The following is a 57,671-nucleotide window of genomic DNA, read 5'->3' as shown; positions in this document are numbered from 1 at the left end:
GTTGTAACCACTGCTTTTGTTTGGGGTCTAAAAAGGCTTTAATAATCATCGACACCTCCTGGCATCATAGTAGTGCACGTGATTGTGTCTTTGTATGAGTGAATTGGGATAACGCATTATGCGTTTATTTTAATAATGTGCTGAGATACCAGAGCAATAAAATTGCCATGGTAACTGCTAGGATGGTTCGGCCCTTATAGCGTTTAATGAGCCGCTCAGCTTTGTTGCCGGCTATATATACCACTAACGCCAGCCCGAAATAGCGTAATGAACGAGCTACCACGGTTGCCGCCACAAACAAGGGCAGGGAAAACTGAGTGGCGCCGGCCGCTAACATGGCAATCTGAAACGGAATGGGCGCCACCCCCAGGGTCAGGACAAACCAGAACCCCTGACTTTGCATTTGTTGTTTTACCTGCGCGAATTTTTCCTGGGTGGCGAAGGTATTGATGATCCAGTCGCCAACTAAATCAAACAAATACAAGCCAATACCGTAACCGATAATAGCGCCAATCAAGCAGCCCACCGTGGCCATCAGGGCGATTAGCCATAATTTTTCCCGGCGGGCTTGCATCAGCGGCACCATCACCGCTTCTAAAGGGATAGGAACAATAGTCGATTCAAGGAAGGAGGCTATGGTAATCCCGGGTAGCACATTTTTTGAGGTTACCAGCTTGTGGGTACTTGCCCTGAGCTGACTTCTTATTCCCATTACACCCTTCTACTGTTTTACAATCTCGCCATCCTTCATAACAAAGGTTACCTTGCTCATTACGTTAATATCCTCCAGAGGGTTTCCTTTCACGGCAATAATATCTGCCAGCTTACCTTGCTCCAGGCTACCCAGGCGATCATCGATGTTAAGCATCTTCGCCGCTTCTGAGGTGGCACTCTGTAATGCCTTCGCGGCAGGCATGCCGGCTTCAACCATATAACCGAACTCCTTAGCGTTATCGCCATGGGCAGATACTCCACTGTCGGTACCAAACGCAATATTGACCCCGGCGTCATAAGCCGTGGCAAAGGTGTCCTGAATCAGCGGGCCGATTTCGGCAGCTTTAGGTCGCACCAGCTCTGGAAAATAGCCGTCGATTTTGGCTTTTTCGGCCACAAATTTGCCGGCCATAATGGTAGGCACGTAGTAGGTATTATTTTGCTTCATTAAGTCGATGGCTTCTTCATCCATGTAGGTGCCATGTTCAATGGAGGTCACCCCGGCCTTAATGGCCCGCTTCATCCCTTCTTTACCATGAGCATGCACCGCCACCGTCATACCATAATCGTTAGCGGTGTCGACGATGGCGCTGACCTCGTCGGTCATAAACTGGGGATTCTGACCACTTTTGGCGACACTCAATACCCCCCGGTAGCGGTGATTTTAATCACATCGGCACCGTCTTTATAGCGTTGACGCACCGCTTGCCGGGCCTGGGCTACGCCATTGATGACACCCTGTTCTGGCCCCACATCCGGTTGAATAGATTTGGCCATACCATTGCTAGGATCAGCGTGACCGCCGGTGGTGGCAATGGATTTTGCCGCCGTAAAAATGCGCGGTCCGGGCAGCAAACCTTTATCGATGGCTTTGCGCAGGGCCACGGTTTCATTGTAGCCATCTCCGAGGTTTCGTACGGTGGTAAACCCGGCATGTAAGGTCGTTTTGGCATTGCTGGCGGCTTTATACGCATAATCTGCTTCATTAAGCGTATAGGGTTCCAGGTAGGTTTGCGGGCCCCCGTGCTCGGAAGACAAGTGCACATGCATATCCATCAGGCCCGGCAGTACGGTACTGTTTTTGAGATTGATAACGGTATCGCTGTCTCCGGGCTGTTGATAGCCTTTCACCAGCTCAGATATTTTGTTGCCGGACACAATCAATGTCATTTCGGATTGTAAGGTGTCAGAGTTGCCGGTGAAGACCTTACCCGCGTGAATATAGGTATCGGCAAAGGTCAGGCTGCTGGCACAGCAGCCTGCTACTAATAACGCCAGCTTTTTCTTCATTATCATGCTCTTTGTACGCTGAGTGGAAAAACTACTGTAGGGTACCCGGTACTCAGTTGTAAAGCAGATGTGAAGGTGCGAGGCGAATTTACTCGCTGGCTATCTCACCAATAATAAACGGTTCATACTCACTGGTAATGTAAAGCTGTTCGGTGCCATTGTGGGAACGCCGCTGTGCCTGTTCAATCAGCTGGTAGTAAACATTTTGGTGCAGCCGTGCCCACAGATTCGTGCGCACACAGACATACGGGATCGGCGTGGTATCGGGGGCCTTTAACGCGGCCGGTGGCATGCGTAACTCTAACGGATGATTAGATGAAAGAGCAAAGCGTTCACCTACATTGGTGGTAAACACAATGCCATCATCTTCGGCTTCCCACTGCGTGACAATAAACGGGACGTCCTCCACCTGAATGCCGACTTTTTCCACCGGCGTTACCAGATAATACTGGTCCTGTTCTTTTTTAAGTACCGATGAAAACAGTTTTACCAGCGACTGGCGTCCAACCGGACTATTTTGATAATGCCAGGAGCCATCCAGCCGGATGACCATGTCCATATCACCGCAAAATGGCGGATCCCACTTATCCACCGGCGGCAGGGCGCGCGCTTCGCCGTCTACCGCCTCGGTTACCTGCTGGCTAAACCGACTAAGATCCATTGTCTTCCAGCATCGCTTTGATTTCGCGAAGCTTGGCCTTTATCCGACGCATATTATCCGGGCCGGTGCGTAGCAATTGCTTTTGTGGCTCACTAAGATTTTCCAGTTGCGGGTCGGCATATTTGTACGCCACTGAGTCGCTGTATACTTCCACCGGCACCGGTACTTCCGGCGTGTCCAGTAACTGATTGATGGCTGAAATCGCCACTTCGTCGAAGGGCTTATCAGGACTACCAATTTCAGCAAACTTTTGTTGTATCTGAGGTTTGTATTGCTGGTACAAGTCCAGCAGCGCCTCATTTTCCATCGACTCAATCATTTGTACATAGGGTGTGTAGCGTTTGTAGCTGGCGGCATCAATCCATTGCTTACCGGCTTGCGAGTACACTCTGAAGTCCTGCTCAGGGGCTTTCAGTGGCTGTTGGGTAGCCATTTCATCGTTGGCCAGATTGTTTACCGACACCACAAAGCGTTGCAGTAACCCTTCATCAACCAGCAAGCTATTAACCTGCGGGTCCTCGGTAATCGTGCCTAATGAGGTGCGGATCCCGTCATCGCTGCTGTCCAGGGGGTCGGGCTCTGCTTGCTCTGGTTGTGGCTCCATCGGCTCCACTTCACGATCCGGGTCAATATCCACGGGGGCCGGCGCGGGCTCTGGTTCAAAGTTATCTTCTTCAGGTACGGGCGCAGGCGCCTGTTCCTCGGTGGTGGGCTGGGTTTCGGCCGGCGTCGGCTTATCATCGTCAGAAGGCCAGAACACCACTGCCAGAATCACAATAACAATGATGACAGCCAGCACAATATGCGGTGCCACTGTACGCTTTTCGGTATCTTCACTCATAACATTTCCACCATGTAATTAATTCCTTGAACCGACTTTGTAATAAAAATCATACCCTTTGTGCGCAGTCCAGAAAAGTTGTTATTCTTAATACAGGGCAAATTCTGTCTTTCTACATTTTCCTACTCAAAAAGTACCCAATCTGATCGCTTTTGAGCGTGTCTTACTTCATCTTTTTCCCCGGCTTCAGTTGTTCCACCTGTCCGAAAGCCCAAAAAGCTTGCGCGAATTTAATTCAGCAAATCAATCTGTCTAAGTGTAGTCGCGTATCCATAGACAATTCGTTTATTAACAGGAGCGTCCATGGATAAGTTTTTCTTTAACGAAGTGACCGATTCTTCTACCGATATTGATCGATTAGAAGTGCAGTCATTTGAAATGAATGTGTATATCCTCAAACTTACCATTGGTGAAAAGACCGGTATTGTGTTTGATAAGGATAAAGACCGCCCCAAGCGCTTCAATAACGCTGCAGAGATCCGTCAGGCCTTTTCCCATTGTCATGTTAAAGAAGCAGTGATGACCTACGATTCTCCCTATGAAGAGATGGTGGGGGAGCCTGAAAAAGTGGACTCTGAAATGAGCATGCCCTTTTCCATGACCACCGACGGAAAACAGTGAATGCCTTGGGTGTAAGTGTTTACTTACCTTTTATGGCAATAAAAAACCCTGACAGATAATGTTTTGCTAGTTGAGAACCGATTGCCTGCCAGGCTTTTTTCTTTATTTTTGCCGGTTAATGGTGAGCCGAGTTAAAGCCTACTTCCAGCAAGGTGGCATTGCCATCAAACGTCAGGGTTTTAACATCGCCTACCCCTTCCACATTAAGGGTATTCACTTGTGATGGCCATAAATCGCGTAAGGCATCATGCTGAATTTTCAAGCCGGTCAAGGCCGGTGGCTGTTCGGTCTCCTGATACACCCAGAAAAACTTACCCTGAGTTTCATACCCAATGATTTTCAGCCCCAGCGGTTGTTCCTGGCGGTTAAGCAGGGTAAAACGCTCACTCACATAATCTGCAAATTGCTGCTGGGTGGTCTTGTCATCAAGAATATCAGCCTGCTTGTCAAATAACGCTTTTACCGCGTGCTCGGCATCATGCAGATTAAAGCGATGCATCACCTCGATATTTTCCGTTCTTGGATTGAACAGTACCGTAGTGATAGCCGCTTTTATCTGGTGCGCCTGCAATGAGACACTGATGCTGTACAACAGGGCCACCAGGCCCCATTGTTTTAACATACGACCCATAGGCTTAATTGTCATCGTCCGAGTCATCACTTTCGCTCTTCAGCTCAGTTTTGCTTTCCTGCATCAGGTCTTTGGAAACCCGGCTAGTGCTTTTCTTACGCTTGTAAGCTTCAATACGCGAAGGAATAATCCGGCGCGGGTAGTAGTTGTTTTCTACATCCACATCGGCAGTTTCCCAGCGTGGGTCTACCGCCACACTCACCAGCTCTTTATTTTTGTCGGTCACCACCAGTTTTGAAACCTGTTTGGGTGTACGACGCCAGATTTCAGCAGGGATGCGCATATTTTGCTTGGTACCATCGGCAAATTCCAGTTCCAGCAGGATTGGCATAACCAGGCCACCCACATTGGAAAATTCCAGCACGTAGTAGTTCTTATCTTCACGTACCGCCCGCTCAAAGGCCTTGCGTTCCCAAGGCTCTAGTTTTTTCAAAAAGCTCTGGTAACTGTTACGGTCTTTGTTGGTTGGGGTGTACTGGTCGTTGTCATCGTAAAAATCACGAATGTCCTCAAACCGTTCAACCCAAAGTTGACGTCCTTCCTGCTCGTTGCGCTCAACGGTCAGGGACAGGGGTTTTTCCATCTCGGCATCGCGCTGACGCTTCAGGTCAATATCCGGATCTTCGGTATCCAGCCGCAGCTTATACACCCGGTCCAGGGCAATATCTACGTGATCGGTAGAGTAAAACCAGCCACGCCAGAACCAGTCCAGGTCAACCCCTGAGGCTTCTTCCATCGTCCGGAAAAAATCAGCTGGCGTAGGACGTTTAAACATCCAGCGACGCGTATACTCTCTAAACGCAAAATCAAACAGCTCACGGCCAAGAATGGTTTCCCGCAAAATGTTCAGTGCCGCCGCAGGCTTGGTATAAGCATTCGGGCCCAGGTGCAATACCGAGTCCGATTGCGTCATAATCGGCACCTGTGACGAGCCTTTCATGTAACCGGTGATATCCCGTGGCTCCACGCCCCATGGAATGTTCGGATCCCACTCGCGGCCGGCAATGCCGTCCAGAAAGCTGTTCAGGCCTTCATCCATCCAGGTCCACTGACGTTCATCAGAGTTCACTATCATCGGAAAGTAGTTGTGCCCTACTTCATGAATCACCACCCCAATCAGAAAGCGCTTTTCTGCTAACGAATATGTCCGTGAACCATCATCCTGCAATTCGGTACGCGGGCCGTTGAAGGAGATCATTGGATACTCCATGCCGCCCACCGGACCGTTTACCGACTGGGCCACCGGGTATGGGTAGTTAAAGGTGAAGCGGTTGTAGACCTCAATGGTATGAATGACACTTTCGGTGGAGTATTTTTTCCACAGGTCGCCGCCTTCTTTGGGGTAAAACGACATGGCCATCACATGCGGGGTGTCTTTGCTATCTTGCTTGACCCCTCTGGCATCCCACATGAATTTACGCGAGGAAGCCCAGGCAAAATCACGCACGTTATCGGCCTCGAAACGCCAGGTCTTGGTTTTGGAAGTCCCTTCTTTTTCGTTTTCGAGAGCTTCTTCAGCCGTTACCACAAACACGATGCGCTCTGCGTCTTTGGCTTTTTCAAGGCGATCGCGCTGCGTTTGCGTCAGCACTTCCCCGGCATTTTGTAAGGTCCCGGTGGATGACACAATATGGTCTGCCGGCACGGTGATATTGACATCATAATCACCAAACTCCAGGGTAAATTCACCGCGACCAATAAACTCTTTGTTGGTCCAGGCTTCATAATCGGTGTATGCCGCCAAACGGGGGAACCATTGGGCCAGCAAAAAGATATCATTGCCGCCTTCACGGGCGTCATCGGGGAAATGCTCGTACCCGGCACGGGCGCTTACGGCATCTTCTTCCACAATATTAAAGGCAAAATCGATGTCGAATTTGGTAGACGCACCAGGTTTTAGTGGCTGATCCAGATCAATACGCATCAGCGTGCCGACAATGACATAGTCCAGCTTGGTGCCACTGGCAGTAGCAACTTTATTGATTTGATAGCCCAGCTCGTTATCTTCAACAAACTGCTGACGACGCAGCGCGCCCATGCTGAGTTTGGCCGGCTTACTGCCGCTGGCTGCCTGGGTCGCTGGCCCGCGGTTACCAATACCACCAAAGCTGGTGGACAGTGCTGACATCGAGTCATCGCGAAACTTATTTTGATCCAGCTGCACCCATAAATACTTTAAGGTGTCAGGAGAATTATTCTTGTAGGTGATGCGCTCTGATGCTTCTATGCGACGCTTGTCTTCGTCCAGTTTCACATCAATGACGTAGTCTACTTGTTGCTGCCAGTACTGATGGCCCGGCTCCCCGGCCGCGTTACGATAGACATTTGGAGTGGGTAGCGCAGTATCCAGTTGTCGGAATTTATCTTCAAAATCACCTTTGGTTTGCTGTATCGCTGAACTGGCGGCGACAGGTAAATGCATCATCATTGAGAATGCAGAAACCAGCCAGAGCAGTCGGTTTTGTCGTTTGGACATGCAGTTTCCTTGCTAATGTAGCCTACGAAAATAATAAAGCCGCTATTCTAGCGAGGTTAAACCACAATTTGCAGGCTTTTAGCGTGTCTACCCAAAATTTCACCGCATTTTAACATTTCATCGCTGATATGGAGGCCAAATCTGGGGCTGTCAGCATTCTTATCTGACCTAAAATAGCGTATTGTAAAATCAGTCGTTTCCTCCTGCTGAGAATACACAACGGTGACACAACTATTTTCATGGCAACGGGCGGTACTAAAGGTTGGCAGCGCCCTGATTGCGCCCGATGGCTTACAATGCAGTGCCCGTTATCTGTTGACCATTGCCCATTTTATTACCGCCAGTCGTGCGGCCGGCAAAGAAATCATTATTGTTTCCTCCGGCAGTGTCGCCGCGGGGAAAAGCCAGGTGCCGGTAACCCATTGCCCTACCATCGCCGAAAAACAGGCGATGGCGGCCATCGGCCAGATGCAGATGATGGCCAACTGGCAGCGTTTTTTTGATATTCCCTGCGCCCAGGTGTTGGTAACCGCGGCTGATCTTCAGCATCGGCAGCGTTATGTAAATATTCAGGCCACCCTGCGTGAATTACTGGCGCACGGGGCGCTGCCGGTTGTAAATGAAAATGATACGGTGGCGGTGGATGAGCTGAAAGTGGGTGACAACGATAATCTGGCGGCCCATACCGCGATGGTCGCGCAGGCCGATACCCTGATTATCTGTTCGGACATTGACGGCTTGTTTACGGCCGATCCTCGCCGCCATGCTGATGCTACGCTTATCGAGACAGTGAGTCATATTGATGCCTCTGTGTATGCCTTAGCCGGCGGGCCGGGGTCTGCGGTGGGTACCGGTGGCATGCTGACCAAACTACAGGCAGCACACAAGTGCATGGACAGTGGCATTCAAGGCCTGATTGTAAACGGCAAAAATCCCGCCGTGTTCGAGCAGCTGCTAACCGGTCGGGTAAACGGCACCCATTTTATCCCCTCACACAGCCCGGCCCGGGCCCGCTGCGCCTGGTTAACCCACACGCTCAGAACCCGGGGCACCTTACACATAGATACCGGGGCATCGCAGGCACTGATGACCAGACAAACCTCATTATTGCCAGCCGGTGTGGTGGCGGTAACCGGTAGCTTTGGTGCCGGAGATGCGGTCGCGATTCAGTGCCACGGGGTGACTATTGCAAAAGGATTAGTACAATACGATAGTAAAGACTTACTAACAATAAAGGGTCTGCATAGCTGCCAGATTGCTTCGGCGTTGGGGTATTATCAGGGTGATGAGGTGGTGCATCGTGACAACCTGGTGCGGCTTAATGACGGTGGCCAGCCAACTTAACTTCTGCAACCATAAAAGGAATGTGATGACCGATTTTGCGCCTTCTTTAGCCGACTATCCTTATCGGGTAACCTTAGACACCCGGCCCCAGGATTGCGTTGCGCTGGGCAATATCAATAATGTGGTGTTTTACAGTTTTTTCGATTCTGCGGTAAATCAGTTTTTGGTGGAACAATGCCAGCTGGACTATACCCAGGCCAGGCTGGTGCCCTTTGTCTCAGTTCGCAATGTCAGTATATCGCCCACGCGGTATTTCCTGAAGCCATTGCCGTGGGCTTGCGAGTGATAAAAATGGGGCGTAGCTCGGTAACCTATGGCCTGTCGGTGTATGCGGGTGAGACTCAGCGGCGTGTGGCGCATGGTCAGTTTGTGCATGTATTTATTGAACGCAGCACCCAGCAGGTGGTGCCCGTGCCCTCGGCGTTTAAACAGGCATTACAACAACTAATGGATGATATGGGATGAAAGGCGTAATTCTTGACTTTGATACTCTTAAACCCGATGAGCTGAGCCTGGCGGCGCTCCAGCGCCTGCCGGTAGACTGGCAAATCTATCCGCATACCAGCAACCCACAAATTAAGTCACGGATCGCTAAAGCGAATATCGTGCTCACCAACAAAGTCATTTTGCAAAAAGAGGTACTTGAGCACAGTGCCTGCCGATATATTGGCGTGCTGGCCACCGGCACCAATAATATCGATACCCAATACTGTGCAGCGCACTCCATAACTGTGGCCAATGTCGAAGGATATGGCACTGGCTCGGTGGCCCAGCATGCACTGATGCTGCTGTTAAATCTTTGTACCGCGTTTGTGGCTTACCACCGCGATGTACAAGCCGGCGCATGGCAGCAGGCAAAACAGTTTTGTCTGAATGATCATCCGGTACAGCAGCTTAGTGGCAAACATCTGGTGGTCGTGGGCACCGGCCAAACCGGTCAGGCATTTAGCCATGCCTGCGAAGCGCTGGGCATGCAGGTCACTGCCTGTGCCCGCCCTGGCAGTCATAATGACCCCCGACCACAGCTAAACGAACTCTTACCCGGTGCCGATGTGGTAAGCCTGCATTGTCCGTTAACGGCGGCCACGGATAAGCTTATTAATCGTGAGCGCCTGGCGTTAATGAAATCTTCCGCGCTGCTCATCAATACAGCCCGGGGCGATTTAATTGATGAACAGGCGCTCCTTGAGGCTTTACAGCAACATCGTATTGGCGGAGCCGGACTTGATGTTTTATCGCAGGAGCCCCCTGGGGCCACTCATCCTTTGCTGCAAGCGCCCCTGGATAACCTGTTAATTACGCCTCATTCGGCATGGCTGGCAGTGGAAGCCAGACAATGCCTGCTGGATATCGCCTGCGGGCATATCGCCAGGTTTCTCGACACCACCACCTGAAGCCGGGCACCCTGCTCACAAATTGTTGATTTTCTGGTTCAGTTCGCAGGCCTGACTGGTTACCAGCGCTTCGAGTGTGGCGACGCGTGCTTCGAGTGCCTGCAGATGTGCCGCTTGTTGGTGATTGTTAGCCGGGACTGTGGCATGGCCGGACGCGGGTGCAAAGGTTGAGGGGGTTATGCTCTGCGCCCAGCCGGTCCCGCGTTCGGCGGTATCGGGGCTCATCAGGTGCCAGTGGTACCTGGTATCTAACCACGACATGCCCCACATCGCTGCAAAACTTAAGACGATAATCAAAACGGTCGTACTCTCTATAAAATATTCCCCCACAATATATTCCTCATAGTGGTTGGGTTGTTTTAAAGTAGTCTGTAACCAGACCAATTTATTACCTTAATTTTGTAATAAAATAGCGGCCACCCGTGACTACAAGGAAACCGGTTTCAGGGACGCAGAAGGACAGTACTTGAGCAACACATTTGAACAGATAGCCAAGGAGTATGGGCCGATACTGACCCGGGTAGCCAGTAGTTATGAGGCCGACCCGACGTTGTGCGAAGAGCTGACCCAGGAAATCGTATTGGCGGTCTGGCAAAGTCTGGCCCGGTTTGCCGGTAACAGCAGCCTGAAAACCTATATATTAAAGGTGGCGCATAATCGGGCGGTTACCCATGTCTCAAAGGCCGTTCGGTGCCCCCTGACGGAGCCGATTAGTGAGCAGTATTGCCCCGGCGCTGCTGCTAGTCAGCCAGAACAACAACTGGAACAAACGCAACAGCGCCAGCGTTTGCTGGTGGCCGTGCGGGCGCTGCCGATACAGTCCAGACAAGTGCTGACCTTGTCCCTGGAAGGTCTCGGCTATACGGATATTGCTCAGATATGTGGCCTGACCACCTCAAACGTCGGCGTCATTCTGAACCGAGCCAAAGCAGCATTGCAACAGGAGTTAACCTCGTGACCCCCTCACCCCCCGAGCCGCTGCAAACTTTGTGGCAAAGCCAGCCCGCGCCAGCTATTAACACCCAGGCCGTACGTAAACGATTACGCCGAATGCAATTCAGACACTGGTGCTATGTAATACTCGATATACTGGCGCTGGTGCCGGTAAGCTACTTTTTATTCTGGCAAAAAGCGCTGTTTTCACCCCTGGTCTGGCTCTGGCTAATGGTGATTGGCATTATGGCACTGGGTTACACCCTTTATATCCTGTGGCTACGGCGGCAAAGCCTGTTCTGGCAGGATCATCCCACGGCGCACTACGTATTGTTGCTGCACCAGCAATACCGACAGCAGGCTCGTATAGCGCGAGCGGCCAAACATTCTGCCTGGGTGTTTCAGCTACTGTTAACCGGCTTATTCGGGATGTGTGGCTGGGAGGGCAGCAGTACCGGCTTATCCTGGCAATGGCTGGCCGGCATCTGGGTAATCAACGCCCTGGCGATGAGCATTTTTTATCACTGGGCGGCGCAGCGGCAGCATCGGTTTACCGCCGAGGCCGCTGGGTTGAAACAAATGACCGGCTAGTCATCGTCGGGCTCTGATTCGGGCTCTGACTCGGGGGCTACTTTGTCGCTGGCAGGCCGGTTTTCGGGGGGGGCTTCACCCAGAAAAAACTGATAATAAAAATCTACCGCGAACTCGGTCTGCTCTTCGATGGTGGTTTGAATGGCTTCAATGTAAAACTGAGGCAACCACTGATAGCGTAGGGCCAAATCCGGCGGCGCGGAACGACGGCGAACGGTTTCGGAGGTGGTGTCACCACCGCCTAGTCCTACATCAAAATTATACTGTACCGTTAATCGTTCGTTCAGCCGACCACTGAGGGATAGCTTCGTGTCGCTGCCGGCCGCACCCGAAGTGGTGCCAATAGAAAAGTCATCGATACCGATAGCCTGCCCCAGTTCACCCTGGATTTTGTTGGTATTGGATAATCCCAGACCCAATAACAGCGAAGCATAATCGGGATTGCCGGTGCCCGACCCCGGCGCACTGCCGGTCAGCAGATAACCCAGCGCATTGCCCTGCTCCATCGGCGGATTGGTGAAGATACTGATGTTCGGATTGTCGGCAGCGCCATCAATGCGGATCCCTGCCACCACCCCATCGTCGGTTTTATCAGGATCACGGATGGCTTCCACCAGCAGCAGCGGTTGATCTATCGGGCCGTTAAACTGCACCTCACCGGTCTGGATGATCAGGTCCTGCCCATAGGCCTGAAACCGACCCTGCATAATCTGCAGCGAGCCGTAACCCACCGGTGCCGGCTGACTGGCCACCTGCAGCTCCCCGGCAAGGTTTGCTGTCAGACCAAAGGCTTCAAGTTTTACTTCACCTACCCGGTCCTGGTCTATCAGAACATCGATTTTAGCATTGACGATATCCAGCGGGTCTTCTGAGGGCGGCTCGCCGCGCAAATGCACATCTTTGGACGGTGCTACCGCACTGGCGGGCAGCTCTTCAATTTTAATTCGCGCCCAGGGCACGGCAATGTCGCCGGTAATTTTGATGTCACCGGGTTTAACCGAGGCCTGAATATCCGGAGACACCCGGACCACAATCTCACGTTGCTGGACTTCCAGTTGATCGCCCTGAAGATTCAGAGTGATTTCGGGGGCACTGGGATCTTCGAAATTAACTTCCCCATCCATACTGCCCTGGCCACCGCCGAGCTTAAAGTCTCCCTCAAAGCTGACATCACTGCCATCAAAGTCCAGCGTTTGGGACCAGTCACTGATTCGGGCGGGGTATCTTCAATATCAATATTGCCGTTGGTCAGTTTCATCTGGCCCTGAATACGGGGGGCGGCTAAGTCCCCGCTGATAGTCATGTGGCCGTTAATCAGCCCGGTGAGCTCCCGAATAGCCGGCGACACCGGCTTTAAAGGCGCAATACTGATGCCCTGTACCGACACCTGTCCTTGCAGCTCGGGGGTTTCGACAAAGGGAGCGGTGGTCACATTGGCCTGTAAATTCCCCAGTTGCTTGCTGGCAAACTCGGCTTCGGCCACCAGTTCTCCGTTGCTTAATGTGCCGTTGGCGGTAACCTCATCAATTTCGATTGGCACCTGACCATTTTTGCCCAGCGGCCAGGTGGCCGGAGAAATAGTAAAATCAAATCTGCCTTCAGGCTCGCCCCCTTTAGGCATCTTACCGGTGCTGGTTAAGGTTAAAGAAGCATCTACTTCTGAGGCGATAAAATCGCCGGCGGCTTCACGGGCCCAAAGACCCAAAGGAAGTGCGTCAGCCTTCAGGTCCCAGCGTGCCACATCATTTTTATACAACAAACTGTTGAGGCACAGCTGACCTTCTTTACGCGAACGCCAGCAGTGGCCGGTAACCTTGGTACTGAAAGGGGCCGGACGTACGGCCAGTGTGAAGGGTTGTTGCAATTGCCAGCGGGTGGTCGCCAGCGCCAGCTCGCTGTCGGTGATCTGGCCTTTCCAGCGCTCATCGGCCCAGCCGCCATTTAAATCCAGCTTAATACTGTGTTCGGCGGTGGTGATCCGGGTCTTAAAATAATGCTCAGACAGTGCCCCGGTTAGCGCGATGGTGCCGTTGATATCCCCCTGACCCGCCGCTGCTGCATTCAGCTGGGGGGAAATGCGCACATTGTGTAGTGAAATACTGCCATTTGCCGCCGGATCCTGCCAGTTACCCGCCACATCGATGTCCGCCTCAATGGCGCCATCAATGGCAGGATAAAGGCTGGACAGCGTGGGGAAATCCACCTGCACAGTGCCTTTCAGATAACGGTTTTTCAGCATCTGGCCCGCGATATTGGCGTAGTTTTCCCCCTGCTCAAGTCGTAGACTGCTGACCACCAGTTCGTTAGCCTGGGAATACACCGCCGAGCCTGCCAGTGAAAACGCCGCCTCATCCTGGGTGCCGGTGAGGGTTAATTCGGAAATACTGGCTTCAATGCCTTTGGGGGTGAGCTGCATCAGGCTGGTAAACTGCCCCTGAAGCTGGGTAGGCCCCCAGGGCGATAAACTGGTGGTAGAAATATTTTGAATGGTGGTGGTGCCCGACCAGCTTAGCGTCTCGTTAAGATACAAGGTGCCGGTATTGGCCACCGACCCTTCCAGTAACCTGGTGGTTAGCTGGTTTACGCTTATGGTATTTTTGTTGAGCTGAATGTCCGCAGTAACCGGGACCGGGCCAAGTTGGGGCACCGTGGCGCCTGCCGAGGCGCTGATTTGATAGGCGCCCATGGTGCCGCTGCCATTCAACTGCCCTGCCTGAAGGGTTAACGGCTGATCGCCCGGCAGAGTTTGCTGGGGCCAGGTGGCTTTGAGCTGAACCGGTAAGGAATCTTTGAGAATATTAACGGATAACCGCAGGTTTGCGTTATACGCACCGCTGGCGGTAAGTGCCAGGGTCAAATCATCCAGCGCGCCATCGGCCTGCAACTTGATCTCTTCGCTAATCCCGTCGCTGATGGCAAATGCGGCCCGTCCTGACAAGGACAGCGGAAAGTTAGCCTTCAGGGTGGCCTGGGAGTCCAGTCTGAGCTGGCCTGTCTCATGCTCAACCTTTAAGTTATCCAGAGTAACCTGGGACTCCTCGATGCCGGCTTGCGCAAAGGTGATATGTTTAACCTGCTGTCGACTTTGCCCCTGAATCAGCTCTATATTGCGAAAGCTGAAGTCTTTAATAAGCACTGCAATCGGGCTACTGATGTCATTTAATTCAGGGCGGTGTAGCTCAGGGTATAGTCGGCCGGGGTGGTGGCTTTTGGCTCGGCCTTGTTTGCTTCAGGCAGCGTGAGGGTCAGGCCACTAAGCTGAAGAGGGGCAATTTCAATACGTTTGTGGGCATAACCGGATAAGCGCAGGCTCTCTAAGGCGATACGCTGACCCGGCAGCGATACGGTGGTGTTATTAATGCGTATATCATTCAGCTTAACCGCCACGGGCAGTTCCAGGGGGCCTTCTGCGGGGGGCTCCTCGGGGCCCGGCTCTGACGGTTTCTTCTGAGTTACCTCAATGCCCTGGGTATGCAGTTTATCAATACAGACTTTCAGTGAGGGCAGACAGCCCAGTACAACATTTACCGTTACCTGCTGGGTGTTAACCTGCCAGGTTTCGTTTTCCCAGTGCAGTTGCTGCACTGAAAAATCGCTCAGCAAGGAGCCGCGAATATTTTCAATTTTCAGGCCGGGCACCAGGGTATTAGCGGCGAGCCGGATAACCGGGCTGCCCAGCGGGCTCAGCACAATCCCGATAATAACCAGTACCACCATGACGGGGGCCAGAATCCAGCCCGCGATACGACGTTTTCTCATAATTCAGGGCCTAGCATAAAGTGAAAGCGCCAGGTGGTTTCTTCAGGCGAAAACCCCCGGGCCAGATATAATCGGACCGGTCCGATGGGCGAAAGCCAGTGTACACCCGGGCCAATTCCGTAGGCGGGGTCCTCTTCAAATTCATTGGTGGCGGTACCCACATCAAAAAATGCGGCTGCGCGCCAGTTTGAAGAAACCTGATAAGCGTATTCCAACCCCACCGTCGCCAGGTATTTACCCCCGGCATCTTCTTCGGTGCCGGTGGAGGGGTCAAAAATAGTGGCTTCTTCGGGCCCCACCGCGCGATAACCAAAACCACGTATGCTTTGATCGCCACCGGCATAAAAGCGCAACGACGCGGGAACTTCCCCGAAGTTACTGGTGGCCAGCATGCCGGTTTCAGCACGAATCAGCAGCCGGTGTTTCTGGTAGGTGCGGATAATGCGGGCTTCGGCCACGGCTTTAAAAATATCAATATCAGAACCCAGGCCTTCCTGACCCACCTGCAAGCCGGTTCGAAACAGGCTGCCCCGGGTTATATTAAGCGGATCGTCTTTGACCAGATACTGAATGGCGTAACCGGGCATCACCAGTTGGGTGGTTTGTGATGGCGAGTCCTCCACGGTGTATTGTTCACGCAAATAGGTTAACGAATAATCGTCCTGCCAGGGCGAATCATCGGCTTGCACCATCCGGTGGACCGAGACTGACAAGGTTTCACTTTCAGTATTGGTGTCAGAATAATCCAGAAACTGATAACCCGCTTCGTACTTCAGGTAGTCGCGTTTAATGTTGCCCATGGGTACCAGATATTCCGCGGTTATCGATTGTTCTGGTGCCGAGACAAACAGCTCCGCTGAGGCGGAATGACCATTTTCATTGACCCAGGGGCGTTGCCATTTTAACCGGGCTCGCGGGCCGGTATCCGTTGCTGCACCCAGACCGACGTTGAAGTTATCCCGTGGTTTATGCGCCACGGTGATTTCAATGGGTACCTGTAAGTTGTCGGCCTCACTGACCACCGGCCGGGCGATCACCCGGGAAAAATATCCCGCCTGATTCAACTGACGATTAAATTCGGTGAGTACTTTAGATGAATATGGCTGGCCTTGTTCAAAGGGGCGTAAGCGCTGGATAATCGCGCTGGCGCGATCATCGCCCAACAGTTTTATCTTGCCAAACTGGTACTGCGGACCACTTTGGGCTATCAGCAAGATATTCGCTTCACGGTCTTCACGAACCAAATCGAGACGGGTGGCCTGCCAGTGAAAATCAAAATACCCATGAGACAGGGCATAATTGAACATATTGGATTTAAACCGTTCATAAACCGGCTGATTCAGCGTGTCGCCTTCAGCCAGCGAAAAACTGTTAAACACTTGTCGGAATTCAGGGTCGGCGCGGCCGGGACCAATAATTTCGCGGGTCACATTGGCAATGACCAGAGGGGTGTCCAGCGACACTCGCAGGATAACCTCGTTGTCGGGCGCCAGCTCCACCAGCGTGGCACTGTTGTAGTAGCCAAAGGGTTCTACCGCGGTGGCGACTGACTGGGCCAGCTGTTCGCGCCAAAACGGGTCGTTGAGCGCATCCTGGGAAATATCCAGGCTATTAAGGTGCAGCCGAATATTGTCTTCCAGCTCGTCTTGTTCCACGCCTTCAATTTCAAAGCTTAGTTCAGCCTGAGCAACGCCTGAAAATCCTGCCATCAAAGCACTCAGAATGACGAATATTGCTGTATGCACGTTAAGCCATCTCATGAAATTTTTAAAGAAGCCTCTGGTTACTGTATGGGATTACGCGGAGCCGGCGTAACGCTTAAAGCAGATTGCCTGACAACGGGGCGAGCCCGGCTGTCGGAATATGAATGCATGAAAAACTGCCCCGCCATGCGAAAACGGCGTTGATGTTACCGTATTTTTTCACCTGTGTTTATTACAGCACGATGGATTTATCGGTTTGCCCCGAGTATACAAAAATTTGTATTTTGTTTCTTATATTTTTGTTTTAACTCACAATTATAAAAGCCGCCTGGTCAGGCGCTGCGGTCCGACATGATCAAATATAGGCAGGTACAGTAGGCAGGGGGAAAAAGTGGCGCTATGATGTGATGAACGGATTTTTAGGATTATGGGCGCCAGGCACAGGTGTCTGATACTGAGTGTTTATCACAGGGAACGAAGTATGAAAGGATGTCTACACGGGATCACCGCGGCGCTGGTGTTGATATTGGTAAAGGTGGGCGGGCTGATGGCCGCCCCGGCTATGGATATGCCGGTAACCGCATTTAGTACCTTACCCCAATATCAGAATGTGCAACTCTCTCCTGACGGCGAACGGGTGGCGTTTATCCAGAACAGCACCGTTAACAACCAAGCCAAAGCTATTTTGCAGGTATATGATTTTGGTAAGCAAAAGCCATTTTATCTGCTGCAGTCTGACAACCAGAAAATTAAAATTAATTGGTACAAATGGGCCAACAAAGACACCCTGGCGGTCAGTGCCCGCTACGAAGTAAAAATTCGCAGCAAGCGCTATTACCGAACGCAAATGTTTTTGATTAATTATTTAAAGGCCGATGGGCGCCCGCGCCCGGTGGCCAATGTCAGTCGCCTGTTGTCCTCCGGCAAGATGGACCATGTACCTCAGTTTATGGATACCGTGGTGGACTGGCTGGATGATGACCCCAATCACATCCTGATGGCCATGGACATGGAAACCCCAAATCTGCCGTCGGTCTACAAGGTAGCACTGGATACGTATAAGCTAACCCGGATAGAACGCGCCAAACGTAAAATCCGCACCTGGATGACCGATCGGCAGGGGCGTCTGCGCCTCGGTGTGACCAATAATTACGATACGGGTGAACGCCGGGTGCTGGTGAAAAAAGACGATGATTGGGAGCCGCTTTTTACTTACAACGCCATGCACGAAAAAGGCTTCTACCCCCAGGGTTTTGGGCTGGATCCTGACATTTTATATTACAGTGCCTATCGTGGCGATCATCTGGCCTTGTACAAGATGCAGCTCAGTACGCAGCAATCCACGCTGGTGTTCAGCGATGACAACTATGATGTCAACGGCCGCCTGCTGTATTCCAATAAAACCAATGACGCCATTGGTATCACCCACGACCAGGCCCCCAATGGTAAACACTACTGGGACCAACGCTGGGAGCCTTTGCAGGCAATGGTTAACCAGGCGATGCCTGGCTATGAAAACTATCTGGTGAGTTTTAGCCAGGATGAGACCCGTTATGTTTTATATTCAGAAGCAGACGGCCGTTCGCCGTATTACAGTGTGGGCGACACCCGGAATAACAAACTTACGGTATTGTTTAACCAGTATCCGCAGCTGCAAAGCATCACCTTCCCCCAGCATCAAAAGCACAGCATCACTACCCGGGATAAGCTTGAAATAGAAGCCTATTTAACGCTGCCTGAACACGGCAGCGCCCCTTATCCCACTATTATCCATCCCCATGGCGGTCCCGACGCCCGGGATTATGCAGGTTTTGATTACTGGACCGCCTATTTTACCAGTCGCGGCTATGCAGTATTGCGGCCTAATTTCAGAGGCTCCTCCGGCTATGGGTTTTCCTTTTCACGGGCGCAGATGCAAGGTTGGGGACTGGCCATGCAGGACGACATCACCGATGCGACCCAATGGATGATAGACGAAGGCCTGGCTGATGCGGAAAAGCTGTGTATTGTGGGGGCCAGCTATGGGGGGTACGCGGCGATGATGGCGACCGTCAGAACCCCGAGTTATTTAGCTGCGCCATCAGTTTTGCCGGAGTGGCCAATCTCAAAACATTAGTCAGTTCTTCGCGTCGGACCGTGACCTACAATTACATCAAAAATCAGCTGGGGTCAGATAGCACAGATTTAAAAGCCCGCTCACCCTATTATGCGGCAGAGGCTATTACGACTCCGCTGTTACTGGTCCATGGTGACGAAGACCGCTCAGTACCGGTGTCGCAAAGCCGTGATATGGCCGAGGAGCTTGAAGATAACGGCCATGACGATTTTCGTTACATAGAGCTGGAAAATGGTGATCACTATTTATCTATTCAGGCAAACCGGCATAAGTTATTTATAGAAATGGAGAGGTTTCTGGCCACCTATCTGCGGTAAGTCTGCTACCGGCGAAGGCAGGGTGGTGGATAATGGCCGGGGTAACGGCTATACCCGCCATCCCCGGGCACCACCACGGGGTCGCTTTTGTTATTGATAATTGCGGGTACCTATAGGCAGCTCTAAGCTGCCCGGGGACCGGAGAAGAAGAAATAATGTCAATAAAATCCGCATATTATTGTATCTGATATGGTGTAACATAATGGGTTTGGTCGTGCTCGCACTGCGTGAGGCAACGGCCTTGTCATGATAAAGGCCCTTAATGGTTAACCCGGTTACCGATACCACAACAACCCCCACTCTGTCGCTATACGAATTTGTGGCTTTAATGGCCCTGATGACCTCGCTGGTGGCGCTGAGTATCGACGCCATGTTGCCGGCTCTTTCCCAAATCGGGCAGGCACTGAACGCAAAAGATGATCATGAGGCGCATTTAATTGTGTCGGTCTTTTTTGCAGGCATGGCGGTGGGGCAATTGTTTTTTGGACCCTTTGCCGATGCCCGGGGCCGGCGCCAGACGATTTTGTTGGGGTTATGTATTTTTGTGGCAGGTTCGCTGGTGTGTATGCAGGCCAGTGATATGCAAACCATGCTGGTGGGCCGACTGATTCAGGCCTTTGGGGTCTCGGGGCCGCGCATCGCCGCGCTGGCCATCATCCGCGATTTGTACGTGGGTGATGCGATGGCGCGGGTGATGTCATTCATCATGATGGTCTTTATTCTGGTACCGATGCTGGCGCCGGTTATCGGTCAGACGGTGTTGTATTTCTTTTCATGGCAACATATTTTCAGTTTATTTCTGGTGGTGGCGGTGATCGCCGGTAGCTGGTTTTTTGCGCGTCAACCTGAAACCTTGCCAGCCGCCCGGCGTAAGGCATTTTCCTGGTATCAGTTCTGGCGGTCATCACGTTTTATTGTGACCCATATGTCCGTCATGGGTTACACCATCGCCATGGGCTGTATCTTTGGTTCTTTTCTGGCTTACTTAAGTGCCTCTCAGACTATTTTTCAGGAGATTTATCATACCGGCGACTGGTTTCCGTATATTTTTGCGACCCTGGCATTTTCTATCGGGCTGGCGTCCTTTTTTAATGGCACCATGGTGATGCGTTTTGGAATGAGTAAGCTGGTGCATGTGGCGCTGTACGGGGTGATTACTTTTGCCCTCGTTTTCAGTGCGGTGATCTGGGCTTATTCTGGCTTGCCTCCGTTAATCACCACCTTAACAATTATGTTTTGCGGGTTTTTCTTCGTCGGGATTTTATTTGGTAACCTCAATGCCATGGCGATGCAGCCACTTGGCGCTATGGCCGGATTGGGCGCCGCTATTATCGGCTCGTTTTCGAGTATGATTGCGGTGCCGGTAGCATTGTTTATAGACAGTTTTCTGACGACCACCCTGACCCCCATCGGCCTGGGTTTTTTAGGCTTTTTTATGCTGGCCTGGGTGGCGGTAAAAACTGGTGATAAAGCCCGGGATAAAGCCGCCGGGTAGGCACGCCTGAAATGAAAAAGCCCGACCAAACTGGCCGGGCAAAAGTGCTTTATAAAGCACCTAACGACAGAAATGGTTAGCCCTGAATAATGGCCTGCATCGTGGTCATATAGCCTCGAAGCTGTTGACCGATTCGCTCCACTCCGTGTTCGCGAATGGCCTGATTAACCTCTACCAGGCGCCGATTGTCTACCTGGTTTGACGACAGCTGTAAGCCTTTGCCCAGCTCAGCGGTGGTGATGGCCGGCATAAAGTGTTCACGCAGTAATGGTGTGGCGGCATTGGCAAACAAATAATTGCCATATTCCGCGGTATCTGAAATCACCACATTCATTTCGTACAGCCGTTTACGGGCAATGGTATTAGAGATCAGTGGGGTTTCGTGCAGCGACTCGTAATAGGCTGATTCTGGCAGAATGCCGGCTTCCACCATCACATCAAAGGCCAGCTCAACCCCGGCTTTGATCATCGCTACCAGTACCAGGCCCTTATCAAAAAAGGCTTGCTCACTGATGGTGCCATCGTATTGCGGGGCCTGTTCAAAACCGCAGCGGCCGGTCTCTTCGCGCCAGCGATGCAAGTTCTCATCACCATTCGACCAGTCTTTCATCATCATCTGGGAAAACTCACCACTGATGATGTCGTCCTGGTGCTTTTCAAACAAAGGGCGCAGCAATACTTTAAGCTCATCAGCCATATCAAAGACTTTGATTTTTGCCGGGTTGGACAAGCGATCCATCATGTGGGTGATGCCACCGATTTTAAGCGCTTCGGTAATGGTCTCCAGACCATACTGAATCAGCGCTGCGGCATAACCTGGCTCAATCCCCTCAGCGGTCATTTTTTCAAACCCGAGTACCGCCGCCACTTGCTGCATGCCGCACAAAATGGTTTGCTCGCCCATCAAATCGGATTTTACTTCGGCCACAAACGATGAGGCCAGAACCCCTGCCCGGTCACCGCCGGTGGCGCTGGCCAGGGCCTTGGCAATCTCCCAGCCACACTGTTCAGGGTCGTTCTCCGGATGGACCGCAATCAGGGTGGGTACGCCAAATCCTCGCTTGTACTCTTCGCGGACTTCGGTCCCCGGACATTTAGGCGCGCACATCACCACGGTGATATCGCTGCGTATCTGCTGGCCTTCCTCCACAATATTAAAACCGTGAGAGTAGGCCAGTGTGGCACCGTGCTGCATCAACGGCATCACGGTTTCGACCACGTTGGCGTGTTGTTTGTCCGGGGTCAGGTTATAGACCACATCGGCGCCAGGAATCAGCGCATCGTAGGTGCCGACCGTAAAGCCATTGTCGGTCGCTCGCTGGTAAGATTCGCGCTGCTGGTCAATAGCAGACTGACGCAGGGCGTAACTGATATTCAGCCCCGAATCCCGCATGTTTAAACCCTGATTGAGACCCTGAGCGCCGCAACCGACGATAACGATGTTCTTGTCCTGCAGATACGCACATCCCTGCGCAAACTCACTGCGCTCCATAAAGCGACACTGTGCCAGTTGATTCAACTGCTGACGTAGCGATAAGGTATTGAAATAATTAGCCATAATGATTTCCGAATATCTTGTTTGTTACCATCTGTATCACGCTGTGCAGATGAATCTGTGTGTAACGCTAGAACCTGAGACTAGGTGAATTTTTTTGTTTTGAAAAATGATATATTCGCAAAACTGTATTTCACAATTTGCAATATTATGGATTTTAGAAGCTTACAGCTATTTACTCATCTGGCCTCCAGTCTGCATTTTGGCCACACAGCGCAGGCAATGTACGTCTCTGCGTCGACCCTGAGCCGTTCGATACAGCGGCTTGAAGAAGAGTGTGGTACCACCCTGTTTGTCCGTGATAATCGTAAAGTGGCACTGACCCATGCCGGACACAAACTACTGGCGTTCAGCCAACAGGTACTGGGAGAGTGGCAGTCCTTAAGAAGCGAATTGCAGCATGACAGCGTGACCTTACAGGGCGAGTTGAGTTTGTTTTGCTCAGTGACCGCCAGTCAGAGTCATCTGCCTGGTCTGCTGCAACGTTTCCGGTTGCAACATCCTGGAGTGGATATCCGCCTGCTCACGGGAGATCCCGCCCGGGCCATCGATTCGGTCAAACAACAGCAGTGTGATGTGAGTATTGCGATTCACACCCCTGATTTCCCCCCTGATTTATCATTTACCGCCCTGGATAATGTGCCATTGGTGCTGATTGCGCCCCGCGATTGGCGACTAACTCAGCTTGAACACATCGACTGGCGGCGTCACCAGCTGATTATGCCCGAACATGGACCGACCCGGCGCAGTGTCTATCACTGGTTTGCCGAACAGGGCATCCGGCCTGATGTATATGCCTCGGTGGGCGGCAATGAAGCGATTGTCAGTATGGTGGCATTCGGGTGTGGAGTGGGGTTTGTGCCCAAAGTGGTGGTGGAGCATTCCACGATGGCCGGCCAGGTGAGCCAGATTAATGTGGCCGATATTGCGCCTTACGCGCTGGGGTTATGCTGCCTGCATTCCCGGCGTCACGAACCTTTGATAAACGCCCTGCTTCAGCTGGAGCTTAACTGAGTGATAAGGCGATCAAGCGCGCGGTAGCCCAGCGCTTCTGCCAGGTGCGACCGCTCTACCCCGGCGCAGTTGTCAATATCGGCAATGGTCCGGGCGACCTTCAAAATACGATGAAACACCCGCATGGATAACTTCAGACTGGTGCAGGCTTGTTGTAAAAATTCCAGATCATTAGTATGCAACTGGCAAACCCGGGCCAGTTCATCAGCCTGTAACTGACTGTTCAGCTTGCCCTGCCGCTGTTGTTGCAACCGGCGGGCCTGAGCAACCTGTTTACAGGCTTCCAGCGCGCTGTCAGACTTGCCGGTGGGGGGCGGCGACAAAATATAATCAGGCAGGCGCGGCACCTCCACCTGTAAGTCAATCCGATCCAAGAGCGGCCCTGACAGCCGGTTGATATAGCGTAAGGTGGCATCGACTGAGCTTCGGTTGTCATGGATATCCCCGGTAGGGCTGGGGTTCATGGCGGCAATCAGCTGAAAACGCGCTGGATACGTGGCCTGACTATGGGCCCGGCTGATGCAGATATCGCCGGTTTCCAGTGGTTCGCGCAACACATCCAGTGAGCGGCGTCCGAACTCCGGAAACTCGTCTAAGAACAATACGCCATTATGCGCCAGGGAAATTTCGCCGGGCAAGGGCTGACTGCCGCCGCCGGTTAATGCTACCGCCGAGCAGGTATGATGGGGGCCCTAAACGGACGTTCAAACAAGGTATTCCGATGTAATGGCTGCCCTTTTACCGAATGAATGGCCGCGACCTCTAATGCTTCTGCCACCGATAGCGGCGGTAATAAGCTCAATAAACGACTGGCCAGCAAACTCTTGCCGGTACCTGGCGGTCCCACAAACAAAATGTTGTGCCCGGCAGCGGCGGCCAGCAGCAGGGTACGCTTGGCCTGGTGTTGGCCGATGATATCATCCCAGCGGGCGAGCGCTTGAGGGCCGCGGGGAGTAGCCGGGCAGGCGGCAGCCAGTTTGGTAAGCAACACGGTGCCGGCCAGGTGATGATACACCGCCAGTAAGTCGGCGGCGGCGTAGCCCTGTAAGGCGTCAATAAGTTCGGCTTCACTTAAATTCGCCTCAGGAAATACTACCTTAGCCTCAATCTGGCGAGCGCCTAGCAGGGCCGGAACCACCCCTTGTACGGCTTTTAAGGCGCCATTAAGGCCAAGCTCGCCAATAAATTCGGTATCTTGCAGGGCGGTTTCGGGCAACAGTTCGCAGGCCACCAAAATGCCCAGAGCGATGGCCAGATCGTAGCGACCGCCCTGTTTGGGAATGGTGGCCGGCGCCAGATTCACGGTGATGCGTTTGGCAGGGAATTCAAAACCGCTGTTAATCAGCGCACTGCGAACCCGGTCCCGGGCTTCTTTTACACAGGTCTCTGCCATCCCCACTAAATGAAAAGCCGGTAAGCCATTGGCCAGATGTACCTCTACCTGCACTTTGGGCGCATTAACGCCTTCGCCGGCGCGGGTATGAATGACGGCGTAGCCCATAAGGTGGTTCCAACACGTAGAAAAACCTAAGGGTATCGCGCCTCTGGCCGGGGCGGTACTGGCCTTAAGAGGGGTTATACCTCGTCTTTATCAATATCCCCGATCTGGCGTCTGAAGATAGGAAACTCCCAGTTCCAGTGCAAGGCGCTCATCCGCAACGCCACGGTGGTTATTAACGATCCCAGAATACACAGCGAATAGGGTACCGCCAGATAAAACAGACCTGCATACACCAGCCCCCGGTTAAACAGGCGGTAGCATACAACTGGCCGCGCATAACCATTGGAATCTCCCGGCAAATCACATCACGTATCAGGCCGCCAAAAATACCGGTGGTGGTCCCCATGGTAATGGCGATGACCATCCCGGTCTCGCCGATAAGCGCTTTTTCTATGCCGATAATATTAAATAACCCTAACCCGAAGGCATCGACGATCATCAGATAATTGCCATGTAAGTTGGACTTCAGGCGTAACAAAAGAATGGTGATGAACGCCGCTCCATAGGTGGAATACAGATAATCTGCCTGTTTGACCCAAAAGATAGGCTCATCAAGCAAAACATCCCTCAGGGTACCGCCACCCAGGGCGGTGATGGAGGCCAGCACCACCACCCCGAAACCATCTACATCTTTTTTGTATGCCATCAGTGTGCCGGAGACCGCAAAAAATGCGACGCCAATCACGTTTAAAAAATGAAACCAGTCGTCAGACACCAGCGACGCCCCTTTTAGCCGAGAAGTGGATTTTTCAGGCCTCGCCCACCCAGGTAAAAGGCTTGAACATGATCTTTGTTTTATGCTATTTATTGGGTTCGCGCCGCCGGGAGGATCAGCCATTTCTTCCAAAACAAGTAAATTGTTGGCGTGATAACCATCCGAATATCCTCTGTAGTCCTGATCAAAACGGTATCAGGTCCGTCTGTACTGTGCTGTTTACCGCACAGCGCTCACGTTGTGCCTTATCTGAGTGACCAAGTCAGTACATTGATGTGCTGTTAAATTAAGCGATTGTAAAAATTGTTGTCCATTTGGTGAATTGTTTGATCACGCCGTTTGGGCGTTTTTACGACCTGCTGTATGATTTGCCTGATAACTCATTTGCTGTCATCCGGCAGCGTCATGGGCGTTATAGCCCGACTGATAAGGAATAAACATGGCAAAGCAACCTGCTGAACACATCTGGTTTAACGGTGAAATTAAACCCTGGCAAGAAGCCACCGTGCACGTAATGTCGCACGCAATTCACTATGGGTCGTCGGTTTTTGAAGGGGTGCGTGCTTACAAGACCCCAGATAAAGGGACCTGTGTGTTCCGTTTACAGGAACATACCCGGCGCTTGTTCGATTCCGCCAAAGTGTATCGAATGACGATCCCCTTTAGTGTCGAAGAGATTAACAACGCCACGCTTGAGATCATCCGCAAAAACAAGCTGCAAAGCGCTTATATCCGTCCCATTGCGTTTTATGGCGACATTGGTATGGGCTTGCAGGTGCCTTTTGGTCAGGAAGCCGAAGTGACCATTGCTGCTTTCGAATGGGGTGCCTATCTGGGTGAAGAAGCCATTAAAAATGGGGTCGACGCCGGTATCTCGTCATGGAACCGTCTGGCGGCCAACACCATGCCCACCGGTGCCAAAGCCGGCGGTAATTATCTGTCTTCGCAGCTGATTTCCATGGAAGCCAGACGCCATGGTTATGGCGAAGGTATCGCACTGGATGTGAATGGCTACATCAGTGAAGGTGCCGGCGAGAATATCTTCATTGTCCGTAACGGCGTGGTGACCACTACCCCTAAAACCGCTGCCATTCTGCCTGGCATAACCCGCGACACCGTCATGACCCTGTTACGTGATATGGGTTATGAAGTCCGCGAAGAAAATATTGCCCGGGAAGCAATGTACCTGGCTGACGAAGTCTTTATGTGTGGCACTGCTGCTGAAGTCACGCCGGTACGGAGTGTCGACGGCATTGCGGTGGGCCACGGCGGCCGCGGCCCAATCACTGAAAAAGTACAGGATAAGTTCTTCGGCTTGTTTAATGGTACCACCGAAGACAAATGGAACTGGTTAACCCCAGTCTACGACTAACCTAAAAATTGGAATGTATTATGCCCAAGTTACGATCAGCAACTACCACTCAAGGTAGAAATATGGCCGGAGCCCGCGCATTATGGCGGGCGACAGGAATGAAAGACAACGACTTTGGCAAGCCTATTATTGCAGTGGCCAATTCGTTTACGCAGTTTGTGCCTGGGCATGTACATTTAAAAGATATGGGTCAGCTGGTGGCGCGCAGTATTGAGCAAGCCGGCGGTGTGGCCAAAGAATTTAATACCATTGCGGTGGACGATGGCATCGCGATGGGTCATAGCGGCATGCTTTACAGCCTGCCGTCCAGAGAAATTATCGCCGACTCGGTAGAGTATATGGCGAATGCCCACTGCGCGGATGCGTTGGTGTGTATTTCTAATTGCGACAAAATCACCCCCGGCATGTTAATGGCCGCCATGCGGCTGAATATCCCGGTGGTGTTTGTCTCGGGCGGCCCCATGGAGGCGGGCAAAACCACCTTATCTGACCAGATTATTAAACTGGATTTGGTGGATGCCATGGTGGCGGCGGCGGATGATAAGGTCAGTGACCAGGATTCCACCGAGATAGAGCGCTCGGCCTGCCCTACGTGTGGCTCCTGCTCTGGCATGTTTACTGCCAATTCAATGAACTGTCTTACGGAAGCCCTGGGCTTGTCCCTGCCAGGTAATGGCTCCATGCTGGCCACCCATGCTGATCGTGAGGCACTGTTTATTCGGGCCGGCGAAGTCGCCGTGCAGTTGTGCAAGCGCTGGTATGGGGATGACGACGCCAGTGCCCTGCCACGCTCGATTGCCAACTTCCAGGCCTTTGAAAATGCCATGAGTCTGGATATTGCCATGGGCGGCTCCACCAATACCATTTTACATCTGCTGGCCGCCGCGATGGAAGGTGAGGTGCCCTTTAGCATGGACGATATTGATCGGCTGTCCCGCCACGTGCCACATTTGTGTAAAGTGGCGCCGGCCACCCCCCAATATCACATGGAAGATGTACACCGTGCCGGTGGGGTGCTGGGCATCCTCAATGAGCTGAACCGAGCCGGGCTGTTGCACGGAGATGCGCATCATGTACTGGGGGGTACGATAAGTGAGGTCATCAGCGCGTGGGATATCACCAATCCTGAAAATAAACAAGCCGATGAGTTTTACCGCGCCGGACCAGCCGGGATCCGGACCACCAAAGCATTTAGCCAGAGTTGTCGGTGGCCACAAGCCGATACCGATCGTGAACATGGTTGTATCCGCGCTCGGGAACATGCCTTTAGTCAGGAAGGCGGGCTGGCGGTATTGTATGGAAATCTGGCCCCGGATGGCTGCATTGTGAAAACCGCCGGCGTCGATGAGTCGATTCACACCTTTACCGGCCGCGCCCGTATTTTTGAATCTCAGGATGAAGCGGTAGCAGCGATTCTGGACAACCAAATCGTCGCCGGGGACGCACTGGTGATCCGCTACGAAGGGCCAAAAGGCGGGCCGGGAATGCAGGAAATGCTGTACCCCACCTCTTATCTTAAATCAAAAGGGCTGGGTAAAGCCTGTGCACTGATCACCGATGGCCGGTTCTCTGGTGGCACCAGCGGCTTGTCCATCGGGCATTGTTCGCCGGAGGCCGCCAGCGGTGGCGGTATTGCGCTGGTAGAAGAAGGCGACACCATCCAAATCGATATCCCCAATCGCGGGATCAATGTGGCGCTGAGTGACGAGCAGATGCAGCAGCGACGTGATGCCATGCTGGCCAGCGCCCGCCCGTGGAAGCCAGCCACCCGTGAGCGTCAGGTCTCCCTGTCATTGAAAAACTTTGCGCTACTGGCCACCAGCGCCGACAAAGGCGCGGTGCGGGATCGGGCCAAGCTGGAGGATGTATGAGCATCAGTGACCACGATTATCTGAAAAAAATCCTGTTAGCCCCGGTTTACGAGGTGGCCGTGGCCAGTGAACTGGTGCCAATGTCTCGATTGTCCGGAGAGCTGGGCAACTCGGTTTTTCTGAAGCGGGAAGACCAGCAGCCGGTTAAGTCCTTTAAATTGCGCGGCGCCTACAACCGGCTGTGCACCTTGAGTGAGGCGCAGCAACAGGCGGGGGTCATCGCTGCTTCGGCCGGTAATCATGCCCAGGGCCTGGCCTATGGCGCTCATGTAAAAGGCATCAAGGCCACCATTGTGATGCCTGAAACGACACCTGAAATCAAGGTGGACGCGGTTCGCCGGTTTGGTGGCCAGAGCACCGACGTGGTGCTGTTTGGTACCAACTTTGATGAAGCTAGTAACAAGGCAAAAGCGTTGGCGCAGGCCCATGGGTATACATTTATTCCGCCCTTTGATGATGCCGATGTGATTGCCGGTCAGGGCACGGTGGCCAAAGAATTACTGGAGCAAAATCCACAGCTGGACATGGTGTTTGTGGCGGTAGGCGGTGGCGGGTTAGCCGCCGGCATTGCGGTGTATCTGAAACAATTGAAGCCCTCCATCAAAATCATTGCCGTAGAGGCCGAGGAGTCGGCCTGTTTTGCCGCGGCCCTGAAAGCCGGCGAACCTGTGGCGCTGCCATCGGTGGGGATTTTTGCTGATGGCGTGGCGGTGAAAACCATGGGCCAGGAAACCTTCCGGCTGTGCCAGCGGCTTATTGATGAAACCATGACGGTCTCAAATGATGAGATTTGTGGTGCCATTAAAGACATCTTTGATGACACCCGGGTCATTGCCGAGCCCGCCGGTGCATTGTCGGTGGCGGCGATTCGAAAGTACATCAAGCAGCATAAGGTAAAAAATCTGCAGCTGGGCGGCATTCTGTGTGGCGCCAATACCAATTTTCATACTCTGCGCTATGTTTCTGAGCGGTGTGAGCTGGCAGAACAAAAAGAAGCGGTATTTGCGGCGACCTTGCCGGAACGGCCCGGCGCTTTTAAGCAATTTTGCGAAACCCTGGGTGGAAAAAATATCACCGAGTTTAATTATCGGTTTGGTAATCGCACCGAGGCCCATGTGTTTGTGGGGGTTAAACTAAAAGGGGGCAGTCAGAATGCAGTGAGTTGCAACAGCACCTCACCCGTAAAGGCTTCGGTTGCTTTGATTTGTCAGACAACGAGCTGGCGAAGCTGCATGTCAGGCATATGGTGGGTGGGCGCTCGGCCCAGGTACAAAATGAAACCCTGTTTGCCTTTGAGTTTCCGGAATACCCGGGCGCGCTGCTGCGTTTTTTAAACACCCTTGGCGAGCGCTGGAATATCACCCTGTTCCACTATCGCAACCATGGCGCGGCCAAAGGGCTGGTGCTGGCGGGCTTTGATATTCCGCCGGCCAGCAGAATGGTGTTTGATGAACATCTGGCGGCGTTGGATTATACCTATACCGACGTCACCAGCGACCCAGCATACCAGTTCTTTCTGGCCAGCGAATAACCGTCCCTACTCCGCCGCCTGCGACAGGGTGGCGGCATCAAACACCTGAATCATATCCAGTCCGGCATTATCCGGGGTGGAGCCACCAATAACATACACTTTGTCATCTAATGTTGTAGCCTGATGATGCCGCCCCTCTTTTAACGGTAAGCTGGCCGGCGTCCATTTTTGGGTGTTGAAGTCCAGTACAAAAGAGGCGCTCAGGTCGGTGTAATGGCCAAAGGTAAAGAGCTGGTCCTGCCAAACCGTGGTGGAATGGGCGCTTAATGGCCGGGGTAAAGGTGTCAGGGTCTCCCATTGATTGGCGGCAGGGTCGAACCGTTCTACCACGGTGCTGGCACCCTTGCCATCGTAGCCGCCCACCGCATAGATCTGGCCCTGATAGGTCACTGCGGTGGTTTCCCGGGCAGTGGGCATAGGCGGCGCCAGCGACCAGCTATTGGTATTGGTGTCGTACACCGCCACCAAGGATGACTGGGTCATATTGCCGGTCTCCCAGTCACGATGCCCGCCACCCAGCACATAGATTTTCTCATTCAGATACACCGCGGCATTCATCCGGGTCGGATACGGCAGTGGGGCAACTTCGGTGATGGTGCGGCTTTGGGTATCAAACACTTCGACCCGACTTTCATAGGTGTAGGTGTCATTTTGATGGGATATGCCCCCAATCAGATAAATTTTCCCCGCGCCATCGTAGACCGCCGAAAAATACCGGCGAGGAATAATATGATCATGCAGCACCTGAATATTTTGAGTGTCGGGGTCAATAATCTCCACATCATTAAGCCATTTACCTCCATGCGAGCCCCCGAATACATAGATGGTGTCGCCATCATTAGCCACGGCTTCACCAAAGCGAGCGGTCTCCAGTTTGAACGGTAACTGCGTTGTAAACTCTGTTGGCGTGGTGCGCGAACAGGCCGTGACCAGCAGCATACATAACGCTGTGGCTGCCCCATGAGTGAGCTTACGATACAACATGATTTTCCTTAATGGGTTGAGGTGTGTTGGAACCGGGATGCCGGCGCCGCCACCCGGGCGGCGCCGTACAACGAAGATATAAGATCAGTGCAGCTCAACATTTTCCAGGTGCTGTACGATTTCTGGCCAAACCAGCGCCATGATGTCCTGCCGCAGCGCTGCGCTTTCTTCACAGTATTTCAGCGCACCGTCGGCGGCTGAGTCCAGCCAGTGATTTTCGCGCAAAGCATTGATAAAACTGGATAACACATTTTTATCGTAAAACTCCGGCGAGCTCATCCCGTACAAGGTGGAAAGCCGTTCAGCAACTTTGCGGCTGGTACGCTCCAGTTGCCCGCGGCTGACGACCCGCTCTTTTTCAATGATGGTTAATACCACGGCATAACGCTGGAAGGTTTCCTGCATACACCGGCTCAAAAGCCAGGCACTGTGAAAGGCTTTATTGTTGGCTTCAGGCGGTAATAAACAGTCGCCCTGCTCGCGCAACAGACCCTGCTCAATCATCTGAGAAATAAGCTTATCGGTATACGCCAGCGCTTCATCCTGGGTCATATGGATAAACAATTCACGCTGTAACAAGGGGTACAATGCGGCCACCAGCCGCAGCACATAGTCGCGCCGACAGGCTTTATGACCAAACACCGCCGCCATCGCGATGCCGGGCAAGGCAAACAGATGCAAAATATTATTACGATAATACGTTAAAAAGACGGCGGCATCTTTTTGTGGCTGTATCAGCTTGCCATAGCCATCATTGGTGACCGAAAAACGCTCGAGTTTAAGGACATGCGAGAGCATCTCCTCAGCGGTATTATCCGGTATCGTGGCATCTTCGGAAAACGGGGCCTGGCGCAGTAAGGTTAAATAGTTATCCAGGGCATGGGACAATTCGCTTTCGCTCATGGTCTTGTTTTTGGAAGACAACAAACACAAGGCGGATAACGCCATGCCATTGATTGCCGCCGCACGGTTAATGCGCAGCATCACTTCATTGGCCAGTTCGTTCACCATCGGCGTTAACCAGGCTGGCTTTTTATCAGGCTCTGCCGGTAAGGTTTCCCGCCAGTGCGGGATCTGCTTTTCCAGGTACTGGTTCAGATGGATTGGCTCGCCAAAGTTAACATAGCCATAGCCATAGTTTTTAAGTTTGCGGATGGCCGAAAATACCTGCCAGGTTGATTCTTTTTTCTTGGAGCTGCCTTTTAACTCGTTCAGGTAGCTTTTAACTTCCATCACATTTTCATAGCCAATGTACACCGGCACAATACTCACCGGCCGGTTGACGCCTTTTACCAGCGCCTGCATGGTCATGGCCAGCATCCCGGTTTTAGGCGGGATGAGACGCCCGGTGCGGCTGCGCCCCCCTTCCGGGTAATATTTGACTGAATACCCTTTGTTAAACAGCAGCTCCAGGTATTCACGAAAAACCGCGGTATAGAGTTTATTACCGGCGAAACTGCGCCGTAAGAAGAAGGCCCCGCCCCTTCTGAAAATCTTGCCCACCGGCCAGAAATTCAGATTGATGCCCGCGGCAATATGCGGTGTGACCAGCCCCTCATGATAAATAACATAGGTTAAAAGCAGGTAATCCATGTGGCTACGGTGGCAGGGCACATAGATAATTTCATGGCCGTTACGGGCCAGTTCCCGTACCCGGTCGCTGTGAGACACGCCAATACCATTGTAAATTTTGTTCCAGATACGGGTGAGCAGCCGATCGCCAAACCGCACCAGTCCTTCCCGGTAATCGGCCGCAATTTCATTGATATACTTACGGGCATCCTGACGGGCCTGGTCGCTGGAGCTGTTTTTTTGCTTGCTTTGTTCATTAATAGCACGCTTGACGGCGGCGGAGCCCAGTACGGCATTGTGCAGCTCCTGACGTTCCAGCAGCGTGGGGCCGGTCAGGCTCTGGCGCTTGCGCTGAAAATGCGTGCTGGCGACCCGTACCAGCTTGTGAGCAATAGATTCGTCTGAGCCATGCTGTGTGGCCATCGCCCTGGAAGAAACCGATTTACTAAAGCTGACAAAGTTGTCCCGGCCCAGAAACAACACAATAAACAATTTTCGTAGCCATGAGGGCGCAGCCACATCGGCAATTAAGTCACTCAAATCCGGCGTGCCTTTGCCAGGCGCCCTGCCCCAGGAAATAAAGACCGGTACCACCTGCACATCAAGCTCCGGATTTTCGCGGTGAATATGAAACAAATCGGTGAAGACTTTCTCAATATCGGTTTTTACCTTGCCTCGGGCGAGCACCCGCTGGGTTTTGCGTAAAAACAAACAGGTGGGATACTCATGGTCACTGAGGGCCAGATGGCCGGTTGGATCAGGCAGCCCCAGGCGCTTGGTGGCCATTTTAAGGGCCAGCTGGTCGGTCACAGAGTTACTGGGAAGCAGATAAATAATGGGCTTTTGACGATCGATGCCCAGCTCTGATTCTACATTCGAAGGAATGGTATGCGGCTTGACCAGCCATTTAACCGGGTAATGAAACACTGACAAAAGTGTTCGACGCATCCACGACATGTAAAAAAATCCTGTGTGATAAAAACCGGCGCAGTGTACCACAACTCGTGGCTAAAACTTAAAGCGGGGCGGGCGCGGCAGAACGTGCCTATGCTGGAGGTTGCTTACGCTTTGCCGTCCAGGCACCGACCGCGGCCAGAATGGTGGTGACAAACGCTCCCCAGACCCAGTCCACAATACTCATACCCAACGGCCAGCCGGCAATAATCGAATACGCCGTCAGGTTATAGGTACCGTAAGCTGTGGCACCCAGAATAAAGCCATTGGCGGCAGCAGCCCCGACCGGACGATACCGGGCCGGACGCACCGCCAGCATAACGACTGCCAGACCATACAATAGATAAAAGGTGAGCCACGGCCAGGTAATAAACGGGTCGCGTAAGAGCCCGGCAAACGCTTCCATATAGCGGGGGCGAGCAACCACGCCCAGCCACAAACCGTCAAGAATGCCAAAGGCAATCAATACGCTTAGATAGGTGGCGCCAAAAGTCGAAGTTTTTGTGGTCATGATGGTGCTAACGCAGCGCGGCACTATTTGGTTCAAAAGTAACCGCTAAATTTGTCGCGGCTACAGGTCTGCCGTCAGGGTAAAGGTGGTCAGGTCATCATCGGAGCTGACCGCCAGGGTGCCCTGATGGGCAATAGCAATCTGCGAAGCAATAAATAGCCCCAGCCCGAGCCCTTTATGACTGCTTTGCGAGGGACTACGCCAGAATGGCTGAAACAGGCGGGCCTGCACCTCATCGGGGATGGGCTCGCCGCCATTGGCAACCCGGATTATCAGCTGTCCGTTTTGCTGAAGCGCTTCTACCTGCACCGGCTGGTTAGGATCGCCATGCACGACCGCATTAATCAGTAAATTAGATAATAGCTGAGCAAGACGCCCGGCATCGCACACTACCGGTTCTGGTAACGAGATATGGGCAGTAAATTCACGTTTGGGGTGCTGAGATTCCAGTTCCGAAATTGTATGCTTTAACACTTCGGTTAAATTAGTGCAGGTGGTTTTTTTAATTGGAATGCCCTTACCCATTTGGCCGTGAGTAAAGTCCATAATATTGTCGGTCAACAGGGAAATACGCTTGGAACTGTTCTCCATTCGCTTTAACACCGAGGCTGCTTCTTTGGCGATGGGCATCAGCTTTAATACATCCAGGCCCATCATAATGGACGACAGTGGTGTGCGTAGATCATGCCCTAAAATCGCAATGTATTGCTCGCGCAGATGCGCCATCTGCTGCTCTTCCTGCAGTGCCTGATTGGCCGCACTTAAGCGATATTCGGTGGTAAGCTGCCGGGAAATAAGCTGTGCGAACGACTCAATCATACTCTTGGTTTTTTCAGTTTTGAGTCTGACGGGTAATGGGTCAAGGCCACAAAGCGTACCAAAAAAGTTTCCCTGGGCATCATAAATAGGCCAGGAAAAATAGCTTTCAAAGCCAAAGTTTTTCGGGATTGGATGATTGCGGTATTGTTCATCCTGTTGCACGTTGTCGATAATAATCGGCTGGTTGGAAATTCTCACTACGTCACAAAAGGTATCACAAATTTCCAGATTATCGCCGGGCAGCAGGTTAAAATTCACATCGTCAAGCACTTCACAGGCGGTCCACTTTTCAGGAGTCACCCGGGAGATACACACAAAGCGTAAGCCGGTGGTGTCGGCAATCATACTTAAGATGGTCGGCACCGACTCAAGTGTCTGTATAGCTTTAATATCCTGTTCGATGGATGTGTCCATGCCCAAAAAACTACCTGCCCTTGTAAAATGTCATGATAGCAGAAACTACTGGACTCATGACGGGATATTCATCAAAGAGGCTATGCATATCATGCTGGTAAAGAATTCGCAATGAAACTCGTTGATTCCAAGGGGCACTGCTTCGGTTAACCCATAAGGTGGGCACCGGCGGTGCCGGGTTATGTGTAAGCAGACCCGGCAAAAAGTATGGTAAGGCAATGCGTCCAACCCAAAAATAGCTTAACATTCGCTTCTTTTTGGATTGTCGGTGTGCCCGCATTGAAGTGACTGCCTGGCGCCGGCATATTGTAATATTACCAGGGAAAGCCCCTATGTTTGTACAATTGGAGTGTCGGCCGGTGTTGGCGGGTCGCTGGTTTGGGATGCCCGGCTTACGCCTGGATGAACGCCAGCTTGTGGTACAAAGCATGGCCGGCCCCCGATGTATTGACCTAAGCGCTCTTATCGCCTACCCCCGCTATTTTGAAGGGGTCTTCAGCGCCCGCTGGCAACTGAAAACCCGGGACGGCACCATCATGCTGCGCTGGCTGCCCAAACAACAACTGACCCGGCTTCACCAGCAGGTTACCCGGCTGCTTACCCATCAGGCGCAAGAGCGGGTGGCGGCCGTCCACCGCCGGTTTGTGCTGCAGGCTGGCAACCGGTATCTGCGTGACAGCCAGCAGCCCGGCCTGGCCGGGGAAGTCGCTGTAATGCTTGCGCTTTACCGGCAATCTCTGCCCGAATCGCAGACCTTACCTGACCATACCCAACGCACCTTAGATAAACTACAACAGGTACATCCCCTAGGCGATTATACCGCTACCTTGCGTCAGCGTTTTGAGCAACAGCAAAAACAGCAATACACCGATTTCTTTGCCCAGGCTGAAGCGCATCCGCTAAACCGCGAGCAACAACAGGCAGTGATTCGAAACAATGATCGTAATCTGGTGCTGGCCGCCGCCGGCACCGGTAAAACCTCAGTAATGGTGGCCAAGGCGCTGTATCTGCTGCAAAGCAAGCAGGCTAACGCCGATGAAATTCTGATCCTGGCGTACAACAGTGCCGCGGCTACTGAGTTACGCGAACGCCTGGCGGCGCGCGCCGCCAGCCTTGGTTTATCCCCGGTACCGGCAAACGCCCACCACTCAGACGTTGCTTCAGGCGGTGCCGGGACCTTACCGACGGTGCTGACCTTTCATGCGCTGGGACGTCAGATTTTGAAGCACAGTGGTCACAGCCTGCAGCTTTCGCCATTGTCCCAGGACGAGGAAGCCCTGCAGCGCTGGGTCGCCGACTGGCTCAGACAACAGTTTGAACACAGTGAGTGTGTGACCAGCCAGCTGATACCGCTGGTGTGCGCGCCTGAGCCTGAGGAGCAACAGTATAAGACGGACTGGGTCACCCTTAATGGGGAAAAAGTTGCTCACTACCGGCACTGGCTCATCGCCAACTGGCTAGGTATGCATGGTATCGAGTATCAATACCAACCCCGTAATGCGCAAGCCTGGCCTACCGACAAGCCCCCGGGAGTTATCGGCCGACCTTTTTGCTGGTTCATGAAAATGTCTATTTGCTCTATGTGGATCCGGATGCCCCTGAGCTGGCGCTCCACTGGCAACAACAGATGGATCAGCAACATACTGTGGCGCTGGACGTCAGTGATCAGCAATGGCTGGAGGGCACGTTTTTACAGGTACTCCGCCGCCAGATAGGGGCGCTAAGGCCGTTAGAACAAGTGCTATCGGCTGGGGATATCTTCACCCGGTTCCATGAACAGGGCCTGCTGGCTAAGGCGTTGCGGCGGTTAACCCGGGCATTAACGGTCGTCCGGGCGCAAAATCTTGACGATCAGACGCTTGCAGCGCGCTTACAACACTACCCTCCAGCCAGCGCAAGGGTGTGGGCCAGCGCCTTGCAGCGCTTGCATGAGGCTTATCAGCAACAGCTGCACAGCACCGACAGTATCGATTTTGACGCCATGATTGTGCAGGCCGGTAACCTGATTGGCTCACAGCATTACCAACCCGGATACCGCCACATTCTGGTGGATGAATTTCAGGATATATCGGCGCCGCGCATGCAGCTGCTGCAACAGTTATTGGATAAGGGCCCCGCTCCTACCCTGACCGCCGTGGGAGATGACTGGCAGTCCATCTATCGTTTTTCAGGAAGTCAGCTGGCGTTGACGACACGCTTTGAGGCGTATTTTGGCAGTCATTGTCTGACCCTGCTTCAACAGACCTTTCGTTATAACAGCAGCATTGCGCATACCGCCGGCTTGTTTGTGATGCAAAATCCGGAGCAGTATCGAAAGCAGGTGGTCAGTGCCCATCAAAGCGACACCCCACAGGTGTTTCTGCTCGATGATCAGATTTATTCCCAACAAGACCCGGCCCAGCGGGCCAAACAGGTGGTCATGGCGCTGCGTAAACAAAATCCTGAGGCGAAAATCGCCATTATGGCGCGTTATCAGTTCTGGTTGTCCCAGGCCAAAGAGGCGTTGCGGCCACTATCGCAGACGCATCTTTGCTACTGGACCTTTCATGGGGCCAAGGGCCTGGAGGCTGATCATTGTATTTTACTGGGGTTTAACCAGGGCAGCCGGGGCTTTCCCGGCGCCAGTCAGGATGATGCATTGGTAGAAGCGCTGCTGCCCAGCGTCGATGCATTTCCTTATGGCGAAGAACGCCGGCTGTGTTATGTGGCGCTGACCCGGGCTCGTCATAGTTGTTATATTATTGCTGATCCCCGTAAGCCATCACCCTTTGCACAAGAGTTACGCCAGCCTGAGTATCAGGTGAAAACCTTAAGTGAACGGTTTGGCCAGAGTCTGCCCGAGGCCCGGTCGCAAGCCACCGCCTGCCCGGAGTGTGAGCAGGGAGTGCTAACCCCGGTCCAGGGTCATGACGGGCTGGTTTATCAATGCACCACCGGCGAACCCTGCCCGGCGCAAATCCGGGTTTGTCCTGAGTGTCAGGCACCTGCGATTGCTCAAAAGACCCAGTCGGTATGTGTCAAATCCGATTGTCAGTTTACCCAACCATTGTGTCCGAACTGTGCGCGACCACTGGCGCTGCGTTCAGGGCCCAATGGTCAGTTTTATGGCTGCACAGGGTATGGGGCAGCCAGTGAACCGTGTCGTTTCACCACCGCGGTGCGCTGACCGGGCGGTTATCGTTTTTTATGCGAAGCCTGTTATTCTCCGCCGTAGTGCCTATAATGCGCACCATTTTTTGCAGATAGGGTAACAGGCCATATGAGACTGACAGTGATAGGAGTAGGATTAGGGTATTGGTTGAGTGCCGGCGCGGTGGCGGCCAACTGGAGCGAAACTGAATTGCACCTGCAGCAGGGGCAGCTGAATCAGCCCTTCGCCTCGCAACCAGGCACCGATATCGATACCACCGTGGTGACGTTCCAGCATGCCAGTGGCTGGGACTATGGCAGCAACTTTTTCTTCTTTGATTACGCACGTACCGACAATGGCGATACCCTGTATGGCGAGTGGTACCCGGTTTTTAGTAGTCAGCAGTTGCTGGATGTGTCTTATTCCGGCCTGATTAGTGATATTGGTCTGGTGGCCGGCATTAATGCCGGACCTGATGCTGAAGTGCTTAAATACCTGCCCGGTATTCAGATCAACTGGAACCTTCCCGGTTTCAGCTTTTTCAATACCCTCATCACCGCCTATATTGATGACAGCAATGGCATCGACGCAGGCGGCGCGCCTAAAGAAGACGACAGCATGATGGTGGATATTGCCTGGCGTTATCCTGTGACGATTGGCACTCAGAATTTTTCTGTAGAAGGGCATGCTGAGTATATCGACTCACGTGGCACCGAGGTGCCCACCGTGCAGGTAAAAGACTGGCTGCTGACCCAGGTTCAGGTGCGTTGGGACGCAGGTCAGGCGTTAACCGGTACTCAGGACAAATTGTTTGTAGGTATTGAATATCAGTACTGGAACAACAAGCTTGGCACCCACGAGGATGAAAGTGCGGTGCAGCTGTTGGGTGTCTGGCGCTTTTAACGGTTAAGTGGTCAGCCTGGCGAAGCACCTGAAAGGGCCCCGCCATGCCTTTTCAGGTCAGCGGTGGTCGCCGAGGCTACCACGAGCACAGAGGCCACCAAGCGCAGCCGGTTAAAAGGTCAGCACCACTTTACCCACATGTTTGCCGGCGGCCATATACGCAAACGCCTGTTGGTATTGTTGCCAGTGAAATTCACGGTCAATAACCGGCGCCAGGTGGTTGGCGTGAATGGCATTACACAATGCCTGCAAAGAGCTTACCGGGCCAACAGCAATGCCGCGTAAGGTGGCATGGGCCTGTAAAATCTGTAACGGGTTGACGCTGCCGTCTTTACCGCCCAGGTAGCCAACAATATTGATTTGCCCGCCCGGCGCGATGCAGGCCAGAGACTGGCTCAGGGTATTGGGCCCACCGACCTCCACAATATGGTCGACTTTACGGCCCCCGGTTAGCTCAATCACCTGTTCGGCCCATTGCGGATGGGTTTGATAATTGACCGTGTGCCGGGCGCCCTGCTCTTTAGCGAGCTTTAGTTTGGCGTCGCTGGAGGACAAGGTAATGACCTGCGCACCATGCATCAGCGCCAGTTGCTGGGCAAACATCGAAACCCCGCCGGTACCCTGCACCAGCACCCAGTCACCGCTTTGAATATTGCCCTTGGTAACCAGCGCCTGCCATGCCGTGACGCCGGCACAGGGTAGCGTCGCTGCCTGCGAAAAGGATAAACCTTGCGGCATGCTGACCACCCCATTGGCCGGCATGACCTGATATTCGCTTAAACACCCTGGCAACGGGCCGCCCAATGATTGCGCGCCCGGTGAGTCGGCCAGCTCGCCGCTTTGCCAGCCTTGCCAGAAGCTGCCGACTATCTGGTCGCCGTTGCCGACACGGGTTACCCCGGGGCCCACTTCAACCACTTCACCGGCGCCATCTGACAAAGGGACCAGGCCGGCAGGAAAGTCTTCGTGGTACTGCCCATTCACAACTTCCCAGTCACGATAATTAAGCGCCGCGGCTTTCATTTTTACCAGCACCTGACCGGGGCCCGGCGAGGGAATATCCACCGCCTGGGTTATCAGATTCTGCGTGCCGTAGGCAGTACCAATAGCGACTTGTTGCATGTTCACTCCGCAAATTTAAACTGAGTTATTACAACGCAACAAGCAGCCGTGGGGATCGAAGCCCCGTCAGTTAAGACGGTTTTTTCGGACGCGCGTCGGGCCGGTGTTCAATCACCATACCCTGCAAAAAGTTGCGTAATAGCTGGTCTTTACAGACACGGTAGCTACGATGATCGGGCTTGCGAAACAGGGCGGTTAGTTCGCTTTTGCCTACCGGAAAGTCTGCCGCCCGCAATATCCGGATCATGTCATCCTGCTGATAATTCATCGCAATTTTTATTTTGCGTAAAATATCGTTGTTAGACAGTCGCTGGTTAGCAGCCAAAACCGGCGGCGCTGCGCCTTCTTTGCGGCCGCGTTGTTTAATGATGAGTCCATCTAAAAACAGACCAAGGGTTTTGTCCCGGCATGGCAAAAAACCAGGCTCCTCTTCACGCAGCATCATGGCCGCCAGGTACTCTTCTTCTAATGTGTAATCCATAAGTTTGAACACACTGAGGGTGGCGCGGTTGTCCAGACTTAACGCAAAGCGCAAGCGACGTAACACATCATTTAAAAGCATAAAGTACCAACTGGCAGACAAAGAAGCCTAGTATACCTGCTTGCCACCCTCACCGATATGCCGGGGAGGGCCACTATTGGCATAAAATGCGACGGCGACAGTGTTAAAAAGTTAAACAAATTATGCATAAAATGGGGCTCTGGCCCTTGCGATTTGCAAGTTCCTGTATATACTCATAAATAACTGTATGTAAAACCAGGCTGTTTATGCGTCCACTAACCCCCCGACAAACCGAAGTACTCGAACTTATTAAAGCCAATATGCGAGATACGGGTATGCCCCCTACCCGGGCGGAAATCGCGCAGCGGCTGGGCTTTAAGTCGGCTAATGCGGCCGAAGAACATCTTAAAGCATTGGCGCGCAAAGGGGTGATTCAGATCCTGCCGGGCACCTCCCGGGGGATTCGTCTGACTGCGCCCCTTGAAGATGAAGCTGCCAACGAAGACCACGGTTTACCGTTAATTGGTCGGGTGGCCGCCGGCGAGCCTATTCTGGCGCAAGAGCATATTGAGAGCCATTATCAGGTGGACCCTGATTTGTTCCGGCCCCACGCTGATTTTTTACTGCGTGTAGATGGCATGAGTATGAAAGATATTGGTATTTTAGATGGCGACTTGCTTGCCGTACATCGCACCACCGATGTCCATAATGGTCAGGTTGTGGTCGCGCGGGTGGAAGATGATGTCACCGTAAAGCGGTTTGAAAAACGTGGCCACGAAGTTTTATTGCACGCCGAAAATGATGAATTCTCCCCGATCAAGGTCGACTTGTCGGCTCAGCCTTTTACTATTGAAGGGTTGGCCGTCGGCGTCATTCGCAACGCTGACTGGATGTAAGTACCCCTAACGGCGACCTATGGTTGCCGTTTTTTCCCCCTATCTGTATCCCCTCTTCTTGCTGAACGGCTACCCCTCTTCTTGCTGAACGGCTACCCCTTAATTGCGGACTGCTTTTCCGTGTTTCTGTGGTTCTGCGCGTCCCAAAATTGGTTGGCGTTGCTGTCAACCTGACCACCATTGCCTGAATGGCCCTAAAGCCTGCTGAGAAACAGTGGCTTGAGGTTTTTTTGTATAAAATTTTACCAAAACACTAGACTCTGCGTGAAATTTGTTTAATTCTTATACCGTTATTAACATAAGAATAACAAATAGATAAAACCACCAATAACGAAATTGGTCGTAACAACACGAGTCCACAGCCACACAGATGCGCCTGGGATTCGTCCATCAGGGAGGTGCTGAGTGATCAGGCTCACGAATATCGTATTGATGGCTTTGGGGACGCTAGCAACAACCACTGCATTTACCGGTGCATTCGCCGCCGATGGCGCAACAGGGGAAGCTACCACACTCAATTTGCGCAAAGGCGTAACGGATATCAGCGGGCAGGTTTATGACCTGCACATGTTGATGTTTACCATTTGTGTCGTCATCGCTGTGGTGGTGTTCGGCGCTATGTTTATCTCTATCTATCTGCATCGCCGCTCTCGGGGCGCGCAACCCGCCAAGTTTCATGAAAATGTCAAAGTGGAAATTGCCTGGACGGTGGTGCCCTTTCTCATTCTGGTATTTATGGCATTTCCTGCAGCCAAAACACTGATTGCAATGGAAGACACCAGCGAGCCGGATATGACTGTGCTGGTCACTGGATCCCAGTGGAAATGGCATTATCAATACATGGATGAGGACATTGGCTTTTATTCGTTGATGGCCACCCAGCGTGAACAAATCGACAACCGTTATGAAAAAGGCCAAAACTATTTATTAGAAGTTGACCGGCCGCTGGTCATTCCTACCGGTCAGAAAGTCCGTTTTCTGATTACCTCCGACGATGTCATCCATTCCTGGTGGGTGCCGGATTTTGCCGTTAAAAAAGATGCCAATCCTGGTTTTATTAACGAGGCCTGGACCAAGGTGAATGAGCCCGGATTATACCGCGGACAATGTGCGGAGCTGTGTGGCAAGGATCATGGCTTTATGCCCATTGTGGTCATTGCTAAAGAACCGGCTGAGTTCAATGCCTGGATGAGCGATCAGCAGCAGAAAAAACAGGAAGCAGAAGCGGAAGAGCAACGTTTACTGGCCATGAGCATGAGTATGGAAGAGCTCATGACCGAAGGCAAAAAGGTTTACAACGCCGCCTGTGCTGCCTGTCATATGCCTAATGGTGAAGGTCTAAAAGGCGCATTTCCGGCGCTCAAAGGCAGTCAGATTGCTCTGGAAGATATGCAGGGGCATCTTGATATTGTGGTCAACGGCAAAGCCGGCACCGCGATGCAGGCTTTCGGCAAAATGTTGAGCCTCAAAGAACTGGCCGCAGTCATCACCTACGAGCGCAACGCCTGGGGCAATAATACCGAAGAACTGGTTCAGCCCAAAGATGTTAACGCATTCATCAATGGCCAATAGGAGGGCATCATGACGAAACCAACCAACATGACATCGCATGAGGCCACGATCGATAACGATCATCAGCCGTCGGCAGATGCACACGATCCGCACGATCACCATGATCATCATATTCCTAAAGGGTTAATGAGATGGGTACTTACCACTAACCACAAAGATATCGGAACGTTGTATTTATGGTTCGCTTTCATCATGTTTTTGGTGGGCGGAGCAATGGCAATGGTAATCCGTGCTGAATTATTTCAGCCCGGGTTACAGATTGTGCAGCCGAATTTTTTCAATCAGATGACCACAGTACACGGGCTTATCATGGTGTTCGGGGCGGTGATGCCAGCCTTTACCGGTCTGGCTAACTGGTTGATTCCCATGATGATTGGCGCGCCGGATATGGCTTTGCCCAGAATGAATAACTGGAGCTTCTGGATCTTACCTTTTGCCTTTGCCATTTTACTGGGCTCGCTTTTTATGGAAGGCGGCGGTCCGGCGTTCGGCTGGACATTTTATGCGCCCCTGTCCACCACTTACAGCAATGACAGTACCGGCCTGTTTGTATTTTCCGTTCACATAATGGGGATCTCTTCCATTATGGGGGCGATTAACGTGATCGTAACGATATTTAACATGCGGGCACCCGGCATGACCTGGATGAAAATGCCGCTGTTTGTATGGACCTGGCTGATCACAGCTTTTCTGCTGATCGCGGTCATGCCGGTGCTGGCGGGGGCGGTTACCATGGTGCTCACCGACAAATTCTTCGGAACCAGTTTCTTTGATGCTGCCGGCGGTGGTGATCCGGTTATGTTTCAGCATATTTTCTGGTTTTTTGGTCACCCGGAGGTCTACATCATGATCTTACCGGCGTTTGGGATTATTTCGCATATTGTCCCGACCTTTGCCCGAAAACCCCTGTTTGGCTATGCCTCGATGGTGTATGCCACCGCGTCAATTGCGCTGCTTTCGTTTGTGGTGTGGGCGCACCATATGTTTACCACGGGCATGCCGGTCTATATGGAAATGTTTTTCATGTTTGCCACTATGCTTATCTCGGTACCGACCGGCGTCAAAGTATTCAACTGGGTAGCGACCATGTGGCGCGGCTCGATGACCTTTGAAGTGCCGATGATGTTTGCCTTGGCCTTCATTGTTTTATTCACCATTGGCGGATTATCAGGCTTGATGCTGGCTATTACGCCGGTGGATTTCCAATATCACGATACCTACTTTGTAGTAGCGCACTTTCACTATGTACTGGTGACCGGGGCTATCTTTTCCATCATGGCGGCCGTGTATTACTGGCTGCCTAAATGGACCGGGCGGATGTTTAATATCACGCTGGCCAAATGGCATTTCTGGTGCTCACTGATTTCGGTAAATGTCCTGTTTTTCCCTATGCATTTTGTAGGTCTAGCAGGGATGCCACGGCGGATCCCGGACTATTCGTTGCAGTTTGCCGACTTTAATCAATGGATCAGTATCGGCGGATTTGCTTTCGGATTATCGCAGCTGATCTTTTTGGCGCTGGTGATCCAGGCGTGTCGTAAGCAGGGCGATCCCGTCTCTGATCAGGTGTGGGATGGGGCGCATGGACTGGAGTGGGAGATCCCATCACCGGCGCCTTATCATACGTTCGAAACCCCGCCGGTGGTGAAATAGATGTCCGGCGGCACCAGCAATAACAACATGGTGATCAGGCTGGTGATCATCGTGGTGGGCATGTTTGGCTTCGGCTTTGCGCTGGTACCGCTGTACGACGTATTTTGTGATGTCGCCGGCATTAACGGCAAAACTTCGACCACGGCAGCGGTATATCAGCCGGCGCAAATCGATAAATCGCGCCTGATCACGGTGGAATTTCTGACCCGCACTAATACGGGCATGCCGTGGGAGTTTCAGGCACGCACCAAACGAATGAAGGTCCATCCCGGCGAGTTGGCGACGGTGGAGTTCTATGTTCGCAACCCAATGCGTAGCGATTATATTGCCCAGGCCATTCCTTCGGTGTCGCCAGGGCAGGCCGCCATTTTTTTGAATAAAACCGAATGTTTTTGCTTCAACCAGCAACCGCTGGCGGCAGGGGAAGAAGCACTGATGCCGATGTCGTTTTATGTCGACCCGCAAATTCCCACCGACATTACTTATTTTACCGTGCAGTACACATTATATGACGTGACGGCCCGGGCCGACACACTGGGTGCTAGTGAAAACCCGTATCTGAAACGTACCGATGGCGCTCCATAGTGTAACGCGCCTAAAGGCTACAGGAGAAAGTCATGCAACAGCCTTATGAAAAATATTATGTTCCGGCACAAAGTCCCTGGCCCATCGTGGGGGCCGTAGCCTTGTTCCTGATCGCGGTAGGTGCGGGCAATGTGGTCATTGAGTTCAGTAAGGGCACCGATGGCTATGGCAGCTTGCTTCTGGGCAGTGGGCTGGTTGCATTGTTGGTGATGCTGGTGGGCTGGTTCAAAAACCAAATCGACGAGTCTATGTCTGGCCTCTACAGCGCTCAGCTGGGGCGTTCATACCGCCAGGGCATGAGTTGGTTTATTTTTTCCGAAGTGATGTTTTTTGCCGCTTTTTTCGGTGCGTTGTTTTATGCCCGCATGATTTCTATTCCCTGGTTGGGCGGCGCTTCCAACAATGAAATGACCAACACAGTGCTGTGGCCACAATTTGAAGCCATGTGGCCGCTGTTGACCACCCCCAATGGCACCACCACCCAACAGATGGAAGCTACCGGCTTACCTGCCATCAATACCCTGATTTTGCTGGTGTCATCGGTGACGCTGCATTTTGCTCATACCGGGCTTGAACAGAACAAACGTAAACAACTGACCTGGATGTTAGGTCTGACCATTTTACTAGGGTGTGTGTTCTTAACGCTGCAGGTAGAAGAATACATTCATGCTTATCAGGAACTTGGGTTGACCCTGCAATCCGGTATTTATGGCAATACCTTCTTCTTACTCACCGGTTTTCACGGCATGCATGTAACGCTGGGGACCATTATTTTGATGGTGCTGTTTGGCCGGGTAGTGAAAGGCCATTTCAGTCCCGATAACCATTTTGCCTTTCAGGCGGGCAGCTGGTACTGGCATTTTGTCGATGTGGTGTGGGTAATACTGTTTGTTTTTGTATATATCCTTTAACGCCCTATGGCGTTAATAGGGACGGGGGTTGGGATGAATCAGACCGGTAGCTATCGCCAACAGGATGAGCAACACAATGCACACGGATGTCAGTACCCGGCGGCCGATATACTTGCTCATGGGTTTGCCCGCCGTATCGTTTTTCATCATCACCCGCATCGCCAGAAACAGGTTCACAATCATATAAATCAACAGCACCACCACAATAATTTTAATCAGCATAGCGTCTCCCGAAAGGTGTCTGGTTTTTCTTCACGTTGGCGTCAGCCGCGCTGGGTGGTCGGGCTAAGCCTGACCCTGCTGGCCATTGCCATAATGGTACGGCTGGGTATGTGGCAGCTCGAGCGTATGGAAGAAAAGTCTTTGCGTTTGGCTAGCATAGCGCAAAAAAAACACGATGGCCCTCTTTCTTTGGCGGCTCTGAATACGCTCAATCCGGATCTCCAGGACTACCCGGTAACGGTCAATGGACGGGTTCGGCCAGATTATATTGTTTACCTGGATAACCGGATTGAAAATGGCCGGGTAGGGTATCAGGTGCTGGCTGCGGTCATCACCGACGCCGGGCAGGTTCTGGTCAACTTTGGCTGGGTGCCGGCAACTTCGTCACGTCAGCACCTGCCGGCCGTCACCTTGCCTGCTCAACTAACCAACGCCGAAGGAATCATCCGGATCCCCGCCGATAACCCGGTCATTCGCGAAACGGCTACCCGGCTGAAAGATGGCCAGCTGCTGCTACAACAAATAGATATAGCGCATTTAAAGCAAGTGACAAAACAAGCTTTCTTACCCTTCGTGGTACAGCTTCAGACCCCGGAAGATGCACAGTTTGTGCGTAACTGGCAACCGGTGGTGATGTCTCCAGAGAAACATCTTGGTTATGCAATTCAGTGGTTTGGTCTGGCAATAGCCGCTGCTGTAATTGCCTGTGTAGTATTTTTTTCGCGAGGTAACGCCCATGTTCAAACAAAACAAAAATAAACATCTGACCATGCTGGCCGTGGCGGCGGTGTTTGTCTTACCGGTACTGCTGGCCAAACTGGCGCTGGATAATCAGTGGTTTAATCAGGGGGCGACCAATAAGGGGCAGCTGATCCAGCCGGTGGTGGACTATTCCTCGTATTTGCAGGACCAACCAAGTAAATGGCGGTTGGTCTACCATTTGCCAGCTCATTGTGACAGCACCTGCGAAAACGCCATTTACAGTATCCAACAGGTATGGCTGGCATTGGGGCGGGCAACGGACCGGGCCCAGCCCACTATTTTATATTCCGCCGCCAGCGATGCCAGCAAAATTGAGCAGTTGCAGCAACAACCTAACCTGGAAGTAGTGGCTTCAGCCAGCCTGCCCGAAAACGAAAGCAATACCGTACTGGTGGTGGATACCATGAACAATGCCATGTTGCGCTACGCGATTCCGGCCAGCCGGGAGCAGGCAATCCTGGGCAGCCGCGACATTCTGGCGGATGTTCGTAAACTGCTCAAACTATCGCGTATTGGCTAACCCGGAAAAGGAGTCCAGGTATGAGAAAACTTGTCTTGTGTAGCTTGTTGCTGGCGGTGGTCGTTATTGTGCTGGGGGCGTACACCCGTTTGACCGACGCCGGGCTTGGCTGTCCTGACTGGCCCGGCTGTTACGGAGAGCTATTTGTACCGGCTTCCAGCGATAAAGTCGCCGCAGCAAACCAGGCGTTTCCCGACCGCCCGCTGGAGGCAAGTAAAGCCTGGAGCGAAATGATTCACCGTTATTTTGCCGGCACCCTGGGCCTGCTCATTTTCGCTATTGCGATTCGGGCGGCAGTCAGACGGGATCCGCGGATGCCCATGGGATTACCATTATTTTTGTGTGCCCTGGTGGTCTTTCAGGCGGCTCTGGGGATGTGGACCGTCACGCTGAACCTGTTGCCGGTGGTGGTGATGGGGCACTTATTAGGTGGTTTTGGCGTATTGTGCTGTTTGTTTTTAATGTATCTGCGACTGCAGCCGGTGATGGGTCAGGACAAGCTAAAATCAGCGCGTCGAATGCTGGGATTTGCGTTCTTTGGCATACTGATTTTAGGATGTCAGATAGCTCTGGGCGGCTGGACCTCAGCCAACTATGCGGCGCTGGCCTGTACTAACTTTCCGGTGTGTGAAGGGCAGTGGTGGACACAAATCGACATGCCCGGCGCTTACAGCGTGCCGGTGGCAGACAACTACGAATTCGGAGTGCATGGATACTCTGAGCGCATGACCATGCATATTGTGCATCGGGCAGGGGCCCTGGTCACATTTGTGTATTTACTGGCGCTGGGTATCGGGCTGTTACGGCTACAATCAAAATTGATGAACACTGCCGGCGCGGCGCTTATTCTGGTGTTGATTGCCCAGGTCATGCTGGGTATCAGTAATGTGGTTATGAGCCTGCCATTAACCATTGCTGTTGCGCACAACTTTGTCGCAGCATGTTTATTGCTGATTATGGTGTGGATAACCTATCAGCTGTCGCACCTGAAGGAAAAAGCGCATGGCTAAATCTGCAGAGTTGACTGAACACGACCAGGAGGCCGCTCACGCCCCGTTGAATTGGCGCCATTTTTATGAAATGACCAAACCCAAGGTAGTAATGCTATTGTTGCTCACCGCCTTAGTGGGAATGTGTCTGGCCACCCCGGGCCTGGTACCGGCAGACATTCTGGTCGCGGGTTTGATGGGTATCGGCTTGCTGGCTAGCAGCGCTGCGGTAATTAACCATGTGGTTGATCACAAAATTGATAGCATCATGGCCCGCACCTATAACCGGCCGGTGGCCAAAGGTAAGGTCGGGGTAGGGCAGGCGCTGTGGTTTGCGCTGGCGTTAGGGGTCACCGGCTTTGCCTGTCTGATGCTGCTGGTTAATACCTTAACCGCCTGGGTGACGCTGGCGTCACTGGTGGGCTATGCCGGCGTTTACACCATGTTTTTAAAACGTGCTACGCCCCAGAACATTGTGATCGGCGGGCTTGCCGGTGCTGCCCCGCCGTTACTGGGCTGGACCGCGGTGACCGGCGACATTCATCCCCATGCATTATTGCTGGTGTTGATTGTCTTTACCTGGACCCCGCCGCATTTCTGGGCTCTGGCCATTCATCGTAAAAAAGAATACGCCCGGGCCGACATTCCTATGTTGCCGGTTACTCACGGAGAGGCCTTTACCAAAACCTGGGTACTTGGTTATACCGCCTTGTTGATGCTGGTGGGTTTTTTGCCGTATCTGACCGGTATGTCGTACCTGATCTATCTGGTGGGCAGTACACTGCTTAATGCTGGTTTTGTCTGGTATGCCTGGCAATTGAAGTTTTCTGACAAGCCCGGCTGGGCCATGAAAACATTCCGGTTTTCTATTGTGCATCTCATGGTATTGTTTGTGGTTCTGTTGATTGACCATTACATACCCATAACACTATGAAGCAAAACACAATAATCGGCCTGGTTCTGGTCATCGCGTTTGTTGCCGGAATCTGGGCTGCGATAACCATAGCCCCGCCGGAGCATGCCATTTCTGCCCCTGAGCCAGAGCATTTCCAGGCCTATCCGGCGACCCGCTCGCTACCCGACTTTAGTCTCACCCGTGCCAATGGCGAAACTCTCAATGCTCAAAGTCTGCAAAATCAGTGGACCCTGGTCTTTTTAGGTTATACCTATTGTCCGGATATCTGCCCGGCAACCATGGCGGGATTCAATCGTATTTATTCTCAGTTGCAGGCTATCGAGAGTGAGTATCCTATCAGGGTGTTATTTGTCTCCGTAGATCCGGGGCGCGACACGCCAGCGCGTTTAGCCAGTTACAAAAGTTATTTTAATGAGGATTTTATTGCTGCTACCGGCGACCATGGTCAGGTATTTCCGTTGGTACGTAGCTTTGGTTTGGTGTATGCACTTAGCGAAAGCACCGAACAAGGTGATTACCTGGTGGATCATAGCGCGTCGGTGGTACTGGTGTCGCCCAAGGCGCAGGTGGTGGGACGATTTAAACCTGATAGCACAGTAGGCCAGCTATCGGTGGTAAAGCCTGAACATATTGTAACGGATATGCCGGTAATCATCGCTAACTACCCATGAACCCGCTGCTACGCATCCGCCCCGCCTGCGCGAATGACGCCACGGAAGCAGTACCCCTACTGTTAAGTGCAGGAGAGGCCTTGCTGGTGCCCATATTTGGTCATGGCAACAGCGCCCAGGCGGCCGCCTACCTGCATTTTGCCTGGCACCAGGCGACAGGTCAGTATGGCTATCAGCAACACTGGGTGGCTGAGCACCATCAGACCGTCGTCGGACTGGTTACCTGCTGGCATGACCATTTGGGCGAAGACTTTGGCCGCGAGACGCTGCGTTCCATTTCGCGCTTTTATGACGTGGAAGCAGCATTAGATGTGCTACTGCGCAGTCAGCAACTGACCGGCGAGCTGGCCGGGCCCGGCCCCCACGAATTAGGCATCGGGCACCTGGCGATACACCCGCTGTGGCGTCGGCAGGGGATCGGGGCGGCATTACTGACGTTTATGCAGCAGCAAGCCCGGCAACTGTCAAAGCAAGAACTGACGCTGGCCGTCCATCATCACAATACCCCGGCGCGGTTATTTTATCTGGCCCAGGGATTTACTGAGCACTACCACCACGGGCGTTTTATTCAGTTAACCAGGCAAGTGGCAGCGCAAGTTAAAGAAAAGGAAGGCCCGGCCAGGGATTGTTAGGATGAACCACCGGGGCTGCGGATCAGAAAGTGAAGACCCCCCGGCGCCTGGTGTGGGTCATGTTAAATCGCGATAGTAGAATAGAGAACAGCGGTATTGCTAGCCCCAGATAACAATAGCCTTGCAGGCAGGCGCCAGGCTTAATACATCGTCTTTATCATGGTTTAAGGCCGGCAGGGCTACCGCCTGCCGGCCTTTTTCAACATTGCCTTAGTCAGGATATTGTCCCGCTTCGTTAGCCACAAAAAATGGCTGGGAATACCAGTAGTAGCGTCCGTTAAACTGCTTTGAAGGCGCCGTGCAATTAACCCGGGAGCGACCGGTGGGCAACTTTTTATCCAGGGTAAAAGATAACTGTTGGGCGTCGGTGCGGGTGTTAATCTGGTTGCCATTAAAATAACAGGCGGCCTGACTTAAGCGCACGTCCTCACTGTCTATGGTCAGGGTGATGGTGCCCGGGGCTTTAGCGCTTCGCTGGGGCTGCGGGTGGCTGGTCTGGGCTACCGGAAGTGCCAGGCTGGCCATTTTTGTTTTCAAACTGTTGAGGCTGGCATAGGGGCCTGCGGCCGGAAAGCGGGGCAAGGCGGTCAGTGGTGAGGCCGCGCCGGCTGCTCCGGAATGCTGGCCAAAACCAACATAGCCTTGTTGCTCTAAGCGCTCTTCCAGGGCCTGGTTGTATTCGCCAAAGGGATAGGCCAGATAGGTTATCGACGTACCCAGTTTTTCCTCAAGCATGGCCTGGGCGTCGGTGACATTGTTCCAGACGCGCTCTAACCAGGCAGCATCAGACTCGTCTTTATTTTTGTTAAGCATATGCAAATGATCCAGAGTGTGGTTAGCAAACAATACGCCTTCCTGCTGCATCTGCTTTACCTCCTGCCAGCTAAGCTGATCGGCCCGCTGACCAATCTCAGCCGGATTTATGAAGATGGTATAGGGAAAATCATAGCGACTCAGGATGGGATGGCCATTGGTGAGAATATTCTTATAGCCATCATCAAAGGTGATGGCCAATGCATTCGCGGGCAAAGGCTCACCCTCTTTGATGGCGGCTACTACCTCTGTAAGCGGCAGCACGGTATGATGCTTGTTAATATACGCCATATGCTGTTCAAACTGTGCCGGCGAGATACTGGTACTGGCCGGGGTATCATTGGCCACATGGTGATACAACAGGATCGGCGCACTGTGAACCACCGGGGAATTTGTCTCACCCACTGCTGCCAGGCTGGCCAGTAATAGCCAGGAAGAAACCAGAATTCTCATGATAGACTGCACCGCAACACCTCTTATTTTGTAATGTAAACTTGTGACTCAATCAGCACCGCTGACCGGGCTAAAGGCTCATCAGCATCTATTGGCCCTGGCCCTGCCCATGATTCTGGCCAATATTACCACACCCTTATTAGGGCTGGTGGATACGGCGGTAATGGGCCATATGGATTCGCCCGCCATGCTGGCGGGTGCCTCTATTGGCGCGCTAATTCTGACCCAGATTTACTGGGTCTGTGGCTTTTTGCGGATGTCGACGACCGGTCTTAGCGCTCAGACCCGTGGCGCCAGGCCCGCTTCTACAGAGCCTGCCAGAGTACTATATCAGGCCTGCGCGATGGCATTGCTGCTAGGACTGGGACTATGGATAACGCAGACCTGGGTATTACAAGCGGGCCTGCTGTTGGCGGAACCGTCGGCATCCGTCTCTCAGTTCGTTAGTGCTTACTTTTCTGTCAGAGTATGGGGCGCGCCGGCCGCCATGCTAAATCTGGTGCTGGTAGGTTGGCTGGTAGGCCAGCAACGTACCCGTGCTGTTATGACCATTCAAATCATCGGTAATTTGCTCAATGCAGGTCTGGACATGCTGTTTGTATTTGGCCTGGGGATGTCGGTGGATGGCGTAGCCCTTGCCAGTGTAATCGCCGAAAGCTTTATGGCGGTAGCCGCGCTGGGTGTGGCCTTAAAACAAGTGGGGTTTGTGCCGGCTCAGTGGCACTGGTTTAATGCCGCCGCACGCAAAATGCTGATGCGCTTAAATGGCAATATGTTATTGCGCAACCTGGCACTGCAGTTGTGTCTGGCGTTTGTCACTTTGCAAGGCGCCCGGTATGGCGAAACCGCCGCCGCGGTAAATGCGGTGCTGATGCAGTTTTTTGTGCTGATCGCGCTGGGGCTGGATGGCATTGCCTATGCGGTGGAAGCGCTGGTGGGTGAGGCCACGGGGCGCCGCGATCCCGAAGCGGTGATGACCCATACCCACCGGGGTTATTCTGGTCCAGTGTCGTTGCCATCGGTTATGCGTTGATATTCTGGTTAGGTGGCACGCAAATTATTGGTTTACTGACCGATTTGCCATCGTTGTTTAACGCTGCTTTGCCCTATTTACCCTTAATGATCGTCCTGCCGCTTGTCGGGCACTGGTGCTTTTTGTTCGATGGGGTATTTGTGGGTTTGACCCGTTCCGCAGCCATGCGCGACACCATGATTTTAAGCGCGATGGCGGTCTTTTTCCCGGTCTGGTGGCTGTTTAAAACCCAGGGTAATATGGCGTTGTGGTATGCCTTGCTGGCGTTCTTGCTGGCCCGGGGGTAACGCTGGCCGTGGTGCTATATCGACTTAATTATCGCGGCGAGACGATTTCCCACGGGGATTCAGGCCGCTGATGCGATGCCAGAAGATGCCGGCATAGCCCACCATCGCCAGGGCAAAGCCGGCTAACAGAATCGCCATGCTGCAATAGTAGGCGACCTCATGCCATTGGCTGGTGAGCAACAAACCGGCCAGGCCAGTTAAAAAAATGGCCAGACCCCACTTAAAACGTCGCCAGCTGGCCGTCAATGACAGCCAGCTGGCAGCAGCAGAGGCACCAGATTTTATCACCGGTCAGTTCGCTTGCTTAGTAATAAGAGTGTGAGCCTGCCTCGTGCTCAGTGGCGTCTTTTACGCCTTTAAGCTCGCCCGCAAACTCTTCCAGCATCTGTTTTTCGATGCCTTCTTTTAGTGTCACATCAACCATGGAACAGCCATTACAGCCGCCGCCAAACTGCAGCACTGCATACCCTTCTTCGGTGATTTCTGCTAGCACAATATGCCCGCCATGACTGGCCAGTTGCGGGTTAATTTCTGCTTCAATCATATAATTAACACGCTCGACCAGAGGCGCATCGTCCGCCACTTTGCGGGCCTTAGCGTTCGGCGCTTTAAGGGTCAGCTGAGAACCCATCTGGTCGGTGACATAGTCAATCTCGGCTTCTTCCAGATACGGGGCGCTTTCGGCATCCACCACCGCATCGAAGCCGTTAAGTTCAAACCGTAAATCGGTATCTTCGACGGCGTTAGGCGGACAGTAAGACACACCACACTCGGCGGAGGAGGTACCAGGGTTTACGACGAATACACGGATATTAGTGCCGGATTCCTGTTTTTCCAGTAATTTTGCAAAATGAGCCTGAGCTTCTTCTGATATAGTAATCATTACCAAGTCCTGCGTTGAATCGTATTTGGACGTTATAATAACAAATTTACCTGAGTAAAACAGTCAAGTATTGATGGCATTTTACTATCAGGTTCATTGAGCTTTACAACGACAAACGGAAATTTGATTTATGCGAAAGCTAGTTGCGCTTACCGGCCAAACCACGCGGCGCTTTGTCGTGCTGCTACTTTCTTCACTGACATTACTTGCGGTCCCTGCCATCGCGATGAGTGCCGGCGATACACCAGGGGGCCGTCCGGCCGCCAGTTACCTGCCAGCCAATACAACCTATAACCCTGATATTCCGACGCCAGAAGCTTATCTGGGGGCCAACGTGGGTGAATGGCATGTGCGCCATGACCAGTTGGTGGGTTACATGCGTGAATTGGCTCAGGCCTCGGCACGGGTCAGTCTTCAGGAAACCGGGCGCACCCACGAAAACCGGCCGCTGTTGCTGCTGACCATCACCGCCCCTGAAAATCATGCGAATCTGGAAACATTGCGCCAGCAACACATGCGTAAACTGCAACAGGGTGAACGCGAAGATAACGCTGCGCCACTGGTATTGTACATGGGCTATAGCATCCATGGTAATGAGCCCTCTGGTGCCAATGCCGCGCTGTTAGTAGCCTATTATCTGAGCGCGGGGAACAGCCCGCAAGTCGATGCCTTGTTACAAGATAATATTGTGTTGCTGGACCCTTCTTTCAACCCGGACGGGTTGTCGCGTTTTGCGCAGTGGGCCAATATGCACAAGGGGCAGCAGCTGGTGGCCGATCCGGCCCACCGTGAGCATATCGAAGGCTGGCCGTCGGGGCGCACCAATCATTACTGGTTTGATTTGAACCGCGACTGGCTGTTACTGACCCACCCAGAGTCCCGCGCCCGGATTAAACAGTTTCAGCGCTGGCGCCCCCATGTGCTGACTGATTTTCATGAGATGGGCCCCAACAGCACCTACTTTTTTCAGCCCGGCGTGCCCAGCCGAAAAAATCCCAATACGCCCAAAGGCAATGTTACCCTGACAGAAGCGCTGGCAACCTATCATGTCGAGGCGTTGGATAAAGCCGGACAGCTGTATTTTTCCGAAGAAGGTTTTGATGACTTTTATTATGGTAAAGGGTCGTCCTACCCGGACTCGCTGGGGACCGTCGGTATTTTGTTTGAGCAGGCCAGCAGTCGGGGCCATTTGCAGGATACCATCAACGGGCCATTGGCGTTCACCGATACCATTGCCAACCAGGTGACAACGTCGTTAAGTACCTTTGCCGGGGCCCTGGCCAATAAACCGGCGTTGCTGGCTTACCAGCAAGAATTTGCCCAGGACACGGCACAACTGATTGAAAAAGACAGCACCTTTGGCTTTGTGATTGAGCAGCCCGCCGATACGGCCCGCTTCTCACAAATGTTAAGCCTGCTTGAGCAACATAACATTGAATATCAGTGGCTGGGCGATAAAGCGGCACTGAAAGGGCATACATTCAAGGCGGGCAAAGCCGTATTGGTACCATTAAACCAACCTGCTTACCGGCTAATAAAATCGCTATTTTCCACGCGTCAGTCGTTTGCTGATAATACCTTTTATGATGTCTCGAACTGGAATTTACCGCTGGCATTTAACCTCACCTATGAAGCGGTAAGTAAAGGACAGCGTCGGCGGGTGACCCTGGCAGATAGCGCGCCCACCGCGCAGCCTTTGCCGCAGATTAACGCTGACGCCTATGCCTACGCCATTGACTGGCGTCATTACTATGCACCGGCGTTATTGCAAAGTCTGCTGGAAGAAGGGGTGCAGGTTCGCTCGACCCCCATGGGCTTCTCGGCGTCACTGGTAAATGGTGACAAGCATTCCTTTGCGGCGGGGACCATGATTATCTCCACGCCCCTGGCTCAGCCTGACAATCTGGTCTCCCGGCTGCAACATTTCAGTAAGCAGCATCAGGTACCAGTGTACTCTATCAGCAGCGGCTTTACCGCCTCGGGCCCTGATTTGGGGAGTCGCGACATGGTACCGGTAAACGAACCTAAGGTGCTGATAGTCGGGGGCGCCGGCACCCGTGAATACGAAGTCGGTGAAATCTGGCATTATCTGGACACCCGGGTGGGCCTGGCTGCCTCTATTGTCGAACAGCAACGTCTGCAACGCACCGAGTTGGCCAACTACACCCATATTATCTTTGCCAGTGGCAATTACAGTACCCTGCGCGAAAAAGCACGACAGTCACTTGAGCGCTGGGTTAAGCAGGGCGGCACATTAATTGGCATGCGCACGGCGCTGAAGTTTTTCGAAAAACAGCAGTGGCTGGATCTGGATATCGTAGATAAAGACATTGTTGATGATGCCTTTAGCACCGAGGGTCTGAAATTTGGCGATCAGCGCGCCCGCCAGGCTAAAAAAATCATCGCCGGGTCGGTTTACCGGGCCAGGGTTGATACGACTCACCCGTTGTTGTTTGGCTTTGAGGGCGACACCGTGCCGTTGTTTAAAACCACCAACATGATTGTAAAGTCGGATAA

General features: G+C 52.7%; 50 protein-coding genes and 5 pseudogenes (2 of these 55 only partly in view). 31 read left to right on the top strand and 24 right to left on the bottom strand.

The genetic code is table 11. From position 1 onward, the window contains the following. The 5 genes and pseudogenes from IT774_RS16465 to IT774_RS16445 all read right to left on the bottom strand — a co-directional run. Window positions 1-49, bottom strand: partial view of a hypothetical protein gene (locus IT774_RS16465; protein WP_195810729.1) — the 5' portion only. It extends 413 nt beyond the left edge of the window; only the first 49 of its 462 coding nucleotides appear in the window; its start codon is at window positions 47-49; its stop codon lies beyond the left edge, outside the window. Window positions 50-124: 75 nt separating this feature from the next. Further along, on the bottom strand, window positions 125-712 hold the full coding sequence (locus IT774_RS16460; RefSeq protein WP_195810728.1) for a YqaA family protein: 588 nt from the start codon (window positions 710-712) through the stop codon (window positions 125-127). Between the two features lie 9 nt (window positions 713-721). Next, window positions 722-2,004: pseudogene (locus IT774_RS16455) on the bottom strand (amidohydrolase family protein). 88 nt (window positions 2,005-2,092) lie between these two features. Continuing rightward, entirely contained in the window at window positions 2,093-2,665 is a 573-nt protein-coding gene (locus IT774_RS16450; RefSeq protein WP_195810727.1) for a DUF1285 domain-containing protein, read from the bottom strand. Then, window positions 2,655-3,506: a DUF3014 domain-containing protein gene (locus IT774_RS16445; RefSeq protein WP_195810726.1), complete on the bottom strand. Its 852-nt coding sequence runs from the start codon at window positions 3,504-3,506 to the stop codon at window positions 2,655-2,657. Before IT774_RS16445 ends, IT774_RS16450 begins: the two co-directional genes overlap by 11 nt. A 303-nt stretch (window positions 3,507-3,809) precedes the next feature. Between IT774_RS16445 and IT774_RS16440 the strand changes: the two genes are divergently transcribed. Further along, window positions 3,810-4,127 (top strand): DUF6482 family protein, encoded by a 318-nt coding sequence (locus IT774_RS16440; protein WP_195810725.1) that lies wholly within the window; start codon window positions 3,810-3,812, stop codon window positions 4,125-4,127. A 115-nt stretch (window positions 4,128-4,242) separates the two neighbouring features. Here IT774_RS16440 and IT774_RS16435 read toward each other — a convergent pair whose 3' ends face one another. Both IT774_RS16435 and IT774_RS16430 read right to left on the bottom strand, forming a co-directional pair. Continuing rightward, window positions 4,243-4,773 carry a DUF6702 family protein gene (locus tag IT774_RS16435; RefSeq protein WP_408641189.1) on the bottom strand — a complete coding sequence of 177 codons (531 nt, stop codon included), beginning with the start codon at window positions 4,771-4,773 and terminating at the stop codon, window positions 4,243-4,245. After that, entirely contained in the window at window positions 4,763-7,234 is a 2,472-nt protein-coding gene (locus IT774_RS16430; protein ID WP_195810724.1) for a M1 family metallopeptidase, read from the bottom strand. Before IT774_RS16430 ends, IT774_RS16435 begins: the two co-directional genes overlap by 11 nt. A 222-nt stretch (window positions 7,235-7,456) precedes the next feature. On the opposite strand from IT774_RS16430, the gene proB reads away from it, so the two are divergent. The 7 genes from proB (at window position 7,457) to IT774_RS16400 (ending at window position 11,496) form a co-directional block, all read left to right on the top strand. Then, window positions 7,457-8,578: a glutamate 5-kinase gene (gene proB / locus IT774_RS16425; protein WP_195810723.1), complete on the top strand. Its 1,122-nt coding sequence runs from the start codon at window positions 7,457-7,459 to the stop codon at window positions 8,576-8,578. A 25-nt stretch (window positions 8,579-8,603) separates the two neighbouring features. Next, window positions 8,604-8,864, top strand: coding sequence for an acyl-CoA thioesterase family protein (locus tag IT774_RS17635; protein WP_232365039.1), 261 nt, complete (start codon window positions 8,604-8,606; stop codon window positions 8,862-8,864). Continuing rightward, window positions 8,753-9,043, top strand: a complete 291-nt coding sequence (locus IT774_RS17955) for an acyl-CoA thioesterase (protein ID WP_332308865.1) — start codon at window positions 8,753-8,755, stop codon at window positions 9,041-9,043. The genes IT774_RS17635 and IT774_RS17955 overlap by 112 nt, the downstream gene beginning before the upstream one ends. Next, window positions 9,040-9,972 carry a D-2-hydroxyacid dehydrogenase gene (locus IT774_RS16415; RefSeq protein WP_195810722.1) on the top strand — a complete coding sequence of 311 codons (933 nt, stop codon included), beginning with the start codon at window positions 9,040-9,042 and terminating at the stop codon, window positions 9,970-9,972. The genes IT774_RS17955 and IT774_RS16415 overlap by 4 nt, the downstream gene beginning before the upstream one ends. A 21-nt stretch (window positions 9,973-9,993) precedes the next feature. Beyond that, window positions 9,994-10,143 (top strand): four-helix bundle copper-binding protein, encoded by a 150-nt coding sequence (locus IT774_RS18105; protein ID WP_195812337.1) that lies wholly within the window; start codon window positions 9,994-9,996, stop codon window positions 10,141-10,143. 295 nt (window positions 10,144-10,438) lie between these two features. Then, window positions 10,439-10,930: an RNA polymerase sigma factor gene (locus tag IT774_RS16405; RefSeq protein ID WP_195810721.1), complete on the top strand. Its 492-nt coding sequence runs from the start codon at window positions 10,439-10,441 to the stop codon at window positions 10,928-10,930. After that, window positions 10,927-11,496, top strand: coding sequence for a hypothetical protein (locus tag IT774_RS16400; protein ID WP_195810720.1), 570 nt, complete (start codon window positions 10,927-10,929; stop codon window positions 11,494-11,496). Before IT774_RS16405 ends, IT774_RS16400 begins: the two co-directional genes overlap by 4 nt. Here the strand turns inward: IT774_RS16400 and IT774_RS16395 are convergent. From IT774_RS16395 to IT774_RS16380, 4 genes are read right to left on the bottom strand one after another with little or no spacing between them, the layout of a single operon-like run. Beyond that, complete coding sequence (locus tag IT774_RS16395; RefSeq protein ID WP_195810719.1) at window positions 11,493-12,620, bottom strand: translocation/assembly module TamB domain-containing protein; 1,128 nt, start codon at window positions 12,618-12,620, stop codon at window positions 11,493-11,495. The genes IT774_RS16400 and IT774_RS16395 overlap by 4 nt on opposite strands. Continuing rightward, window positions 12,569-14,632 carry a translocation/assembly module TamB domain-containing protein gene (locus tag IT774_RS16390; RefSeq protein ID WP_195810718.1) on the bottom strand — a complete coding sequence of 688 codons (2,064 nt, stop codon included), beginning with the start codon at window positions 14,630-14,632 and terminating at the stop codon, window positions 12,569-12,571. The genes IT774_RS16395 and IT774_RS16390 overlap by 52 nt, the downstream gene beginning before the upstream one ends. A gap of 23 nt (window positions 14,633-14,655) precedes the next feature. Beyond that, complete coding sequence (locus IT774_RS16385; RefSeq protein ID WP_195810717.1) at window positions 14,656-15,255, bottom strand: hypothetical protein; 600 nt, start codon at window positions 15,253-15,255, stop codon at window positions 14,656-14,658. After that, on the bottom strand, window positions 15,252-17,000 hold the full coding sequence (locus IT774_RS16380) for an autotransporter assembly complex protein TamA (protein WP_232365036.1): 1,749 nt from the start codon (window positions 16,998-17,000) through the stop codon (window positions 15,252-15,254). The genes IT774_RS16385 and IT774_RS16380 overlap by 4 nt, the downstream gene beginning before the upstream one ends. A 439-nt stretch (window positions 17,001-17,439) precedes the next feature. Between IT774_RS16380 and IT774_RS16375 the strand changes: the two genes are divergently transcribed. The 3 genes from IT774_RS16375 (at window position 17,440) to IT774_RS16370 (ending at window position 20,886) form a co-directional block, all read left to right on the top strand. Further along, a complete protein-coding gene (locus IT774_RS16375; protein WP_232365035.1) occupies window positions 17,440-19,074 on the top strand; it encodes an alpha/beta hydrolase family protein in 1,635 nt (544 codons plus the stop codon). After that, window positions 19,053-19,391, top strand: a complete 339-nt coding sequence (locus IT774_RS17620) for an alpha/beta hydrolase family protein (RefSeq protein WP_232365034.1) — start codon at window positions 19,053-19,055, stop codon at window positions 19,389-19,391. Before IT774_RS16375 ends, IT774_RS17620 begins: the two co-directional genes overlap by 22 nt. Before the next feature lie 262 nt (window positions 19,392-19,653). Next, entirely contained in the window at window positions 19,654-20,886 is a 1,233-nt protein-coding gene (locus IT774_RS16370) for a multidrug effflux MFS transporter (RefSeq protein ID WP_195810715.1), read from the top strand. Window positions 20,887-20,962: 76 nt separating this feature from the next. On the opposite strand, the gene ilvC is transcribed toward IT774_RS16370, so the two are convergent. Continuing rightward, window positions 20,963-22,444: a ketol-acid reductoisomerase gene (gene ilvC, locus IT774_RS16365; protein ID WP_195810714.1), complete on the bottom strand. Its 1,482-nt coding sequence runs from the start codon at window positions 22,442-22,444 to the stop codon at window positions 20,963-20,965. Window positions 22,445-22,591: 147 nt separating this feature from the next. Between ilvC and ilvY the strand changes: the two genes are divergently transcribed. Then, window positions 22,592-23,455, top strand: a complete 864-nt coding sequence (gene ilvY / locus IT774_RS16360; RefSeq protein ID WP_195810713.1) for an HTH-type transcriptional activator IlvY — start codon at window positions 22,592-22,594, stop codon at window positions 23,453-23,455. Here ilvY and IT774_RS16355 read toward each other — a convergent pair. Both IT774_RS16355 and IT774_RS16350 read right to left on the bottom strand, forming a co-directional pair. Then, window positions 23,437-24,956 (bottom strand): annotated as a pseudogene (locus tag IT774_RS16355) (YifB family Mg chelatase-like AAA ATPase). The gene ilvY and the pseudogene IT774_RS16355 sit on opposite strands and share 19 nt — an antisense overlap. Window positions 24,957-25,030: 74 nt before the next feature. Beyond that, window positions 25,031-25,671 (bottom strand): annotated as a pseudogene (locus IT774_RS16350) (trimeric intracellular cation channel family protein). A gap of 439 nt (window positions 25,672-26,110) precedes the next feature. Between IT774_RS16350 and IT774_RS16345 the strand changes: the two are divergent. The 3 genes and pseudogenes from IT774_RS16345 (at window position 26,111) to ilvA (ending at window position 30,445) form a co-directional block, all read left to right on the top strand. Continuing rightward, window positions 26,111-27,043: a branched-chain amino acid transaminase gene (locus IT774_RS16345; protein ID WP_195810712.1), complete on the top strand. Its 933-nt coding sequence runs from the start codon at window positions 26,111-26,113 to the stop codon at window positions 27,041-27,043. 20 nt (window positions 27,044-27,063) lie between these two features. Next, window positions 27,064-28,914: a dihydroxy-acid dehydratase gene (gene ilvD, locus IT774_RS16340; protein ID WP_195810711.1), complete on the top strand. Its 1,851-nt coding sequence runs from the start codon at window positions 27,064-27,066 to the stop codon at window positions 28,912-28,914. Then, window positions 28,911-30,445: pseudogene (gene ilvA, locus IT774_RS16335) on the top strand (threonine ammonia-lyase, biosynthetic). The gene ilvD and the pseudogene ilvA overlap by 4 nt, the downstream one beginning before the upstream one ends. Window positions 30,446-30,451: 6 nt before the next feature. Here the strand turns inward: ilvA and IT774_RS16330 are convergent. The 4 genes from IT774_RS16330 to IT774_RS16315 form a co-directional block, all read right to left on the bottom strand. Continuing rightward, the gene (locus tag IT774_RS16330; protein ID WP_195810710.1) at window positions 30,452-31,429 is read right to left on the bottom strand and encodes a Kelch repeat-containing protein; all 978 of its coding nucleotides are present in this window, start codon (window positions 31,427-31,429) and stop codon (window positions 30,452-30,454) included. Window positions 31,430-31,513: 84 nt separating this feature from the next. Further along, window positions 31,514-33,958 (bottom strand): glycerol-3-phosphate 1-O-acyltransferase PlsB, encoded by a 2,445-nt coding sequence (gene plsB, locus IT774_RS16325; protein WP_195810709.1) that lies wholly within the window; start codon window positions 33,956-33,958, stop codon window positions 31,514-31,516. A gap of 88 nt (window positions 33,959-34,046) precedes the next feature. Continuing rightward, window positions 34,047-34,466: a DUF2177 family protein gene (locus IT774_RS16320; protein WP_195810708.1), complete on the bottom strand. Its 420-nt coding sequence runs from the start codon at window positions 34,464-34,466 to the stop codon at window positions 34,047-34,049. A gap of 60 nt (window positions 34,467-34,526) precedes the next feature. After that, on the bottom strand, window positions 34,527-35,699 hold the full coding sequence (locus tag IT774_RS16315) for a GAF domain-containing sensor histidine kinase (protein WP_195810707.1): 1,173 nt from the start codon (window positions 35,697-35,699) through the stop codon (window positions 34,527-34,529). Window positions 35,700-36,031: 332 nt separating this feature from the next. Between IT774_RS16315 and IT774_RS17615 the strand changes: the two genes are divergently transcribed. The 3 genes from IT774_RS17615 to IT774_RS16305 all read left to right on the top strand — a co-directional run bounded on the left by IT774_RS17615 (window position 36,032) and on the right by IT774_RS16305 (window position 39,732). Next, window positions 36,032-37,414, top strand: coding sequence for a UvrD-helicase domain-containing protein (locus tag IT774_RS17615; RefSeq protein WP_232365033.1), 1,383 nt, complete (start codon window positions 36,032-36,034; stop codon window positions 37,412-37,414). Further along, window positions 37,327-38,865 (top strand): UvrD-helicase domain-containing protein, encoded by a 1,539-nt coding sequence (locus tag IT774_RS16310; protein ID WP_232365220.1) that lies wholly within the window; start codon window positions 37,327-37,329, stop codon window positions 38,863-38,865. The genes IT774_RS17615 and IT774_RS16310 overlap by 88 nt, the downstream gene beginning before the upstream one ends. Before the next feature lie 93 nt (window positions 38,866-38,958). After that, a complete protein-coding gene (locus IT774_RS16305) occupies window positions 38,959-39,732 on the top strand; it encodes a hypothetical protein (RefSeq protein ID WP_195810705.1) in 774 nt (257 codons plus the stop codon). A 111-nt stretch (window positions 39,733-39,843) separates the two neighbouring features. On the opposite strand, the gene IT774_RS16300 is transcribed toward IT774_RS16305, so the two are convergent. Together IT774_RS16300 and IT774_RS16295 are read right to left on the bottom strand one after the other, a co-directional pair. Beyond that, entirely contained in the window at window positions 39,844-40,854 is a 1,011-nt protein-coding gene (locus tag IT774_RS16300; protein WP_195810704.1) for a zinc-dependent alcohol dehydrogenase family protein, read from the bottom strand. Between the two features lie 70 nt (window positions 40,855-40,924). Further along, on the bottom strand, window positions 40,925-41,416 hold the full coding sequence (locus tag IT774_RS16295) for a YehS family protein (RefSeq protein ID WP_195810703.1): 492 nt from the start codon (window positions 41,414-41,416) through the stop codon (window positions 40,925-40,927). A 206-nt stretch (window positions 41,417-41,622) separates the two neighbouring features. On the opposite strand from IT774_RS16295, the gene lexA reads away from it, so the two are divergent. From lexA to IT774_RS16270, 5 genes are all read left to right on the top strand, one after another. After that, entirely contained in the window at window positions 41,623-42,252 is a 630-nt protein-coding gene (lexA, locus tag IT774_RS16290) for a transcriptional repressor LexA (protein ID WP_195810702.1), read from the top strand. A gap of 405 nt (window positions 42,253-42,657) precedes the next feature. Next, entirely contained in the window at window positions 42,658-43,824 is a 1,167-nt protein-coding gene (gene coxB, locus IT774_RS16285) for a cytochrome c oxidase subunit II (RefSeq protein ID WP_232365032.1), read from the top strand. Window positions 43,825-43,851: 27 nt separating this feature from the next. Then, window positions 43,852-45,477, top strand: a complete 1,626-nt coding sequence (gene ctaD, locus IT774_RS16280) for a cytochrome c oxidase subunit I (protein WP_408641222.1) — start codon at window positions 43,852-43,854, stop codon at window positions 45,475-45,477. Then, on the top strand, window positions 45,478-46,062 hold the full coding sequence (locus IT774_RS16275; protein WP_195810700.1) for a cytochrome c oxidase assembly protein: 585 nt from the start codon (window positions 45,478-45,480) through the stop codon (window positions 46,060-46,062). It begins immediately after the preceding gene. Window positions 46,063-46,094: 32 nt separating this feature from the next. Continuing rightward, a complete protein-coding gene (locus IT774_RS16270) occupies window positions 46,095-46,973 on the top strand; it encodes a cytochrome c oxidase subunit 3 (RefSeq protein WP_195810699.1) in 879 nt (292 codons plus the stop codon). A 12-nt stretch (window positions 46,974-46,985) separates the two neighbouring features. Here IT774_RS16270 and IT774_RS16265 read toward each other — a convergent pair whose 3' ends face one another. Further along, window positions 46,986-47,195 (bottom strand): DUF2909 domain-containing protein, encoded by a 210-nt coding sequence (locus tag IT774_RS16265; RefSeq protein WP_195810698.1) that lies wholly within the window; start codon window positions 47,193-47,195, stop codon window positions 46,986-46,988. 15 nt (window positions 47,196-47,210) lie between these two features. Between IT774_RS16265 and IT774_RS16260 the strand changes: the two genes are divergently transcribed. The 6 genes from IT774_RS16260 (at window position 47,211) to IT774_RS16235 (ending at window position 51,685) form a co-directional block, all read left to right on the top strand. After that, the gene (locus tag IT774_RS16260; RefSeq protein WP_232365031.1) at window positions 47,211-47,954 is read left to right on the top strand and encodes an SURF1 family protein; all 744 of its coding nucleotides are present in this window, start codon (window positions 47,211-47,213) and stop codon (window positions 47,952-47,954) included. After that, a complete protein-coding gene (locus tag IT774_RS16255; RefSeq protein WP_195810697.1) occupies window positions 47,932-48,477 on the top strand; it encodes a hypothetical protein in 546 nt (181 codons plus the stop codon). The genes IT774_RS16260 and IT774_RS16255 overlap by 23 nt, the downstream gene beginning before the upstream one ends. 20 nt (window positions 48,478-48,497) lie before the next feature. After that, window positions 48,498-49,487: a COX15/CtaA family protein gene (locus tag IT774_RS16250; RefSeq protein WP_195810696.1), complete on the top strand. Its 990-nt coding sequence runs from the start codon at window positions 48,498-48,500 to the stop codon at window positions 49,485-49,487. After that, window positions 49,480-50,400: a heme o synthase gene (gene cyoE / locus IT774_RS16245; protein ID WP_195810695.1), complete on the top strand. Its 921-nt coding sequence runs from the start codon at window positions 49,480-49,482 to the stop codon at window positions 50,398-50,400. The genes IT774_RS16250 and cyoE overlap by 8 nt, the downstream gene beginning before the upstream one ends. Next, entirely contained in the window at window positions 50,397-51,053 is a 657-nt protein-coding gene (locus IT774_RS16240) for an SCO family protein (RefSeq protein WP_195810694.1), read from the top strand. Before cyoE ends, IT774_RS16240 begins: the two co-directional genes overlap by 4 nt. Window positions 51,054-51,139: 86 nt before the next feature. Beyond that, window positions 51,140-51,685 carry a GNAT family N-acetyltransferase gene (locus IT774_RS16235; protein ID WP_232365219.1) on the top strand — a complete coding sequence of 182 codons (546 nt, stop codon included), beginning with the start codon at window positions 51,140-51,142 and terminating at the stop codon, window positions 51,683-51,685. A 210-nt stretch (window positions 51,686-51,895) separates the two neighbouring features. On the opposite strand, the gene IT774_RS16230 is transcribed toward IT774_RS16235, so the two are convergent. After that, complete coding sequence (locus IT774_RS16230; RefSeq protein WP_195810692.1) at window positions 51,896-52,951, bottom strand: polysaccharide deacetylase family protein; 1,056 nt, start codon at window positions 52,949-52,951, stop codon at window positions 51,896-51,898. A 109-nt stretch (window positions 52,952-53,060) separates the two neighbouring features. Here IT774_RS16230 and IT774_RS16225 point away from each other — a divergent pair. Then, a pseudogene (locus IT774_RS16225) lies at window positions 53,061-54,342 on the top strand (MATE family efflux transporter). Here the strand turns inward: IT774_RS16225 and IT774_RS16220 are convergent. Next, complete coding sequence (locus IT774_RS16220; RefSeq protein ID WP_232365030.1) at window positions 54,296-54,559, bottom strand: hypothetical protein; 264 nt, start codon at window positions 54,557-54,559, stop codon at window positions 54,296-54,298. The pseudogene IT774_RS16225 and the gene IT774_RS16220 sit on opposite strands and share 47 nt — an antisense overlap. Window positions 54,560-54,575: 16 nt before the next feature. Further along, window positions 54,576-55,154: a Fe-S biogenesis protein NfuA gene (nfuA, locus tag IT774_RS16215; protein ID WP_195810691.1), complete on the bottom strand. Its 579-nt coding sequence runs from the start codon at window positions 55,152-55,154 to the stop codon at window positions 54,576-54,578. Window positions 55,155-55,284: 130 nt separating this feature from the next. On the opposite strand from nfuA, the gene IT774_RS16210 reads away from it, so the two are divergent. Then, on the top strand, window positions 55,285-57,671 hold the 5' portion of the coding sequence (locus tag IT774_RS16210; RefSeq protein ID WP_195810690.1) for a M14 metallopeptidase family protein. Its footprint extends 229 nt past the window's final position; 2,387 of the gene's 2,616 nt are visible here — the first part of the coding sequence; its start codon is at window positions 55,285-55,287; the stop codon falls past the right edge of the window.

It is taken from the genome of Salinimonas marina (assembly GCF_015644725.1).
Taxonomy (GTDB): Bacteria; Pseudomonadota; Gammaproteobacteria; order Enterobacterales; family Alteromonadaceae; genus Alteromonas.
Note: the sequence above shows the minus strand (reverse complement) of the source record. Positions and strands in the feature narration are given on the sequence as shown.

Excerpts from the sequence above, each read along its gene's own strand:
- IT774_RS16370 (WP_195810715.1), top strand. The coding sequence starts at position 19,654 with ATGGTTAACCCGGTTACCGATACCACAACAACCCCCACTCTGTCGCTA.
- IT774_RS16460 (WP_195810728.1), bottom strand. The coding sequence starts at position 712 with ATGGGAATAAGAAGTCAGCTCAGGGCAAGTACCCACAAGCTGGTAACC.
- IT774_RS17955 (WP_332308865.1), top strand. The coding sequence starts at position 8,753 with ATGCCAGCTGGACTATACCCAGGCCAGGCTGGTGCCCTTTGTCTCAGT.
- IT774_RS16440 (WP_195810725.1), top strand. The coding sequence starts at position 3,810 with ATGGATAAGTTTTTCTTTAACGAAGTGACCGATTCTTCTACCGATATT.
- IT774_RS16345 (WP_195810712.1), top strand. The coding sequence starts at position 26,111 with ATGGCAAAGCAACCTGCTGAACACATCTGGTTTAACGGTGAAATTAAA.
- IT774_RS16300 (WP_195810704.1), bottom strand. The coding sequence starts at position 40,854 with ATGCAACAAGTCGCTATTGGTACTGCCTACGGCACGCAGAATCTGATA.
- cyoE (WP_195810695.1), top strand. The coding sequence starts at position 49,480 with ATGGCTAAATCTGCAGAGTTGACTGAACACGACCAGGAGGCCGCTCAC.
- ilvD (WP_195810711.1), top strand. The coding sequence starts at position 27,064 with ATGCCCAAGTTACGATCAGCAACTACCACTCAAGGTAGAAATATGGCC.
- IT774_RS16450 (WP_195810727.1), bottom strand. The coding sequence starts at position 2,665 with ATGGATCTTAGTCGGTTTAGCCAGCAGGTAACCGAGGCGGTAGACGGC.
- nfuA (WP_195810691.1), bottom strand. The coding sequence starts at position 55,154 with ATGATTACTATATCAGAAGAAGCTCAGGCTCATTTTGCAAAATTACTG.
- IT774_RS16295 (WP_195810703.1), bottom strand. The coding sequence starts at position 41,416 with ATGCTTTTAAATGATGTGTTACGTCGCTTGCGCTTTGCGTTAAGTCTG.
- IT774_RS16240 (WP_195810694.1), top strand. The coding sequence starts at position 50,397 with ATGAAGCAAAACACAATAATCGGCCTGGTTCTGGTCATCGCGTTTGTT.
- IT774_RS16320 (WP_195810708.1), bottom strand. The coding sequence starts at position 34,466 with ATGACCACAAAAACTTCGACTTTTGGCGCCACCTATCTAAGCGTATTG.
- IT774_RS16315 (WP_195810707.1), bottom strand. The coding sequence starts at position 35,699 with ATGGACACATCCATCGAACAGGATATTAAAGCTATACAGACACTTGAG.
- ilvC (WP_195810714.1), bottom strand. The coding sequence starts at position 22,444 with ATGGCTAATTATTTCAATACCTTATCGCTACGTCAGCAGTTGAATCAA.
- IT774_RS16265 (WP_195810698.1), bottom strand. The coding sequence starts at position 47,195 with ATGCTGATTAAAATTATTGTGGTGGTGCTGTTGATTTATATGATTGTG.
- IT774_RS16250 (WP_195810696.1), top strand. The coding sequence starts at position 48,498 with ATGAGAAAACTTGTCTTGTGTAGCTTGTTGCTGGCGGTGGTCGTTATT.
- IT774_RS16395 (WP_195810719.1), bottom strand. The coding sequence starts at position 12,620 with ATGGATGGGGAAGTTAATTTCGAAGATCCCAGTGCCCCCGAAATCACT.
- IT774_RS16375 (WP_232365035.1), top strand. The coding sequence starts at position 17,440 with ATGAAAGGATGTCTACACGGGATCACCGCGGCGCTGGTGTTGATATTG.
- IT774_RS16445 (WP_195810726.1), bottom strand. The coding sequence starts at position 3,506 with ATGAGTGAAGATACCGAAAAGCGTACAGTGGCACCGCATATTGTGCTG.
- IT774_RS17635 (WP_232365039.1), top strand. The coding sequence starts at position 8,604 with ATGACCGATTTTGCGCCTTCTTTAGCCGACTATCCTTATCGGGTAACC.
- IT774_RS17615 (WP_232365033.1), top strand. The coding sequence starts at position 36,032 with ATGTTTGTACAATTGGAGTGTCGGCCGGTGTTGGCGGGTCGCTGGTTT.
- ctaD (WP_408641222.1), top strand. The coding sequence starts at position 43,852 with ATGACATCGCATGAGGCCACGATCGATAACGATCATCAGCCGTCGGCA.
- IT774_RS16430 (WP_195810724.1), bottom strand. The coding sequence starts at position 7,234 with ATGTCCAAACGACAAAACCGACTGCTCTGGCTGGTTTCTGCATTCTCA.
- IT774_RS16385 (WP_195810717.1), bottom strand. The coding sequence starts at position 15,255 with ATGAGAAAACGTCGTATCGCGGGCTGGATTCTGGCCCCCGTCATGGTG.
- IT774_RS16255 (WP_195810697.1), top strand. The coding sequence starts at position 47,932 with ATGTTCAAACAAAACAAAAATAAACATCTGACCATGCTGGCCGTGGCG.
- plsB (WP_195810709.1), bottom strand. The coding sequence starts at position 33,958 with ATGTCGTGGATGCGTCGAACACTTTTGTCAGTGTTTCATTACCCGGTT.
- IT774_RS16230 (WP_195810692.1), bottom strand. The coding sequence starts at position 52,951 with ATGAGAATTCTGGTTTCTTCCTGGCTATTACTGGCCAGCCTGGCAGCA.
- lexA (WP_195810702.1), top strand. The coding sequence starts at position 41,623 with ATGCGTCCACTAACCCCCCGACAAACCGAAGTACTCGAACTTATTAAA.
- IT774_RS16305 (WP_195810705.1), top strand. The coding sequence starts at position 38,959 with ATGAGACTGACAGTGATAGGAGTAGGATTAGGGTATTGGTTGAGTGCC.
- IT774_RS16310 (WP_232365220.1), top strand. The coding sequence starts at position 37,327 with ATGGATCAGCAACATACTGTGGCGCTGGACGTCAGTGATCAGCAATGG.
- IT774_RS16270 (WP_195810699.1), top strand. The coding sequence starts at position 46,095 with ATGCAACAGCCTTATGAAAAATATTATGTTCCGGCACAAAGTCCCTGG.
- IT774_RS16275 (WP_195810700.1), top strand. The coding sequence starts at position 45,478 with ATGTCCGGCGGCACCAGCAATAACAACATGGTGATCAGGCTGGTGATC.
- ilvY (WP_195810713.1), top strand. The coding sequence starts at position 22,592 with ATGGATTTTAGAAGCTTACAGCTATTTACTCATCTGGCCTCCAGTCTG.
- IT774_RS16330 (WP_195810710.1), bottom strand. The coding sequence starts at position 31,429 with ATGTTGTATCGTAAGCTCACTCATGGGGCAGCCACAGCGTTATGTATG.
- IT774_RS16415 (WP_195810722.1), top strand. The coding sequence starts at position 9,040 with ATGAAAGGCGTAATTCTTGACTTTGATACTCTTAAACCCGATGAGCTG.
- IT774_RS16435 (WP_408641189.1), bottom strand. The coding sequence starts at position 4,773 with ATGACAATTAAGCCTATGGGTCGTATGTTAAAACAATGGGGCCTGGTG.